Annotated in this window: 57 protein-coding genes and 1 pseudogene; 24 read left to right on the forward strand and 34 right to left on the reverse strand. The window is 70.9% G+C overall.

Annotation, left to right across the window (positions count from 1 at the left end; genetic code table 11):
* The 6 genes from MED15_RS18555 to MED15_RS18580 all read right to left on the reverse strand — a co-directional run.
* Nucleotides 1-373, reverse strand: a 373-nt coding sequence (locus MED15_RS18555; RefSeq protein ID WP_244220498.1) for a GNAT family N-acetyltransferase, incomplete at its 3' end; no start/stop codon positions are given.
* Between the two features lie 30 nt (nt 374-403).
* Entirely contained in the window at nt 404-2,080 is a 1,677-nt protein-coding gene (locus MED15_RS18560) for an ATP-binding cassette domain-containing protein (protein ID WP_112736354.1), read from the reverse strand.
* A gap of 241 nt (nt 2,081-2,321) precedes the next feature.
* Nucleotides 2,322-2,735, reverse strand: a complete 414-nt coding sequence (locus MED15_RS18565) for a DUF6069 family protein (protein WP_112736356.1) — start codon at nt 2,733-2,735, stop codon at nt 2,322-2,324.
* Between the two features lie 76 nt (nt 2,736-2,811).
* Nucleotides 2,812-3,288, reverse strand: coding sequence for a MarR family winged helix-turn-helix transcriptional regulator (locus tag MED15_RS18570; RefSeq protein ID WP_112586945.1), 477 nt, complete (start codon nt 3,286-3,288; stop codon nt 2,812-2,814).
* Nucleotides 3,289-3,340: 52 nt separating this feature from the next.
* Nucleotides 3,341-3,856, reverse strand: coding sequence for a DUF2087 domain-containing protein (locus MED15_RS18575; protein WP_112699062.1), 516 nt, complete (start codon nt 3,854-3,856; stop codon nt 3,341-3,343).
* Between the two features lie 72 nt (nt 3,857-3,928).
* Nucleotides 3,929-4,444: a MarR family winged helix-turn-helix transcriptional regulator gene (locus MED15_RS18580; RefSeq protein WP_208646685.1), complete on the reverse strand. Its 516-nt coding sequence runs from the start codon at nt 4,442-4,444 to the stop codon at nt 3,929-3,931.
* Between the two features lie 68 nt (nt 4,445-4,512).
* Here MED15_RS18580 and MED15_RS18585 point away from each other — a divergent pair, with 68 nt between their 5' ends.
* Entirely contained in the window at nt 4,513-5,745 is a 1,233-nt protein-coding gene (locus tag MED15_RS18585; RefSeq protein WP_112736408.1) for an MFS transporter, read from the forward strand.
* A gap of 94 nt (nt 5,746-5,839) precedes the next feature.
* Here the strand turns inward: MED15_RS18585 and MED15_RS18590 are convergent, their stop codons facing one another.
* Complete coding sequence (locus tag MED15_RS18590; RefSeq protein WP_112699025.1) at nt 5,840-6,031, reverse strand: DUF397 domain-containing protein; 192 nt, start codon at nt 6,029-6,031, stop codon at nt 5,840-5,842.
* Complete coding sequence (locus tag MED15_RS18595; protein WP_112586942.1) at nt 6,022-6,789, reverse strand: DUF5753 domain-containing protein; 768 nt, start codon at nt 6,787-6,789, stop codon at nt 6,022-6,024. Before MED15_RS18595 ends, MED15_RS18590 begins: the two co-directional genes overlap by 10 nt.
* Before the next feature lie 201 nt (nt 6,790-6,990).
* On the opposite strand from MED15_RS18595, the gene MED15_RS18600 reads away from it, so the two are divergent.
* The 4 genes from MED15_RS18600 to MED15_RS18615 all read left to right on the forward strand — a co-directional run bounded on the left by MED15_RS18600 (nt 6,991) and on the right by MED15_RS18615 (nt 10,163).
* Nucleotides 6,991-7,236 carry a flavin reductase gene (locus tag MED15_RS18600; protein WP_112586940.1) on the forward strand — a complete coding sequence of 82 codons (246 nt, stop codon included), beginning with the start codon at nt 6,991-6,993 and terminating at the stop codon, nt 7,234-7,236.
* A gap of 105 nt (nt 7,237-7,341) precedes the next feature.
* Nucleotides 7,342-8,631 carry a hypothetical protein gene (locus tag MED15_RS18605; RefSeq protein WP_112586938.1) on the forward strand — a complete coding sequence of 430 codons (1,290 nt, stop codon included), beginning with the start codon at nt 7,342-7,344 and terminating at the stop codon, nt 8,629-8,631.
* The gene (locus MED15_RS18610) at nt 8,618-9,511 is read left to right on the forward strand and encodes a hypothetical protein (RefSeq protein WP_146754582.1); all 894 of its coding nucleotides are present in this window, start codon (nt 8,618-8,620) and stop codon (nt 9,509-9,511) included. Before MED15_RS18605 ends, MED15_RS18610 begins: the two co-directional genes overlap by 14 nt.
* A gap of 130 nt (nt 9,512-9,641) precedes the next feature.
* On the forward strand, nt 9,642-10,163 hold the full coding sequence (locus tag MED15_RS18615) for a SigE family RNA polymerase sigma factor (protein ID WP_112586935.1): 522 nt from the start codon (nt 9,642-9,644) through the stop codon (nt 10,161-10,163).
* A 1,082-nt stretch (nt 10,164-11,245) separates the two neighbouring features.
* On the opposite strand, the gene MED15_RS18620 is transcribed toward MED15_RS18615, so the two are convergent.
* The 6 genes from MED15_RS18620 to MED15_RS18645 form a co-directional block, all read right to left on the reverse strand.
* Nucleotides 11,246-12,010: a GNAT family N-acetyltransferase gene (locus tag MED15_RS18620; protein WP_112586933.1), complete on the reverse strand. Its 765-nt coding sequence runs from the start codon at nt 12,008-12,010 to the stop codon at nt 11,246-11,248.
* Nucleotides 12,011-12,091: 81 nt separating this feature from the next.
* On the reverse strand, nt 12,092-12,778 hold the full coding sequence (locus MED15_RS18625) for a Type 1 glutamine amidotransferase-like domain-containing protein (protein WP_112586932.1): 687 nt from the start codon (nt 12,776-12,778) through the stop codon (nt 12,092-12,094).
* A 240-nt stretch (nt 12,779-13,018) separates the two neighbouring features.
* Complete coding sequence (locus MED15_RS18630) at nt 13,019-13,525, reverse strand: mycothiol transferase (protein ID WP_244220500.1); 507 nt, start codon at nt 13,523-13,525, stop codon at nt 13,019-13,021.
* Nucleotides 13,522-14,553, reverse strand: a complete 1,032-nt coding sequence (locus MED15_RS18635; protein ID WP_112736360.1) for an aldo/keto reductase — start codon at nt 14,551-14,553, stop codon at nt 13,522-13,524. Before MED15_RS18635 ends, MED15_RS18630 begins: the two co-directional genes overlap by 4 nt.
* A gap of 111 nt (nt 14,554-14,664) precedes the next feature.
* A complete protein-coding gene (locus MED15_RS18640) occupies nt 14,665-15,492 on the reverse strand; it encodes a DUF4232 domain-containing protein (protein ID WP_112586926.1) in 828 nt (275 codons plus the stop codon).
* Nucleotides 15,485-15,997 carry a SigE family RNA polymerase sigma factor gene (locus tag MED15_RS18645; RefSeq protein WP_112586924.1) on the reverse strand — a complete coding sequence of 171 codons (513 nt, stop codon included), beginning with the start codon at nt 15,995-15,997 and terminating at the stop codon, nt 15,485-15,487. The genes MED15_RS18640 and MED15_RS18645 overlap by 8 nt, the downstream gene beginning before the upstream one ends.
* Before the next feature lie 157 nt (nt 15,998-16,154).
* On the opposite strand from MED15_RS18645, the gene MED15_RS18650 reads away from it, so the two are divergent.
* Entirely contained in the window at nt 16,155-17,717 is a 1,563-nt protein-coding gene (locus tag MED15_RS18650; RefSeq protein WP_112736362.1) for a glycosyltransferase family 39 protein, read from the forward strand.
* Nucleotides 17,718-17,750: 33 nt separating this feature from the next.
* Here the strand turns inward: MED15_RS18650 and MED15_RS18655 are convergent, their stop codons facing one another.
* Entirely contained in the window at nt 17,751-18,233 is a 483-nt protein-coding gene (locus MED15_RS18655) for an RrF2 family transcriptional regulator (protein WP_208646686.1), read from the reverse strand.
* Between the two features lie 125 nt (nt 18,234-18,358).
* Here MED15_RS18655 and MED15_RS18660 point away from each other — a divergent pair, with 125 nt between their 5' ends.
* Complete coding sequence (locus tag MED15_RS18660; RefSeq protein ID WP_112724865.1) at nt 18,359-19,099, forward strand: SDR family oxidoreductase; 741 nt, start codon at nt 18,359-18,361, stop codon at nt 19,097-19,099.
* Between the two features lie 136 nt (nt 19,100-19,235).
* Here MED15_RS18660 and MED15_RS18665 read toward each other — a convergent pair whose 3' ends face one another.
* Both MED15_RS18665 and MED15_RS18670 read right to left on the reverse strand, forming a co-directional pair.
* Nucleotides 19,236-19,820 carry a GNAT family N-acetyltransferase gene (locus MED15_RS18665; protein ID WP_112736364.1) on the reverse strand — a complete coding sequence of 195 codons (585 nt, stop codon included), beginning with the start codon at nt 19,818-19,820 and terminating at the stop codon, nt 19,236-19,238.
* Nucleotides 19,820-21,073, reverse strand: coding sequence for an MFS transporter (locus MED15_RS18670; RefSeq protein ID WP_244220501.1), 1,254 nt, complete (start codon nt 21,071-21,073; stop codon nt 19,820-19,822). Before MED15_RS18670 ends, MED15_RS18665 begins: the two co-directional genes overlap by 1 nt.
* A 126-nt stretch (nt 21,074-21,199) precedes the next feature.
* Between MED15_RS18670 and MED15_RS18675 the strand changes: the two genes are divergently transcribed.
* The 4 genes from MED15_RS18675 (at nt 21,200) to MED15_RS18695 (ending at nt 23,884) form a co-directional block, all read left to right on the forward strand.
* Complete coding sequence (locus MED15_RS18675) at nt 21,200-22,138, forward strand: LysR family transcriptional regulator (protein ID WP_112736368.1); 939 nt, start codon at nt 21,200-21,202, stop codon at nt 22,136-22,138.
* Nucleotides 22,139-22,419: 281 nt separating this feature from the next.
* Entirely contained in the window at nt 22,420-22,785 is a 366-nt protein-coding gene (locus MED15_RS18685; protein WP_112736410.1) for an ArsR/SmtB family transcription factor, read from the forward strand.
* A gap of 45 nt (nt 22,786-22,830) precedes the next feature.
* On the forward strand, nt 22,831-23,319 hold the full coding sequence (locus tag MED15_RS18690; protein ID WP_112602395.1) for an SRPBCC family protein: 489 nt from the start codon (nt 22,831-22,833) through the stop codon (nt 23,317-23,319).
* A 4-nt stretch (nt 23,320-23,323) separates the two neighbouring features.
* Complete coding sequence (locus tag MED15_RS18695; protein ID WP_112736372.1) at nt 23,324-23,884, forward strand: dihydrofolate reductase family protein; 561 nt, start codon at nt 23,324-23,326, stop codon at nt 23,882-23,884.
* Between the two features lie 87 nt (nt 23,885-23,971).
* On the opposite strand, the gene MED15_RS18700 is transcribed toward MED15_RS18695, so the two are convergent.
* Nucleotides 23,972-24,364 (reverse strand): hypothetical protein, encoded by a 393-nt coding sequence (locus MED15_RS18700; RefSeq protein ID WP_112736374.1) that lies wholly within the window; start codon nt 24,362-24,364, stop codon nt 23,972-23,974.
* Nucleotides 24,365-24,498: 134 nt separating this feature from the next.
* On the opposite strand from MED15_RS18700, the gene MED15_RS18705 reads away from it, so the two are divergent.
* Nucleotides 24,499-24,960: an HNH endonuclease gene (locus MED15_RS18705; protein WP_112586908.1), complete on the forward strand. Its 462-nt coding sequence runs from the start codon at nt 24,499-24,501 to the stop codon at nt 24,958-24,960.
* 75 nt (nt 24,961-25,035) lie between these two features.
* Here MED15_RS18705 and MED15_RS18710 read toward each other — a convergent pair whose 3' ends face one another.
* Nucleotides 25,036-25,674 carry a nucleoside/nucleotide kinase family protein gene (locus tag MED15_RS18710; RefSeq protein WP_112736412.1) on the reverse strand — a complete coding sequence of 213 codons (639 nt, stop codon included), beginning with the start codon at nt 25,672-25,674 and terminating at the stop codon, nt 25,036-25,038.
* Nucleotides 25,675-26,006: 332 nt separating this feature from the next.
* Here MED15_RS18710 and MED15_RS18715 point away from each other — a divergent pair, with 332 nt between their 5' ends.
* Nucleotides 26,007-26,828: a phosphotransferase gene (locus MED15_RS18715; RefSeq protein WP_208646688.1), complete on the forward strand. Its 822-nt coding sequence runs from the start codon at nt 26,007-26,009 to the stop codon at nt 26,826-26,828.
* A 146-nt stretch (nt 26,829-26,974) separates the two neighbouring features.
* Here MED15_RS18715 and MED15_RS18720 read toward each other — a convergent pair whose 3' ends face one another.
* From MED15_RS18720 to MED15_RS18735, 4 genes are all read right to left on the reverse strand, one after another.
* Nucleotides 26,975-27,376 (reverse strand): VOC family protein, encoded by a 402-nt coding sequence (locus tag MED15_RS18720; protein ID WP_112699043.1) that lies wholly within the window; start codon nt 27,374-27,376, stop codon nt 26,975-26,977.
* Nucleotides 27,373-28,149 (reverse strand): arsenate reductase/protein-tyrosine-phosphatase family protein, encoded by a 777-nt coding sequence (locus MED15_RS18725; RefSeq protein WP_112699066.1) that lies wholly within the window; start codon nt 28,147-28,149, stop codon nt 27,373-27,375. Before MED15_RS18725 ends, MED15_RS18720 begins: the two co-directional genes overlap by 4 nt.
* Nucleotides 28,150-28,322: 173 nt before the next feature.
* Nucleotides 28,323-30,224 (reverse strand): S9 family peptidase, encoded by a 1,902-nt coding sequence (locus MED15_RS18730; protein WP_112736378.1) that lies wholly within the window; start codon nt 30,222-30,224, stop codon nt 28,323-28,325.
* A 128-nt stretch (nt 30,225-30,352) separates the two neighbouring features.
* Complete coding sequence (locus tag MED15_RS18735) at nt 30,353-30,814, reverse strand: winged helix-turn-helix transcriptional regulator (RefSeq protein ID WP_112602389.1); 462 nt, start codon at nt 30,812-30,814, stop codon at nt 30,353-30,355.
* A gap of 129 nt (nt 30,815-30,943) precedes the next feature.
* Here MED15_RS18735 and MED15_RS18740 point away from each other — a divergent pair, with 129 nt between their 5' ends.
* Both MED15_RS18740 and MED15_RS18745 read left to right on the forward strand, forming a co-directional pair.
* Complete coding sequence (locus MED15_RS18740) at nt 30,944-31,612, forward strand: DUF899 domain-containing protein (protein WP_112736380.1); 669 nt, start codon at nt 30,944-30,946, stop codon at nt 31,610-31,612.
* A complete protein-coding gene (locus MED15_RS18745; protein ID WP_112736382.1) occupies nt 31,609-32,136 on the forward strand; it encodes a pyridoxamine 5'-phosphate oxidase family protein in 528 nt (175 codons plus the stop codon). The genes MED15_RS18740 and MED15_RS18745 overlap by 4 nt, the downstream gene beginning before the upstream one ends.
* A 135-nt stretch (nt 32,137-32,271) precedes the next feature.
* On the opposite strand, the gene MED15_RS18750 is transcribed toward MED15_RS18745, so the two are convergent.
* Together MED15_RS18750 and MED15_RS18755 are read right to left on the reverse strand one after the other, a co-directional pair.
* Complete coding sequence (locus MED15_RS18750; RefSeq protein WP_244220503.1) at nt 32,272-33,654, reverse strand: FAD-dependent monooxygenase; 1,383 nt, start codon at nt 33,652-33,654, stop codon at nt 32,272-32,274.
* Nucleotides 33,655-34,010: 356 nt separating this feature from the next.
* Nucleotides 34,011-34,715, reverse strand: coding sequence for a TetR/AcrR family transcriptional regulator (locus MED15_RS18755; RefSeq protein ID WP_112724873.1), 705 nt, complete (start codon nt 34,713-34,715; stop codon nt 34,011-34,013).
* An 86-nt stretch (nt 34,716-34,801) separates the two neighbouring features.
* Between MED15_RS18755 and MED15_RS18760 the strand changes: the two genes are divergently transcribed.
* Nucleotides 34,802-35,665, forward strand: coding sequence for an NmrA family NAD(P)-binding protein (locus MED15_RS18760; RefSeq protein WP_112736414.1), 864 nt, complete (start codon nt 34,802-34,804; stop codon nt 35,663-35,665).
* Between the two features lie 16 nt (nt 35,666-35,681).
* Here the strand turns inward: MED15_RS18760 and MED15_RS18765 are convergent, their stop codons facing one another.
* Genes MED15_RS18765 through MED15_RS18775 form a run of 3 tightly spaced genes read right to left on the reverse strand, consistent with a single transcriptional unit; the run spans nt 35,682 to nt 38,247 of the window.
* Nucleotides 35,682-36,464, reverse strand: a complete 783-nt coding sequence (locus tag MED15_RS18765; RefSeq protein WP_112736384.1) for an ABC transporter permease — start codon at nt 36,462-36,464, stop codon at nt 35,682-35,684.
* A gap of 31 nt (nt 36,465-36,495) precedes the next feature.
* Entirely contained in the window at nt 36,496-37,254 is a 759-nt protein-coding gene (locus MED15_RS18770; protein ID WP_208646689.1) for an ABC transporter permease, read from the reverse strand.
* 15 nt (nt 37,255-37,269) lie between these two features.
* On the reverse strand, nt 37,270-38,247 hold the full coding sequence (locus MED15_RS18775) for an ABC transporter ATP-binding protein (protein WP_425271082.1): 978 nt from the start codon (nt 38,245-38,247) through the stop codon (nt 37,270-37,272).
* Nucleotides 38,248-38,448: 201 nt separating this feature from the next.
* On the opposite strand from MED15_RS18775, the gene MED15_RS18780 reads away from it, so the two are divergent.
* From MED15_RS18780 to MED15_RS18795, 4 genes are all read left to right on the forward strand, one after another.
* A complete protein-coding gene (locus MED15_RS18780) occupies nt 38,449-40,266 on the forward strand; it encodes a glycoside hydrolase family 3 protein (protein ID WP_112736390.1) in 1,818 nt (605 codons plus the stop codon).
* 9 nt (nt 40,267-40,275) lie between these two features.
* Nucleotides 40,276-41,565 carry an exo-beta-N-acetylmuramidase NamZ family protein gene (locus tag MED15_RS18785; protein ID WP_112736392.1) on the forward strand — a complete coding sequence of 430 codons (1,290 nt, stop codon included), beginning with the start codon at nt 40,276-40,278 and terminating at the stop codon, nt 41,563-41,565.
* A gap of 11 nt (nt 41,566-41,576) precedes the next feature.
* Nucleotides 41,577-43,376: a serine hydrolase domain-containing protein gene (locus MED15_RS18790; RefSeq protein WP_112736394.1), complete on the forward strand. Its 1,800-nt coding sequence runs from the start codon at nt 41,577-41,579 to the stop codon at nt 43,374-43,376.
* Nucleotides 43,377-43,437: 61 nt separating this feature from the next.
* Nucleotides 43,438-43,914: a hypothetical protein gene (locus tag MED15_RS18795; protein ID WP_112736396.1), complete on the forward strand. Its 477-nt coding sequence runs from the start codon at nt 43,438-43,440 to the stop codon at nt 43,912-43,914.
* A gap of 16 nt (nt 43,915-43,930) precedes the next feature.
* On the opposite strand, the gene MED15_RS18800 is transcribed toward MED15_RS18795, so the two are convergent.
* Nucleotides 43,931-44,914 carry an AraC-like ligand-binding domain-containing protein gene (locus tag MED15_RS18800; RefSeq protein WP_112736398.1) on the reverse strand — a complete coding sequence of 328 codons (984 nt, stop codon included), beginning with the start codon at nt 44,912-44,914 and terminating at the stop codon, nt 43,931-43,933.
* Between the two features lie 103 nt (nt 44,915-45,017).
* Here MED15_RS18800 and MED15_RS18805 point away from each other — a divergent pair, with 103 nt between their 5' ends.
* Nucleotides 45,018-45,593, forward strand: coding sequence for a maleylpyruvate isomerase N-terminal domain-containing protein (locus MED15_RS18805; RefSeq protein ID WP_208646690.1), 576 nt, complete (start codon nt 45,018-45,020; stop codon nt 45,591-45,593).
* Nucleotides 45,594-45,654: 61 nt separating this feature from the next.
* On the opposite strand, the gene MED15_RS18810 is transcribed toward MED15_RS18805, so the two are convergent.
* Nucleotides 45,655-46,197: a GNAT family N-acetyltransferase gene (locus MED15_RS18810; RefSeq protein WP_112587811.1), complete on the reverse strand. Its 543-nt coding sequence runs from the start codon at nt 46,195-46,197 to the stop codon at nt 45,655-45,657.
* A gap of 32 nt (nt 46,198-46,229) precedes the next feature.
* The gene (locus tag MED15_RS18815) at nt 46,230-46,718 is read right to left on the reverse strand and encodes a DnaJ family domain-containing protein (protein WP_112587809.1); all 489 of its coding nucleotides are present in this window, start codon (nt 46,716-46,718) and stop codon (nt 46,230-46,232) included.
* A gap of 229 nt (nt 46,719-46,947) precedes the next feature.
* Between MED15_RS18815 and MED15_RS18820 the strand changes: the two genes are divergently transcribed.
* Entirely contained in the window at nt 46,948-47,598 is a 651-nt protein-coding gene (locus MED15_RS18820) for a LysE family translocator (RefSeq protein WP_112586871.1), read from the forward strand.
* Nucleotides 47,599-47,607: 9 nt separating this feature from the next.
* Here the strand turns inward: MED15_RS18820 and MED15_RS18825 are convergent, their stop codons facing one another.
* Genes MED15_RS18825 through MED15_RS18835 form a run of 3 tightly spaced genes read right to left on the reverse strand, consistent with a single transcriptional unit; the run spans nt 47,608 to nt 50,478 of the window.
* A complete protein-coding gene (locus tag MED15_RS18825) occupies nt 47,608-48,432 on the reverse strand; it encodes an SDR family NAD(P)-dependent oxidoreductase (protein WP_112736400.1) in 825 nt (274 codons plus the stop codon).
* Nucleotides 48,429-49,775: a flavin-containing monooxygenase gene (locus MED15_RS18830; RefSeq protein WP_112736402.1), complete on the reverse strand. Its 1,347-nt coding sequence runs from the start codon at nt 49,773-49,775 to the stop codon at nt 48,429-48,431. Before MED15_RS18830 ends, MED15_RS18825 begins: the two co-directional genes overlap by 4 nt.
* A gap of 55 nt (nt 49,776-49,830) precedes the next feature.
* Nucleotides 49,831-50,478 carry a TetR/AcrR family transcriptional regulator gene (locus MED15_RS18835; RefSeq protein WP_225855064.1) on the reverse strand — a complete coding sequence of 216 codons (648 nt, stop codon included), beginning with the start codon at nt 50,476-50,478 and terminating at the stop codon, nt 49,831-49,833.
* A gap of 57 nt (nt 50,479-50,535) precedes the next feature.
* On the opposite strand from MED15_RS18835, the gene MED15_RS18840 reads away from it, so the two are divergent.
* Nucleotides 50,536-51,894 (forward strand): MFS transporter, encoded by a 1,359-nt coding sequence (locus tag MED15_RS18840; RefSeq protein WP_112736404.1) that lies wholly within the window; start codon nt 50,536-50,538, stop codon nt 51,892-51,894.
* Between the two features lie 26 nt (nt 51,895-51,920).
* Nucleotides 51,921-52,100 (forward strand): annotated as a pseudogene (locus tag MED15_RS18845) (hypothetical protein); the annotation flags it as partial.

Raw genomic sequence — 52,100 nt, forward strand, 5'->3', positions numbered from 1 at the left:
GGGTCGTGCCCCCAGCCGCGGCCAGCAGCACGGCGCCCCCACCGGCGCCGCGGTGCTCGGAGCGGATGAACACCCGGGTCAGCTCGGCCCAGCCGGGTTGCCAGCGCAGCCCGGCGCAGCCGGGTTGCCAGCGCAGCCCGGCGCAGCCGGCCAGTTCGGTGCCGTGGTGGGCGAGCAGGAGCAGCCCGCTCGGCGTGGTCAGGTCGTCGCTGGGCAGCTCGGCCAGCGCCGCGTCGACCTCGCCGGGCAGGGCCGAGCGACGGTGATAGCGAACCACCATCTCGGTCATGTACTCGCGCAGCAGCAGCACCGCGTCGGGGTGGTCGGGCCGGCTGGCGCGGGTCGTCCAGGTGGGCCGGGCGGCAATGGTCACCTGTTGATCATCACCGCCCGGTCAACGGCTTTATCCGGTCGCCCCGGTTCGCGTACCCGGTGTCACGGCCTTGTCGACCCGCAGCAGCGGCCAGTCGGCCAGGTCCCGCAGCAGTTGCCGGTCATGGGTGGCGACGACGACGGCGGCGCTCGCCGCGCGGATCGCGGCGGTCAGCTCGTCGGCCGCTGTCGACGACAGGTGGTTGGTCGGTTCGTCGAGCAGGATCAGCGTGGGCCGCCCGGCCAGCACCAGTGCCAGGTCGAGGCGGCGCTGCTGCCCCTGCGACATCCGCCCGACGGGCGTACGCGTCGCGGCGGAGTCCAGCAGCCCGAGCGATCCGAGCGGCACTGTCACGGCGGCGGGCAGCACTCCACGCGACACCAGCCGTCCCACCTGGCGGGCGTACACCTCGTCGGCGGTGAGGTCGGGGGCCTGCCCGGCGGTCTCCTGGGTGAGCCGGGCGACCCGGGCCTCCCTCGCCGTCCAGGCGTACCCGTCGGTGGGTTCGAGCGCTCCGGCGAGCACCGCGAGCAGTGTGGACTTCCCGGCGCCGTTGGGCCCGGTGACGAGCAGCCGGTCGCCGCCACCGATGGTGAGGTCGACCGGGCCGGCGAGTCGCCCGTCGACGGCGACGCCCTGCGCGCGTACCTGCGGTGCGCCCTGCCGTACACCAAGGTCCGGCAACCGCAGCGTCGGCGGTGGTTTCGGTACGTCGACCCGGTGCGCCTGGAGCGCGTCCTGCTGCCGGTTCAGGGCCTGTACGACGCCCGGCGCGCGGGACTGGCGCTGGTGCTTGCCGGTCCCCTTGTCCGGCCGCCAGCCGGTGGAGAGCCGGTCGCGGGCCTTCGACACCGCGTCCTGGAGTCGTCGACGCTCGGCCTGCTGCTGCTCGTACTCCTGCTCCCAGTGCTCCCGCTCGCGGCGCCGGGCGTCCTGCCAGGCGTCATACCCGCCGGCGTGGAGCCGTGCCTTTGCGTCGTGGGTGGGGTCGAGGTCGAGGAACCGGTCCGCGACGTCGCGCAGCAGCGCCCGGTCGTGGCTGACGATCGCGATTCCGCCGTCGTGCTCGCGGAGCCGGCGGGTCAGGAAGTCCAGGCCGTCGGCGTCGAGGTGGTTGGTCGGCTCGTCGAGCAGCAGCACGTCGTGGCGCGCGCCGAGCAGGCATGCCAGCCGCACCCGGTAGCGCTGCCCCACCGACAACGTCGCCAGGGGACGGTCGCGGTCGGTGCAGGCGTCGAGGGCCTCCAGTGCCACGTCGACGCGGCGTTCGGCGTCCCACGCGTCGAGTCGGGTGGCCGTGTCGAGCGCGGCGGCGTAGCGGTCCTCGGCGCTCGGATCGCCAGCGGTCAGGGCGAGGGTCGCCTCGTCCAGGGCGGCGAGGGCGGTGAGCGACGCGGCCAGCGCCTCGGACGTGAGGGTGCCGACCGTCTCGCCGTCGCGGGCGGGTAGCTCCTGGCGGGCCAGGCCGATCGTGCCGGCCCGCTGCACGGTGCCGTGCTCCGGCGTGATCAGCCCGGCGAGGACGTGCAGCAGCGTCGTCTTGCCGCGACCGTTCTCGCCGACGACCGCCACCCGCGAACGGGCGGAGACGGTGACCGAGACATCGGTCAGGACGCGACGGGACCCGCGGGTCACTGTGATGTTCGTGGCGCGCACGTGCGCGCTGCCGCCGGCCTCGGCCGGCAGGGAGATGACTTCGGGGTTCAACGGTGCTCCGCAGCTCGCGATGGAGCCGGGCAGCAGCTGACGGCCGCCCGGCGGGAACCGGGACGGCGAGCGCGAATTCAGCAGAGGAAGGGCGCCGCCGTCAGCGGGCGGAGCGGACCTTCTGCGACCAGATACCTCGTGCCATGACGGCGATGCTAGCAACCTCGGCGCATCAACTCCCGAGGATTTCGCCCACCCCGTGGTCAGCGCACACGAGGTGGGCGGGGGGAATGCCAGTCGCTTACCGACGGGGGCGGGGCAGCAGGGCGATCAACGCGACCGCCACTGCCACGTGCGTCGCGCCGAGGGCCAGCTTGGCGCCGCCGGTGGCCTCGACGCTGAGCACCGGGACGAAGGACAGCGCCGTCACGATGATGGCCAGCGAGATCCAGACCGGTCGGGCGACCCGGGTGGCGAACCGCTCCAGCAGCGCCAGCGCCGCCCAGCCGAGCAGGGCGGCTCCCAGGGCGATCATGACGATCGCGCCGGCCCCGATGACGGTGGCGGGCTGGCCTGGGCTCTCGACTGTGTAGTCGACTCCGGCCAGCGCGCCGATCGCCCAGATGACAAGGGGGGCCACGACGGCGGCGGCGACGCCGAGGGCGCGGCGGCGCAGTGGTGAGGGGGCGGGGGTCGTGACGGTGGCAGCACTCATGACGGCTCCTCGTTCAGGGGAAACGAACGAGTACGACCGTAACAGATAGTCTTGTTCGGAACTATCTTTCTCGGAACTAGCAGCCGGAACGGGCCCCCGGCGCGTACGGGGAGGTGTTGGCCAGTGGCCCGCTCACCAGCGCCAGGAGAGCCCGCAGGAACACCTCCCGGTCCTGCTCGGGCAGGGTTGCCAGCAGGTCGTCCTGGATGCGCCGGACCACCTGCTGCGCCTGCCGCAGCACCTGCTCCCCCGCTGGCGTCACCGCGACCATCCGGGCCCGTCGGTCTGTCGGCACCGGACGGCGCTCGGCCAGCCCGGCCCGCTCCAACTGGTCGAGCGTCACGACCATCGTGGTCTTGTCCACACCGCAGCGCTCGCCGATCTCCCGCTGGGTCAGCTCACCGGTGTGGGCCTGTGCCAGCACGTAGTGCGCCCGCGGCGAGATGCCCAGCTCGGCCAGCCCGGCGGCGTGCTCGGTCTGCAACGAGTGACTCGCCCAGGAGAGCAGGAACAACAGGTCCGGCGGGCCATCGGTGGGCGTGCAGGAGGTCATGCGCCGAGGCTAGCAAGATCCTCCGCAACCAGACGGTTCGCGCAGCCGGCGTTCAGAGCCGCTGGTAGATGCCGTGCTCGCGGGTGAGCAACTGTTCGTCGATCAGATACCGGCGCAGCGTCGCGTGATCCGACCCGCCTGCGGCGCACCACGGCTTGAGCGCGTCGTCGACGGCCCGCTCCGGATAGCGGATGCCCGGCTCGAACGACTGCTCGGCGATGTGCGCCAGAAGCACCCGCCGTCGACCCCGCTGCGCCGGAAGGCTCACCAGGACGCCGGCCCGCAGGAAGGTCCGCAGCACCGGGTCGACGCCGGGTTCGGCGTCGACGGCCGGGCCGCCGTCGCGCGCGGTGGCCCGCAGCGACGCCTCGTCGGCCGCGAGCGCGCCGTCCGCGCCGGTGACGAGGCCCGCGTCGGTGAGCCGGCGGACCCCGGTGAGCACCACCCGCGCCGGCAGGCCGGTCCGCTCGGCGACCTCGGTCGCGCTGGTGGCACCCAGCACGATCGCCGCGAAGATCCGTCGCCGTCCGTCGTCGGCCAGGGCCCCGGCCAGCACATGCGCAGTCACGCCGGTCACTCTTGCATCAGCGGTACGCCGACGCCACGCGATTTCCAGTCCGCTCGGTCGGCGGCGGTCCGCTCAGTCGGTCTCCGGCGCGCTCTGCGGCTGCTCGGCGACGAGCAGCACCCGGCGCAGCAGGTCGGAGAGGTGTCGCCGCTCGGTGGCGGTGAGCGCGCCGAGCAGGCGGTGCTCCTCGGCGCCCTGGACCTCCATCGCCCCACGCCAGGCGGCCTGACCCGCCTCGGTGAGCTCCACGTCCACGCGCCGACGGTCGACTGTCGACGGAATCCGGCGTACGAAACCCCGCCGGAGCAACGCGTCCACCCGCGCCGTGATGGAGGCGGGGGCCATCGTCAGGTCAGCGGCCAGGTCCGAGGGTGCCGCCCGACCACCGCGGCCGGCCAGGGCGTGCAGGGTGTCGTACTCGTGGGCCGGCAGGTCGAGGTCGACCAGGACCCGCTCCTTGACGGTCCGCAGATGCCGGGTCAGTCGGATCATCCTGGTCACCGCCCCCTCGACGTCCGGGTCGAGGTCGGGCACCACGGGCAGCCAGCGTTCGATGTGCCGGTCGACGGCGTCCGGAGTGGTGGTCACCGCGCCAGCTTATCTCAGCACCGAAATATTCATTGCCGAAATATTCGGTGTCGAAGTATGTTGTGGTCATGGCTCACCCACTGCGCGACCACTCCTTCCGGCTGCTCTTCCTGGGTCGCACCATCTCCGCGCTCGGCGACGCGGTGGTGCCCGCCGCGCTGGCGCTGGCCGTGCTGCGGGCCACCGGCTCCACCGGCGCGCTGGCCGTCGTCCTCGCCGCGGCGGTCGTGCCCCGGCTGGTCCTGTTGCCGTTGGGTGGTGTGGTGGCCGACCGGTTCGACGCCCGCCGGGTCGCCCTCCTGGCCGACTTGGTCCGCTGCGCCACGCAGCTCGCGGTCGGCGTGGAGCTGCTCGGCGGCGACCCGTCACTGACCACAGTGGTGGTGGCGTCCGCGCTTGGCGGCACCGCCTCGGCGTTCGCCATCCCGACCGCGTCTCCGCTGGTCGCCGGCACCGTCGAACCGGCGGACAGGCAGCGGGCCAACGCCCTGATGGGGATCACCGCCAACACCAGCCGCCTCGCCGGGCCGGCGCTGGCCGGCGCGCTGATCTGGGCCGCCGGACCTGGCTGGGCGTTCATCCTGGACGGCGCGTCGTTCGCGCTCAGCGCCACGCTGCTCGCGCTGGTGCGGGTCCGCCACGTGCCGGTGCCCCGCCGTTCCGTCCTCGCCGACCTGCGGCACGGCTTCGGCGAGGTACGCGCCCGCGACTGGTTCTGGACCAGCCTGCTCGGGCACGGCGTGTGGAACGGCGCCGCGGCCGTGCTGATGACCCTCGGGCCGGCCGTTGCCATCGACCGCCTGGGCGGCGAGACGACCTGGGTGCTGCTGTTGCAGGCCGGCGCGATCGGGATGCTCACCGGATCGCTGCTGGCCGGGCGGGTCCGGCTGCACCGGCCGGTGCTGCTGGCCAACCTCGGGCTGGCCTGCTACGCCGTGCCACTGTTCCTGCTGGCCGTGGCCGCGCCCGCCCCCGCGGTGATCGTCGCCTACGCGGTGGCGCTGACCGCCCTCGGTTACCTCAACCCGGTGTGGGAGACCGTCGTGCAGCACCACTTCCCGCCGGAGGTCCTGGCCCGGGTCACCTCGTACGACTGGCTGGTGTCGCTGGGCGCCATGCCGTTGGGCTACGCGCTGGCGCCGTTGGCCGCCGACGCGTTCGGCGCACCGGTGCCGCTGGCCGTGGCGGGCCTGCTGGTCCTCGCCTCCTGCGCGGGCACCGCGCTCGTTCCCGGCGTACGCCGACTCACCTGGCCGGCGACCCCGCAACCGCGACCGGCCGAACCCACCGTCGTCCGTTGATCCGATCGATCGTCGGTGCGCGACGGTCGATGCCCGGCCCAACCACGACGGAGGCTCCCGGCCGATGCCGGGAGCCTCCGTGCGATGTGGTCCGTCAGCCGGCGTCGCGGGTCATCGCGACGAAGCCACGCCACGACTGCGGGCTGAACGTCAGCGTGCCACCGTCGCGGTCCTTCGTGTCCCGAACCAGGACCACGCCCGGAAGGTTGTCGGCAACCTCGACACAGTTGCCACCGTTGCCGCCGCTCTTCGTGCTCTTCCGCCACCGCGCACCGGTCATGTCCATGATGCTGCCGCTTCTCTGAGGAGTTCCAACGAACGCCCTCGGGGCAGGGCCTCGCCGCGAATACGTTCCCACCGTCGTTCCAGGCTAACAAGATCCGACGTTTGATCGAGGATCTGCGCCCGTGCCGCGCTGTCGACGTGCGCGACCCGCGACCCGTCCGGCATGTCGGCGATGGTGAACGGTCCGTCGAGCCCCGGGTAGCTGGGCGCGTCCGCCGGGACGATGTGCAGTTGCACGGAGCCCGCCTCGGCGTGCCGGAGCAGGCGCGCGAGTTGCACCGCCATCAACGCGCAGTCGTCGCCGACGCGCCGCCTCAGCACTCCCTCGTCCAGCACGGCGATCAGCAACGGGCCGCCTCCCCGGCCGATGATCGCCTGCCGGTTGATCCGCGCCTCGGCGAACTCGGCGACCGCCTCCGGTGTCAGCACCCCACCGGCCAGGGTCGCCCGGGCGTACGCCTCGGTTTGCAGCAGTCCGGGCACCCACGCGAGCTCGAACGACCGCAGCGTCACGGCCTCACGTTCGAGGTCGACCCACGGCCGGAACCACACCGGCTCACGGCGACGGACCACGTCCGGCCACAGCGCGTCGGCGTCCTTTGCCAGCAGCCCGGCCACTGTCGCACGGTGTCGACTTTGGGGAATGTGCCCCGGGTTTGCCCACCTGGCGACGGTCTTCGGGTGCACACCGAGCTGACCTGCGAGGCTCTCGGCGGTGTGACCCGCCGCGGCCAGCGCCGCGACAAAGGCGTGGTTCATGCCGTCCCTCTCTTGGAACAAATCAGCTGCTCCGAAGAGATTAGTTAACGCTGTGTGTTTGTCCAGCCACCCCCGGCAAAGTGCGGTGTAGACGGCGCTGCAACGAGGAGGAGGAGCTGTGCAGAACGAGGTACGAGGCGCACTCATTGCCCGGGACGTGGTCCTGGCGTACGAGCTTCGCGCAACCCTGGCGGTGAGCTGATGCCCGAGCGTCCGAAGCATTCTCCGTTGCGACCGTCGTGGCGCTGCCCGGTCTGCGGCATCCTGTGGCCGTGCTCGGCGGCGAAGCTGCGCCTGCTCGGCGAGTACCGCGGGGATCGGCCGGGCCTGTTGATCCACCTGGCGAAGGTCCAGGAGACAGCCGAGGCCGACCTCGCCAAGCTCAACCCGGACGTCGCGCTGCCCGACCTGACCCCGCGTTTCGTCGGCTGGGCGGAAACCCGCTGATCCGGCGTCAGCCACCCCCGAGCGGGGCACGGACGGGCCTGTGCGAGGCAGCGCGATGCGAGAGACTGACGGCGTGACGACCAGCCCCGGGATGCGGCCGGCCAGATGAGCCGCCCATTCAGGATCGTCGTCGCCGTGCTCGCCACGGTGGCCGCCACCCTGCTGTACCTGAGCGTCACCCTCAAGGTCCGCTCGATGACGGAGCCGATCACCTTCACGCGGAACGCCGTTGACTTCCCGACCCTCGTCGCGAAGGGGTACGTCTTCTTCGCCCCCCTCGACCCCGCGACCGCTCCCATGATGGACGCGGTGGCGCCGCTGATCCGTTGGGTCGTGATCCTGCTGATCGGGGTGTCGACGTACCTGGCCTGCGGTCTCGTCACCCGACGGACGCACCCGTTCGTCGCGGCGATGACCGGCGCGGCCGCCGCCCTCACCGCCACGGCGATCGGGGACCTGCTCTGGTGGGCCACCTTCGTGCTCCGTGTCCACTCCGCCCCCGCGGGCTGGTACGCCAACGAGGCACTGGACCACTCCACGCTTCTCGCCAGCGCGCACCTGACGCTGACGGGCTGGACGTCCGACGCCCTCTTCTTCGGCTGCCTGTTCGCCGGCATGAACGCGTCCCTGGTGGGTTGCACCAGCCTGGCGATACTGCTGCTGGACCGGCTGAACAAAGACACCGACGAAGGTGTAGGCGAGGCGCAGGACGCGGTCGACGGTGAGGGTGACGGCGAGGCGCAGGAAGCGGTCGTCGATAACGGGGCCCCCGTTCCGCTGATCGGCGACGTGCGGAGGCGCAGCGCGAACCTTGCCCTGGCCGGTGTCCTTCCGGTGCTGGTGCTGGTGCTGGTCAACGGCACCCAGGCGGTCTGGGACAGCTATTCCGACAGAGGATTCCTGACGCTGCTCAGGGTGTTCCTGTACCGCCCCGCACTGTCTCTGCCGCCAGGCGGACGCGATGACGTGGAGTACCGGCTGACTCACGAGGTCGAGCTGAATCCCCTGTCGATGGACGTGTGGGCGCACAGGTCGGTGCTCGCCGTCGCCCTGCTTCTGGTGCTGTGGCTCCTGCTCTGGGCGCTGCTCTCCGGCCTGCCGAACTCCGGGCATCGCCTCGGGCTCGTCGTCGTCTGCTGGGGTGCCACGATCGCGGCGTCCGCGCTGACCGCGACGTCCGACGTCCTGGTCGACTGCGCGGTTACGGACTCCCCCACCGGCTGCGCGCCCTGGCAGTCCCTGGGCCTGCAACTGACCTCCGCGCTGCGCTTCGGCGCGGCCTGGGGTTGGCTCGTCGCGCTGCCCGTGCTGCTGGCCCGTCGGCTCCTCGACACCGACACCTCCACCGACACGTCCACCGATACGCAGGAGACTCCGGTCCATGAGTCCACGTAACAAGCGTCCGCGTCGCCGTAGGGCCCCCGCGCCGGCACCTGTCGCCTGGTGGAAACGTCCCGTCACCTGGCTGCTGACAATCGTGGTCGGTGCGGTCGCCACCTGGCTCGGCGCCGTCGTTCTCGGCATGATCAACCAGTGGAAACCGGCGGACAAACTGGCCGAGGAGTTGGCCGGCCGGGGGCCACTGGTCGTCCTCGACCTGAAGCACGTCCCCTACCCGGACGAGGGCGCGCTCGACTACGTCTACCCCGCCGACGCCGACCTTTCTCGTCTGGACGCCAAGCGGCCGGACGATCCGACAGTCGAGGCCGGCGCGGTCGACATCGAGCGGAGCACCTGGGAGATCACCCTCGTCGGCACCCGGGACGAGGCCGTGGAGGCCGTCGACCTTCGGCCGGTCCTCGTCGAGCCCTGCCGCCCCCCGCTCACCGGGATCCGGGAGCCCAACGAATCCCAGGGCGCCTCCGAGAAGGTCGTCCTCGTGACCCATGTGGATCGACCGAATCCCCGGATGCTCGTCGAGGACACCGGTGGCGAGGATGGCGGTGCCCCGTTCTTCGCCACCCACAAGATCACCTTGCCCAGGGGTGAGAAGAACGTCATTCAGGTACGAGCGCTCAGCGCCAAGCAGCACTGCCGATGGCGACTGGAGTTGGACTACCTCGCCGACGGACGACGCCAGACGATGGTGATCTCGGCACCCGGCGACAAGCCGTTCGAGGTGACCGGGCAAGCGGACGACGCGGCCCACACCTGGATCTACCTCAATTCGCTGAACGAATGTCGGGCCAAGGACGGCACCAAGACCGACCGGCTGCGCATCACCGGCGCCGAGTACGCGCAGATGGTGCGCGACCGGCGCACCTGCCCCTACTGACAACCGGCCGTCCACCCGGATCACCGGCCCGCGCCCTCCACCGGGACCGACCCGCCAGGCCATATTGCCGGACCGGTAAACCTCGCGAGCCGACGTGGTGTCTTGCTGGTTGACGAGGCCGGGAGGTCAGATGAGGGATTCGCGCGGGGCGGAGTTCGATGACTTCGTTCGCACACGGTCGGCGGCGCTGTTGCGGGTTGCCTTCCTGCTGACCGGGGACCGGCACGCTGCCGAGGATCTGCTTCAGGAGGTGCTGGAGCAGTTGTACGTGCGCTGGCGTCGGGTGCAGAGCAGCCCGGAGGCGTACGCGCGACGTGCGCTGGTCAATCGGTCGATCAACCGGTGGCGGTGGCGTGCCCGGCGTCCGGAACAGTCGCTGGGCGACCACGACGGGGTTGCCCGGGACCACGCCGACACCGTGGCGGTTCGCCAGCTGGTCGTCGGGGCGCTGCGGTCGTTGCCCGCTCGGCAGCGGGCCGCTGTCGTGCTCCGTTACCTGGAAGACCTGCCGGTCGTCGACGTCGCGTCGGCGATGGGCTGCTCCGAGGGTGCGGTGAAGAGTCACGCCTCGCGTGGGTTGGCCCGGCTGCGAGAGGCGCTGGCCGAATCGAGCCTCGTCATGCCCATCACTGGAACCGGGAGTTCGCGATGACCATGAACGACAGTGACGTGCGCGGCATCCTGCATCGCGCGACGGACGACCTGGTCACCCCGCCGGGTCTGCTGACCGAGGTGCGTCGGGGTGGGCGGCGCCGGGTGGTCCGCCGGCGGGCCGTGTTGGCGGCGGTCTGCGCGGCCGTGGTGGCCGTGCCCGTGGCCGGCGTCCTCGACCTGCCCGGCGCTGGCGGAGACGCACAGATCGCTTCACCACTGCTCGACGAACCCACTCGCGGTGATCTCGCCACCGACGAAGGGTACCTACGACAGGTCCGCGAGGTGTGGCAGCGCCAGATCGCGCAGTCGGATGGTCCGCCGCGCGGCGAGCCGAACATCGTGTGGGCAGGAGATACGCCTGCTGGCCCGGCCGCCTACGTCGCCCACGCCACCATGCACGGCATGACGGTGGGCTTCGTCAAACCCACAGCCGACGGGCCGCGCGTCAGCACCCTGACACAGGTCACCGATACCGAAACGGACGGCCTTGAGCAGGCGGCACTGCTCGGACCGCAGCGCGACGTGCTTCTTGTGCTCGACTTCGGGCAACCGGTGGAGTTCTCCCCGCAACTGCGGTACGCGCTCGATGGCAAAGTCGAGCGGACCTTCGAGCCGGTGGTGTTCCGAGACGGCGCGGCGGTGTTGTCGGTGCCGCCACAGCGCACGAAGCTCACCGTCGGGCTCTCCCGGATCCCCGTCGAACAGGACAACGTGATTCACATCGACGGCGTAAGCGAGATCTACTTCCCCGACCACAAGGATCGGCCGGCACCACCGCTGGTTCGCCGCACGCTGCCCGGCGCGGAGCAGGTCTGGGGCATCGACCCGGCCGCCAAGGAGGTGATCGCGCCGACCGAAGCCATCGCCGAATACCTCGACCCTGTCGGAGCGCACACGCACGACGGCTCTCCCCGTCTGTGGGTCTACGGGGCAACCCCCGACGGACGGCGGCTCCTCATGGAAACCGTCCAGTACGACGACGATCCTTCCCACGTCATCGCGTTGCTCGCGGGTCGGCAGCTCCCCTTCGAGGCGGTGGCCAGCACGACCGCGGACTGGTCGGCGCCGCTGCCTGTGCGGCTACGGCTGCCGGACGACCAGGGCGTCGTCGTCGCCGCCGAGGGGTCGGCGCTGAGCTACCGGGTCGGCGACGGCCAGTGGACGGACGCCGGTCGTAACGCGGCGCTCCTGCCCGCGACCGCCACCGAGGTCCGGGTCACCGACACCAACGGAACCACCACCACCGTCCCGGTCGGCCCCTGACTCCATCGAGGTCGCCAGCCGTGCGTGCCGGTGCATGTCGTGCCAGCCGTCGGCGTGACGCACCGACAGGCGGGCCACGCCCTCCTCGGTGAAACCGGCCCGCCCGGCCACCCGGCAGGACGCCTCGTTGCCGGTCGAGTGCTCCAGCGCCAGCCGGTGAAACCCGCCCCGGGTGAAGCTCCACCGGGTCAGGGCGAGCAGCGCCTCGGTGGCGACCCCCCGGCCGCGCGCAGTGGGCACCACCCAGTACGACACCTGCGCCGACGCCTCGGTCAACAGCACGTCGCGCAACCCCACCTGACCGACGGGCCGGTCGTCGGCGGCGACGACCGCCCAACTGGCGGCGCTCTCGTCGCGCCACCGGCCGGCCCACTGCGCTGTCCACGACAGTGCCTCGTCGTCGCTGTCGAGGCGACGCACGTGCCATCGCTGGATCACCGGACAGTCGAAGGCGGCCCGGACGGCCGGGGCGTCGTCGTCACGCCACGGCCGGAGCGCCAGCCCGGGGCGTACCGGAAGGTGGGGTTGCTCCTGGGCGGCGAGGCTACCGGCGGGCAGGGCGGGTGCGACGAGCAGCGGCATTCGCCCATTATCGAGCCGACGGCCTCGCGAGTTGCGGCCCCGCCCTGTCCAGGGCCGGCTCGGGCTGAAGGGACGTCCCGGTCAGGGGTTGATCAGTCTCCAGTCGCCTTCGGAGACGACGTCAACGGTGCCATCGACCACCTTGATGGCGGTGTTGTCGTCGATGGCGTAGGTCGGAACCGGGATTCCGGACGCCCACTTCTGAATGTCGGACAGCGCGGTGTCCTCCATGTCCGGGTGGTTGAGGTGGGGGTACAGCGTGAAATCCACAAGCCCCAGCGCCCGGTCGGCGTCCTGCGCCATGTCGCTGCCGTCCGGGACGAATCCAAGATCGAATTCGGCGTCGCAGTTGTACGGGGTGACAGCGATGCTCCCGGCGCTGACCCCCACATAAACCGTGTCAGTCAGCGACGGCAGGAGGTCGGCCAGGCCCGACTGGCGCAGCCAGTAGGTCAGGTAGAGCACGTCGCCGCCCCAGACGAGGAGGGCGTCGGCCTCCCGGACCGCCGGGACCCAGTTCTCTTCTCGAATGGTCGGCAGCGCGGTGAGTTCCAATATCCCCAGGGATTTCCAACCGAGCTGGGACAACGGGATCGAAGCCGGGCCGTGGACCGCCTTCCAGGCCCTCTCGGCTCCGCCAGGAAAGGGGTAGACAGCGGTGGGGATGAACAGGGCCGTGGACTCGGCGATCGGCTTGCCCAGCAGGTCGACGAGCGCGTCGGAGATGCTCGGGTTGCAGATGCCCGACGACGTGAGAAGGAACTTCATGGAATCCGCTCTCCTGAAGCCACCGCATGACGGCGATCATGTTGTCCACGAGGACCAGCGTCCCGCTCGCTGAATCCGAGCGACACATCGCTGGATCATCCGCTGACGGCCGTTCACCCGTCAACCGTCCGAACCAACCGCTACTTCGCGCAGATCTTGGACAGTTTCCGTCAGGGCGTAACGGAAACTGTCCAAGATCTGGTGGTGTCGCTGCCCGACAAGCCCTTCGAGCCGACGGCCTCACTCGCCGGTCGGGCCGCCGGCGAGTTCGGCGACCACGTCGAGGTGGCCCAGGTGGCGGGCGTACTCCTGCACCAGGTGGAACAACACCCGCTCGAGCGACGCCGGGTCCGCGCCGTTCCACCGCGGGCCCGGCGCGCCGATCTCGGCCAGGTCGTGTGCCGTCACCACGGCCGTGGTGTGCGCGCCCTGCGCCCGCAGCGCCGCCACCAGGTCCGCGCGGGTCTCGTCGGGGGCGACGTACCAGCGGTCGTCGCGGCGGTCGCCCCACGGCTCGGCGACGTCCCGGCCCTGGAAACCCCACTCGATCCAGCGCAGCTCGACGTGGCGCAGGTGGGTGAGCAGCTCCAGTGGCGTCCACCCGGACGGCAACCGGCTGCGCCGCAGTTCCGGCTCGGCCAGCGCCGACACCTTGGCCACCGTGGACTCCCGGAAGTAGTCCAGGTAGCGCAGGAAGACCTCGGTGCGGCTGCCGGCCGGGTCGGTGGGCTCGGGGAACGAGGTCATGATCCGGCCGGCAGGTCACGGGCACGCTGGCGCACCCCGGCCGCGCCGTACGGGTAGTCGCCCACCAGCGGGGCGCTCGCCTCGTCCAGCAGCCGCATCTGCTCGGCGTCGAGGACCAGGTCGGCGGCGGTCAGGTTGTCGTCGAGCTGGTCGGTGGTCCGCGCGCCGAGGATCACCGAGGTGACCGCCGGTCGGGCCGCCAGCCAGGCCAGTGACACCGCCGACATGGACACGCCCCTGTCCTCGGCGATCTGGCGGACCGCGTCGAGCACCCGCCAGGTGCGCTCCTCGGCGTTGCGACCCGCGTACGCCTCGACGCCGCGCTGCGGGTTCTCGCCGAGCCGCGTCGCGCCGGTGGGCGTGCTGTCGCGCTGGTACTTACCGGTCAGCCAACCGCCGCCCAGCGGTGACCACGGCAGGATGCCGATGCCCTCGTTCTCGCAGACCGGCACCAACTCGAACTCGATCTCCCGAGCCAGCAGGTTGTACTGCGGTTGCAGGGTCACGATCGGGGTGAGGTTGAGGTGCTGGGTGAGCAGGGCGGCCTTCTGCAACTGCCAGCCGGTGAAGTTGCTGACCCCCGCGTAGCGGATCTTGCCGGCGCTGACCGCGTCGTCGAAGAACCGCAGCGTCTCCGGCAGCGGGGTCAGCGGATCCCAGGCGTGCGCCTGGTACAGGTCGACGGCCTCGACGCCGAGGCGGCGCAGGCTGGCGTCCAGGGCGCGGGTGAGGTGCACCCGGGACAGGCCGGCGTCGTTGGTCCCCGGGCCCATCGGGAACCGCCCCTTGGTGGCGATCACCAGGCGGTCGCGCAGGTCGGGTCGGCTGCGCAGCCAGCGCCCGATGATGTCCTCGGAGACGCCGGTGGAGTAGACGTCAGCGGTGTCGATGAAGGTGCCGCCGGCCTCGACGAACCGGTCCAGTTGCGCGAAGCTGCCGGCCTCGTCGGTCTCCGCGCCGAAGGTCATCGTGCCCAGACACAGGGTGGACACCAGGGTGCCGGTGTTGCCCAGAGTGCGATAGCGCATATCGTCCTTTCGGTCCGAGTGACAAAGCTGATCTTCGCACCCGGTCCGACCACCCGCACGGGGCGGACCGCCGCGGCGCTCAACGCGCCGCGGCGGTCGCGCTCCGTACGGTCACGCCGAGCGACCTGTGGTTCCGGCGACCAGCGGATGCACCTCCAGATCGCTGCAACTGTCGGTCTCCCACCTCAGCCGTACCGACCGGACGTCGTCCGGCGGCGTGATCAACAGGCTCACGTACGGTTTGCACGCGGCGCCGTCGGCGCGGAAACCCGACGCCTCGACCAACGCCGACGCGGACCTGCCCGGATGCAACGTCACCGTCGGCGGCCGCCCGGTCCCCGCCGGACCACCCATATAGCCGCGCCGCGTGCGCTCGGCATGCGCCAGGGTCCTGCCGTCGCCACCCAGCGCGTCGACCCCCGGGTAGCCGGTCAGTCGGCAGGTGGCGCCTCCGCTGTTGCGGAACACCACGGCCACGCTGCGGTGTCCGCTCGCGGCGTCCTCGGACGCGAGCGTGACCGTCAGCTGCGCCGTCGTGCACCGGCCCGGCGTCGAGTCGGGCGCGCCCGGCGGCCGGGCGCCGACGGTCCCGGCCGCCGAGCTGGGCACCTCGGGAGAACCGGTCGTCGGCGACTGAACGGTGGGCGACGGCGTGGTCGGCGCCGGGGTGCTCGGCGGGGTCACCGGAGAGGGCGTCACCGCCGGCGGTACCGCGTCGTCGAAGGACGAACGCCACGCGCCTCCGACCGCGATGGCGCCCAGTACCGCCACCGCCAGGGCCCCGGTGCCAAGCCGTCGGCGCGCCGTCCGGTGCCCGGCACGGCGTCGGACGGCCGCCGGGGACTCGGGTCGCGCCACGGCCGCCGCACTCCCGGCCAGGTCGGCCAGCCTCTCCTCGAACGGGGCCGGCTCGCCGGGCGCCCGATGCAGGTCAGACATCTTCCGAGATCCTTCCGTCAGCGCTGTCCGTCAACTCCGTGAAGTGCTGGGCCAGCGCCTGCCTGCCCCGGGCGAGCCGGGACTTCACCGTCCCCAGTGGCGTTCCCGTCTCGCGGCAGATGTCGGCCAGTGGCAGGCCGACGAGGTGGTGCAGCACCACCACCCGCCGCTGCTCGTACGGCAGTCCCGCCAGGGCGCCGATGAGTTCCAGATGACCGGAGCCGGTCGACTGGACAGGATCCTGCGGACCGTGCCGCCGGTGGGCGGCCAGCCGGTTTCTCGCTCGACGCCAACTGCTCACCGCGATGCGGTAGGCGACCGTGCGGACCCACGCCTCGGGACTGTCGTACTCGTTCAGCTTCGTCCGTCGCTGCCACGCACGGCAGTACGCCTCCTGTACCGCGTCCTCCGCCTCGTTGAGATCCCCCAGCATCGCGTACAGCTGCCCGACCACGCGTCGATACGTGCTGGTGTAGAAGTCGTCGAACTCGTCGACATGCAACATCCCTTCGCCCCCGCCCTTCCGGCGTCCCATCGACGTCCACCGCACTCACGCCTCGACCGCCGCCGAGGTTCCGCCGAGCAGGATTCTCGTTCTGTCCGGACGGCGACAGCGCGCACCACGGGCACCACGCGGCGACGCGGCCGGCGATGATGAGCGGGTGAGCGAACACGCAGTCGACACCGACAGTCCCCGTCGGCCTGCCACGGTCGGCCCACCGGGCGAACCGGACGTACCCGGTCCGCGGGCGCTCGGCCCGTGGTGGGTGGCCGCGACGACCACAGTGACGCTCCTGCTGCTCGCGAGCCGTTACGGCTATCACCGCGACGAGCTGTACTTCCTGCTCGCCGGCCGGCACCTCGACTGGGGCTACATCGATCAGGGGCCCCTGGTCCCGGCGCTGGCCCGGCTGCTCGACACGATCGCCCCGGGCAACCTGGTGGTGCTGCGTACCCCGTCGGCGGTGCTGGCCGGCGGCGCGGTGTTGCTGGTCGCTGCCATCGCCCGGGAGCTGGGTGCCGGCCGGGGCGGGCAGCTCTTCGCGGCGGTGCTCGCCGCGCTCTCCGGCATCGTGCTCGCCAGTGGTCACCTGCTCAGCACCACCACCGTCGACCTGCTGGTCTGGTTGGTCGCGACGTGGTGTGCGGTGCGGTTGCTGCGTACCGGTGACAGCCGCTGGGCGCTGGGCATCGGGCTGGCGCTCGGTGTGGGCATGCTCAGCAAGCTGTTGCCGGCGCTGCTGGCCGTGGGCCTGGTCGCCGGGGTGCTCATCGCCGGCCCACGCCGGCTGCTGCGCGACCGGTGGGTGCTCGCCGCCGCCGGGATCACCGTGCTGCTGGCCGCGCCGAACCTGATCTGGCAGGCGGCCAACGGCTTTCCGCAGCTCGGCGTGGCCGCCTCCATCTCCGACGGCGACAGCTCCTACAGTGGCCGCCTGGAGTCGTTCACCCTTCACTTCGTCATCATCAGCCCGTACGCCGTACCGATCTGGATCGCCGGCCTGGTCGCGCTGCTACGTCGGCCCGAGTGGCGGGCGTACCGGGCGGTGGGGTGGGCCTGGGTGGTCGTCGTCGGCATCGTGCTGATCGCCGGCGGCAAGGGTTACTACGACGCGCCGCTGTTGCTGGTCCTCACCGCCGCCGGGGCGCTGGTCACCGTGGCGTGGGCCTCGCGCGGGTCGCTCTGGTGGCGTCGTGGGCTGCTCACGCTGGGCGTGGTGCCGTTCCTGCTGCCCAACGTCGTGCTGCTGCTGCCGGTGCTGCCGGCCGACCGGTTGCCCGGGTTCGTGGTCGACGTCAACTACGACGCCGGCGAGACGATCGGCTGGCCGGAGTTCGCCGACTCGGTCGCGAGAGTCCATCGTGGGCTGCCGCCCGAGGAGCGGTCACGGGCGGTCGTCCTGACCGCCAACTACGGCGAGGCCGGCGCACTGGCGCGTTACGGTCCGGCCCGTGGTCTGCCCCGCGCGTACTCCGGGCACAACAGCATGGTCGACTTCGGTCGCCCGCCTGCCGACGCTGACGTGGTCATCGCCGTCGGTTGGGTTGGTGGTGAGCCTGGCGACCCGCTGGGCGCCTGGTTCGAGCGGTGCACCCTTTCCGGGGTGGTGGACCAGCGGGTCGAGGTGGACAACGACGAGAACGGCGGCTCGATCCACGTGTGCCGGGGGCTGCGGCGTCCGTGGTCGCAGATCTGGGACACCGAGGTACGCCACACCGGCTGACCGTGCACCACAGGCTTCGCCGGTCAGCCAGGGTCAGCTGGCGCCGCCGGTCAGCCAGGCCTGGATGCCGACCAGGGCCTCGGGGCCGGAGGTGGCGTCGACGTCGCGGGCGAGATCGGCGATCGTGACCGCGGCGAGCGCCTGGTGCCACGCGTCCTCGGCCGCCCACATCGCGCGGGAGACGGGGCACGGCGTGGTGCAGGCGTCGGCCGGCGTCGCGAACGGGCCGCGCTGGCGGATCTCGGTGCAGACGAAGGTCCGGCCGGGACCGTCGACGGCCCGGACCACGTCGAGCAGGGTGATGCTCTCCGGTGCGCGGGCCAGCACATAGCCGCCCGATTTGCCCTGCACGGAGTGGATCAGGCCGGCGCGGGCCAGCGCCTGGAGCTGCTTGGCCAGGTAGCTGCTGGAGACGTCGTGCAGTTCCGCCAGCTTGGCCGCCGGAACGGGCGTGTGGCTGACGGTGAGCACCACGCAGCAGTGCAGCGCCCACTCGACCCCGCCGGACATCTTCATGACGTCACCCTAGTCACCCCGTTACTCGGACTCATTGTGTCCGAGTATAGTTCTCGGACAAGGAAGGTCCGAGTTTCGGCTGAACCTCAGCAGTCGGACCACACAGTCACGGGAAGGTGCATGGGATGAAGATCGCCGTACTGGGCGGGACCGGCCTCATCGGGTCGCAGGTCGTCAAGATCCTGCAGGCCGCGGGGCACGAGGCGGTGCCGCTCTCGCCGTCCACCGGGGTGGACCTGCTCACCGGGCAGGGCCTGTCCGACGGGCTCGCCGGCGCCGAGGTCGTCGTCAACCTGACGAACTCGCCGACCTTCGACGAGGCCTCGCCCGCCTTCTTCCAGACGACCATGGACAACCTGCTGGCCGCAGCCGCTCGCGCGGGCGTCGGCCACGCGGTGATCCTCTCCATCGTCGGCGTCGACCAGGTGCCGGACCTGGACTACTACCGCGCCAAGACCCTCCAGGAGGGGATCCTCACGGCCGGTCCGATTCCGTACTCGATCGTCCGCGCCACCCAGTTCTTCGAGTTCGTCGAGGCGATCCTGTCCTGGACGGCCGACGACACCACCGTCCGCCTGCCCAGCACGCCGGTGCAGCCGATGGCCGCCGCCGACGTGGCGCAGGCCGTCGCCGAGGTCAGCATGGGCGCGCCGCTGCGGGGCATCCGCAACGTCGCCGGGCCCGACGTCTTCGCCCTCGACGAGCTGGGGCGGATCACCCTCGAAGCCCGCGGTGACCAGCGCACCGTCACCACCGACAACACCGCCGGGATGTTCGCCGCCATGTCCGGCGATGTCCTCATCGCAGGCGACGACGCCGTCATCGCGCCCACCGCCTACCGGGAGTGGCTGGCGCGCCGGGCCTGAGCAGGCACACCCCGCGTCTCGCGGCGGCGATCGACCGCCGCCGCGACGCGCGGGCACGGCGGCTGGATCCCCATCCGGCACGAACTGGTGCTCGAATTGCGTCTCTGACCAGGGCTTTCAGCCTGCGCAAGACCGGTTACCGGCGCATCCCACCGTGTGACGTGCTGGTCCCGGCCGGCCACTCGCGCGCCAGGATCGCGAAGACGAGTTGGTCGGCCCACTCCCCCTTGAACAGGTAACTCTCGACGTGGCGGGCCTCCTGTCGCATACCGAGACGCGCCATCAGTCGGGCCGACGGGGTATTGCGACAGTGGCACCGGCCGTAGACCCGGTGCAGCCCGAACTCGGTGAAACCCCAGTCCAGCACGGCGGTGGCGGCCTCCGTGGCCAACCCGCGACCGCAGTGGTCGGGGTGGAAGACGAACCCGAGTTCGGCGGTACGCTCCAGCCGGCTGCGCCACACCAACTCCACGATCCCGATCACCCCGGCATCGGTGACCACGGCCACCGTCAGGCAGTCGCCCTCCGCGCGCCACGCGTCCTCGCCCGCCATGGCGAGCACCGACACCCGCGACTGCTCCCGGGTACGCGGCTCCGCCCCGAGCATCCAGCGCACGACGTCGGGTCGACGCTGAAACGCGTACACGTCGTCGAGGTCGTCGATCGTGACCGGGCGCAGGGTGAGCCGTGCGGTGCGGATCGGGTAGGTCGGCTGGAACATCACGCGATCGTAGAGACCCGTGCGGAGAGCTCCGGTGCCGGTCGTTCGGCGTCCGTGCTCCGGGGCAGCAGCAGCGGGCTCGCGAGGATCACCAACCCGGCGACCGCGATGGCCGTGCGCGGGCTGGTGGCCTGCGCGAGCAGCCCACCGAGCGCGCTGAGGATGGCGATGGCCGCGCTGCTGCCGATCGACCAGGCAGAGAGGGTGCGGACGATGCGGTCCTTCGGAGTCTGTTGAAGGCGGTAGGTGGCGAGCACCGGGTTGTACAGGCTCATGCTGATGATGATCGCGAACTCGACGGCGATCACCGTGGCGAGGCCGACCACGCCGGGCTGGACGAAGGCGAGGCCGATCAGCCAGATCGCGCGCAGCGTGCCCACGGTGCGGATGATCCGGTGTTGGCCATGGCGTGCCACCACCCGACGGGCCAGGCGTGATCCGACGAGCCCGCCGACGCAGGGCACGGCGAAGGCGAGGCCGTACTGCCACGGCGGGAAGCCCAGCTCGCCGAGCAGGAGCACGGCCAACAGCGGCTCGGTGGCCATGATCAGCCCGCCGACGAGCAACTGGTTGAGGTAGAGCGCCCGCAGACCGGGGTGGGTCAGCAGGTGCCGCCAGCCGTCGAGCAGCTCACCGGCCCGGACCCGGCCTGCGCCGGTGCGCCGGGGGTGGTCTTCGGGGCCGCGAATGGCGGTGAGGCCCAGCGCGGAGAGCAGGTAGCTGAGCGCGTCGGCCACGACGGTGACGACCGGCCCGAAGAGTCCCACCGCGGCGCCGCCCAGCGGCGGCCCGAGCGCGATCGAGCTCCAGGTCGTCGACTCGAACCGCGCGTTCGCCACCAGCAGGTCGTCCGGTCGCACGAGGGCCTTGAGGAAGGCGCCGCTGGCCGCGTTGAAGGCGATCTTGGCGGTGGCGAGCACGGCCGAGACGACCAGCAACTGCTCGAAGCTGAGCCGGCCCAGCGCGTACGCGACGGGGACGGTCAGCAGGACCGCGAACCGGGCCAGATCCATCGCGATCATCACGTGCCGCTTGCGGTGGAACTCCACCCACGGCCCGATCGGCAACGCGATCAGCGCGCCCACCGCCGGCCCCAGCGCGGCCAACACGGACACCTGAGCGGGGCTGGCCTGCAACACCAGCACGGCGATCAACGGCAATGCCCCGAAGCCGAGCCCCGAGCCGTAGGCACTGACCGCATACGACGCCCACAACCACCCGAACCGCCGACCCAGGGATCGCCTCGCGGACAAGCCCACACCCCACTTCCGACAACTCGTCGTTGACCCCCGCGATCAAAGCAAGCCCAGTGATCAGGGATCAAACAACCGCATGGGCGGCGAATCACAACCAGAGGTTGTGTCAGTAGGGTTTGCCGGGTGAACCTCGACGCCGTCCGTACGTTTGTCGCCGCCGTCGACGCCGGCCAGTTCCAGGACGCCGCCGCCGCGCTGTCGATCACCCAGCAGGCCGTCTCCAAGCGAATCGCCGCACTGGAGAAGGACCTCGGGGTACGGCTGTTCACCCGCACCGCGCGCGGCACCCACCTCACCGTCGACGGTCAGACGTTCCTGCCGCACGCCCGTGAACTGCTCCGGGCCGAGGCGCGCGCCGATGTCTCCGTACGCCCCGGCCGACGGGCACTGCGCGTCGACGTGCACAGCCGACGGATCGCACCGGCGGTGCTGTTGCAGGACTTCCACCGCGCGCATCCCCGCATCGAGCTGGACGTCGTCACCCTCGACGCCGACGTCCACGCCGCGATGGCCGCCGTCGAGGCGGGGACTGTCGACGCCACCTTCCACGCCGTCACCGTCGCCGCGCGTCACCTGCCCGCCGCGATCAGGACCGCGCGTGTGATCGACGAGCACCACGAACTGCTCGTCGGCCCCCGTCACGCCCTGGCCAACGCCCGCACCGTCACGCCCGCGCAACTCGCCGAGCACCGCATCTGGATGCCCGGCATGGCTCCCGGCACCGAATGGGCCGACTACTACGACGAACTCGCCGCCGCGTTCGGCCTCACCATCGACCTGGTCGGGCCGGTCTTCGGCAACGAGGCGCTGCTGGCCGAGATCGCCGACTCCGCGGAGCTGGCGACCCTCGCGGGGGAACGCACCCGGTACCTGTGGCCGGACAGCTACGACCTGCGGCGCGTACCGGTGCGCGACCCGGCACCCATCTACCCCATGTCACTCATCTGGCGCGACGACAACCCGCACCCCGCGCTGGCCGCACTTCGCGACCACCTCGGCTCCCGGCGGGTGCAGGCACCCGGCGCCGAGGTCTGGCTACCGGCTTGGGCGCACCTCAGCTAGCCAGGTCGGCGGACAACTGATCGTCGTGACGGCGGCGGGCCCGACCAACGGCAGCCATGTGGTGCTCGGCCCAGGCGCGTACCGCTGCCAGCGGGGCGTCCGCGCGAGGGCAGCGGCAGCCACGCCGCGAGCCCGGGGTTGCCCAGTGCCGCGGCCACCGCCGGGCCGGCGCCCGCCGGCACCTCGACGAGGCTGCACGTCTACCCGCGATGTCTCGGCGTGTTGACACGCGTTCATCCGGCACTACATTTAACGTGTTGGTTAAGTGAATGGAGGCTCTGGTGTCTGGCAGCGATCAACTCAGCGCGGTGTTCTCGGCGCTCGCCGACCCGACTCGACGGGCGATCCTCGCCGAGCTGGCCGACCGCGACGCCACGGTCACCGAGCTCACCGCTCCGCTCCCGATCTCGATGCCGGCGGTGTCGCGGCACCTGAAGGCGCTTGAGCGCGCTGGGCTCATCTCACGCACCCGGTCGGGGAAGTTGCGGATGAGTCGCATTGAGGCCGCCCCGCTGCGCGAAGCCGCCGAGTGGATCGAGCGCTACCGGCGGTTCTGGGACACGTCCCTCACCCGCCTCGACGCCCACCTCGCGGCTGTGCAGGCCGCCGGCCGGCCAACGGACCGAACGACCCACGGCTCGGCGTGATCCCGACAGGGAATCCCCGAGCAAGGCTTACGACAAGGAGAATTGATGGACAGCGACAAACCGCCAATCGTCATCTCACGAGTGGTGGACGCGCCACGGGAGCTGGTCTACCGAGCTTTCACCGACCCGGACCACCTGGCCGCATGGTGGGGACCGATCGGCAACTCACTGCCCCGCGGCGAAATGAAATTCGACGTTCGGCCTGGCGGCTACCAGCGGTGGACCGAGGTCTTCCCGACCCAACCCGACCTTCGAGTCGACGTCCACATCGACCTCACCGACGTCGTCGACGGCGAACTGCTCGACGGCGTCGCGCACGTCACCGGGCAGCTGCCGGAGGGCATTGAGCCGCACGAGACAAGGATGCGGGTCGAGTTCCACGACGAGGCCGATGGACGGACGCGCCTTGAGATCCGTCAGTGGCTCCCGGGGAGGGTGGTTGGCCCCGCCGAACAGGGTTGGAACGAGGCCTTCTCCAAACTGGACGCCACACTGCGGAATGCCCACCCCGTCGCAGTCGACGTCGAGGTGTAGCGCCATGGCCAAGCTGATCTACGTGAACAACGTGTCCCTCGACGGTTACATCGAGGACGAACACGGCAGATTCGACTGGACTCCACCCGACGACGACTACCTCACGTTCATCACCGACCTCGTCAGGCCCATGGGCACCTACCTCTACGGCCGGCGTCTGTACGAGTCGATGTCCGTCTGGGAAACCGACCCTGCCCTGGCCGCACATTCGAAGCTCACTGCCGACTTCGCCGACGTCTGGCAGGCAGCGGACAAGATCGTCTACTCCACCACGCTGGACGCGACCTCGACCGCCAGGACCCGGCTCGAAAGGAACTTCGACCCCGCCTCGGTACGCGCCATGAAAGCCTCGGCCACCAGTGACCTCACCATCGGAGGCGCACACCTCGCGGCGCAGGCATTCCAGGCCGGGCTGATCGACGAGTGCCACCTGCTGATCCATCCCATCCTCACCGGCGGAGGCAAGCCCGGGCTGCCCAGCGGCATCCGCCTTGACCTGGAGCTACTGAGCAATCGCCGATTCAGCAACGGTGTGGCGTCCCTGCACTACGGCATCCGCACCTGAGACGGTCGTCGGCGTCACCGATCCGGAGGTGTGTCGGTGACGCCGACGGGACGTCCAGCTCGTTCTGGGCGACCTTTCGCATCTCGGTCAGTCTCCATACCAGTGCAGCGTCAGGCCAGGCTCGTCACGCCAGCGCGCCAACAACGCCTTCAGCGCCGCCACCAGCTCACGCTCCGCGTCGTCAGCCGCCGCCGCCGCGAGACGGTCGACGTCAGCGTCGAGCTGCGGCAGATCCTCACGAACGAGTACGCCATCTGACCACGGGCTGAGCTGACCCAGGATTGGAAGTCGGTTACCGCCGGCGGCGTTCAGCAGCGGCAGCAACTCCTCCACCGGCACGTCGAGCAGCAAACCGCGCTCCTGCGCCGCGGTCCACTCGTCGGCGTCGGCGCGATGGCGCTCCCGCCGCTGCGCGCGGGTAGCCCGACGCAGGCTCTTCGGACGCGGCAGCGGAGCGCGCAGCACCAACAGCAGACCCACCCGGCGAGGCTACGGCAGCTCTGGTGTGGACAGCACGGTCGGCTACCGGCCGGAGCGCGACCATTCGCCGAGCGGGCGCGCCGGCGGGTCCGCCGTCGTTCGACGAGGCTGTGCGACCTGGGTACGGTGAAACTGTGCTCTCGGCCGTGAAGGGTCTGTCCCGGTACCACACCGAGGAGTCGCTGCGCGTCTACCTGTTGGAACGCTCGCACCGTACCGAGCACGGCTGCCTGGTCATCGAAGGTTACGGGCGGCGACGCGGGGTGCACCAGAAGGTCGCCGGTCGCGCGTGGGCGCACATCGCCGCGTACGTCGTCCTCGTCGGCGGGTACGACCCCGCCCTCGACGTCGATCAGACCTGCGGTGCCGCCGACTGTATCGAGCCGACACATCTGCGCCAGCTCAGCCGGGCCGAGGCCTGCCGCAGCCGCAACCAGTTGGCACAGTGCCGCAACGGCCACGACCGTGAGCTCGACCCGGCCACCGGCCGGTACCGTCGGGTCTGTCGCAGTTGCAACCGGGAGGCCCAACGCCGCTGGCGTGAACGCGAGGCCGCCGAGGTAGCCCAGGCCCGCGCTGCGTACGGCCGCTCGTAGTGATCGTCCGGAGATGCAACCCGGTCTGACGCATCAGGAGCAGGGCGGGTGCCGCGGTAGCAGGCACCCCGCAACTCACCTCGATGATCGTCGGCCGATGTTCACCTTGGCGAGGACCGGTCTGGTCACATCCTGGTTGTCGATGACGACGTCCGCGAGTTCGTGAGGCGCGCAGGCGGCGAAGTACAGCCGCTGGCCGCCGACGTAGCGGCCGAGGCTGGGATGTTCGGGATCCGGATGCGAGCCGTCGCGTCGGGCCATCCGGGCCACGGTGACCGCGAACGGCGCGTCAAGAAAGACGGAGAAGTCCCAGAACTCCACCAGCTCGTCACGGTGCAGGAACAGCCCGTCGACGATGAGTACCGTGCCAGGCGCCGCGGTCCGCCACGCAAGATCCAGGACCCCGTCTGTACGAAGATCATGGACAGCAGGACGGTAACGGCGAGAGCCTCCGAGACCGAACGGCTCCAGCACGTTGTGGACGAGGGCTTCGTAGTCGTAACTGTCGAGCCAGAAGCCTTCCGGCGAATCCCGGCCCCGGCGATGCCGCGCAGCCCGACGGTGATGAAAGCCGTCCGCCGATACGTGCACGACAGGACGTCGCCGGTCGCCCAGCACGGCGGCCAACTCGCCGGCGAACGTGGACTTACCCACCCCGTCGACCCCGTCAACGGCCACCCGTACGCACTGCGGCGCGGGGAACGTCGGAACCATGTCACCGACATCGTCAAGCAACTGCTCCCGCCCGACGCTCACGCCGTTCCTCCGTCCATGGACCGGAAGCGCCGCACGCCCCCACGGATCGAGGAAGTCATTCTGGCAGACGCCTCACCACCAGCGGCCCGCATCAAGTCCCGTCGGGGACAGGACAGGCGGCTCGTCCGGCCACGTACACCAGCCTCATTCGTTACACAGCATAACTGTCATTATGGTGCCTGCACGTTTCGCACCTTTCGTCCCAGGTAATTAGCGGATTATCGTTAATAACAATCCAGTATTCGGCTCCCTGGAGCTCAGGCCCACTCGTCGGCCGCCTCGGGAACGCTGTGGCTTTGCAGCCCCCACGCGCTCAGGATGTCGGCATGAATGACCACAGTGCGAACGCGGTCGACGAGCAGGAGGAAGCGCTACCGGGCGGCAACATGGGCGGTGCAACTCGTGTCGGTGCCACTGTTCGGCGCGGTGCCTGGACCTGGAGCCCGACGATTCAACGCCTGCTCCGACATCTACGTGAGCGTGGGGTCACCTGGGCTCCGCAACCGCTCGGGACCGATGAGCACGGACGCGACAGCGTCTCGTACCTGCCGGGCATCGTGCCGCAGTACCCGTTGCCGGACTGGGTCTGGAGCGATGACGTCCTCACCGATGCAGGTGTCCACCTTGCACAACTTCACCAGGCCACCGCCAGCTTCGACACCGTCGGCGGAGTTTGGCAGTTCCCGGTGCGACAGCCAGCTGAGGTCGTCTGTCACAACGACTTCGCGCCGTACAACATGGTCTTCACCGACCGGCGGCTCACCGGAGTCATCGACTGGGACACGGCCTCGCCCGGTCCCCGGTCGTGGGATCTGGCCTACCTTGCCTACCGGCTGGTGCCGCTGGCCCATCCCGACAACGGCGACGCAATCGACAGTGACGTACGCGAGCGGGCACGTCGGCTGCGCATGCTCTGCGATGCCTACGGCTCGGGGCAAGACCCTGCTCACGTCCTTCAGGCCGCGGTCCATCGACTACACGACCTCGCCGCCTTTACCGAGGCGCGAGCCGATCAGGGACAGGAGAGCATTCGCAGTCACGTCGGGCTCTACCGACGCGACGCGAGGTGGATCACCGCGCACGCCGATCAGTTGGGCCGAGATGTCGCCTAGGCCACCAGCGCCCCCATTGGCCCCGCACGGCGTGCGTTGGATGCGCGAGAGATCCCGGGCATGAGCGGCTGGGCTGCGGCGGAGTCGACGCTGAGGAACATCGACTTTGCCCTGGCGGGCTGCGCGGCAGCGAAGTGCGACCGGCTTCAGGTGTTGGCGCGGGTGGCTTCGCGGACGGGTTGGAAAAGTTCGATGAGGTTGCCAGCGGGGTCGGCGAGCAGGATCTGACGGCCGCCGGGCCCGGAGACCAGTTCGCTGCGGAACGCCAGGCCAGCGTCGCGGAGCCGGTCGATCTCGGAGTCCAGGTCGTCGACGATGAGGTGGATACGGTTGCGGCCGGGGCTGGTGGCGTCGTTCGGGGTGGCGCGGGCGCCGGAGCTGGCGGGTCCGGACAGCAGCAGTCGTAGCGGGCCGCGGACCACGTCGGCGAAGGCGGGGGCCGCGCTGATCTTGAGGTGAAAACCGAGGTGGGCGGTGTAGAAGTCGACGGCGGCGTCAACATCGTCGACGAGGTAGCGGACGCTGACGTACTGCTCAGGTGTGCTCACGGTTTGGTCTCCTGGGGATCGGTGGCGAGGACGGGCAGCAGATGCCGCACGCGGGTGTCGATGTCGGCAGCAACCTGCAAGAAGGCGGGGTAGTCGTCCCTGGTGCCGGCTGCGGCGGGGTCGGGGATGCTCCAGTGCAGCTGACCGGCCGGGTTGCCGAAGTCGGGGCACACCTCTCGGGCCTTGTCGCACAGGGTGATCACGTAGTCGAAGCGGCGGCCGGTGAGCGTGTCCAGGTGCCGCGGGTGCCGCGGGTGCCGGCTCGCGACGTCGACGCCGAAGTGGTCGCGCAGCACCCGCACGGCATGGGGGTGTAGTTGCGGTCGGGGGCGGGTTCCTGCGCTGGTCACCTGCACATGGCCGGCAGTGAGGCGTCGGAGCTGGGCTTCGGCGATGGGGGAACGTGCGCTGTTGCCCGTGCACACGAACAGCACGGTTCGCGGCGGGTGGACCGGCGGGGCCGGTGGAGTGCTGCCCAACTGCAGGGCGGGGTGCAGAGCGGCGCCGGTGCCTGCCAGCGCGTGGGCGCAGCTGTCGAGGTCGAGGTGGTAGTAGCTGTCGCGACCGTCGAAGCTGCTGCGAGTGGCGGTGACCAGGCCGCCGTCGCGCAGCAGCCGTAGGTGGTAGGAGACAAGGTTCTGCGGCTGGGCCAGGAGGCTGACCAGTTCGCGGACTCGCAGGTCACTGCGGGCGAGTGCGGTCAGCAGTTGCCAGCGCAGTGGGTGTGCGGCCAGCCGGACGAACGGCGGCGCAGTGTGACTCGGCGGCACCATGACCACGAATATACATCAAACTGGTTTGATCGGTTTGGGGTGAGCGGGAATGTGGCCACACGCCCAACTCCCAGTTCCGGCCGTACGCGTTGACGTGGCCGGCCCACTTCGTCGGTACGAACCGGCCGGGGCGCCGGTGGCGTACAGCCGTCCGGCCGCACAGTCAGCTCAGGTCAGGTCCGGAGCCAGCGATCAAACCAGGCGCGGGTCCGGCGCAGGACGTCGAGTTGGTGGTTGCGTTCCCGGATCGAGTGGCCCTCTCTCGGGTAGATCACGAACTCGTGCTCGACGTCGAAGTGGCGTAGCGCCCGGTGGAGGTACACGGCCTGTCCGAGGGGGACGTTGGTGTCCTCGGCGCCGTGCAGGATGAGCACCGGAGTGCGGATGTTGCTGGCGAAGGAGATCGGGCTGACCGCGTCGTGTGGGTGTGGGCCGATGCCGGACCAGCCGGTGCTGCCACCGAGTGCGGCTTCGAACTGGCCGTTCTCCCCGGTCGCGGCGAGCATGCCCCAGTCGATGATGCCGGCGCCGACCAGCGCGGCGCGGAAGCGGTCGGTCTGGCCGACGGCCCAGGCGGACATGAAGCCGCCGTGGCTCCAGCCGGCGATGCCCAGCCGGTCGGGGTCGGCGATGCCCTCGGCAACTAGCAGGTCGATGCCGGTCAGGATGTCGGTCCACTCCTGCTGCCCGACCCGGCCGGCGACGCTGGCGGCGAACTGGTGGCCATGGCCCTGGCCGCCGCGCGGGTTGGGCAGCAACACCGCGTAGCCGGCGGCGGCCAACCACTGCGCACTGGGAAACCAGAACAGCTGGCAACGATCGGCGTAGCGATCGTACGGGCCTCCGTGCACGATCGTGACCAGCGGGAAGGGGCCTTCCGATGCGGTCTTTCCGACCGGCAGCACGAGCAAGCCGTCCAGGTCGAGGCCGTCGACGGCGCAGTAGGCCAGCGGCTGTTGCGTGCCAAGCGGAATGCCGCCGAGTTCCGGACGAGTGTTGGTGATTCGTCGCAGCGGCCCGGTTGGCGCTCCGATGTGAACGTTCGGGGTTTGGTAGCGGGTGCCGGTCAGTACCGTGATTCTGTCGCCGGTAGGGGTGGTGGTGAGGTTGTCGATGCGTCCGGGGTGATGCGACAGGATCGTGAGGTCAGTGGGGTCGAGCCGGGCCAGGGACGTGTTCAGTCCGTCGGCGAGCACCACCAGCGGTGCCGCGTCGGTCTGGCGAAGTTCGGTGGGGCACATCGAGAGACCAGCGGTGCGGTTACGCAGGACGCGGCTGTCCATGGCCAGGTCCAACACGGCGGTGCCGGCCTGCAGAACCGGTGGGGTGAGCGCGATGTAACCGAGGTGCCAACCGTCCGCGCCCGGCCACCAGGCCAGAGATCGTGCGTCGACCTCGACCGGTCCGAGGTTCTCCGCGGTCCCGGTCGTGGGATCGAACAGGTGCAGTTGGCCGGCGCGTGGACCGTGGTCGTTGTCAGCACTGGCCCAGGTCAGCACGGCAATTGGGCCGCCGTCGGGACGTTGGCGCAGTTCCACGACGTGCCGGTCACCGAACACACTCGGGGTGGTGACCCGGCCGGTGCCCAGGTCGAGCAGGCGCAGTCGAACGCGCGGTTCACGCTCGCCGACGACGATGGCGTCGTCGCGGTCCCGGGCGCGGCGCGCGTCCTGCTCGGTGGGTTCGTCCTCGGCGAGCAGAGCGACCAGGTTGGGGTCGCTGAGCGGCAGGTGGTCGAGGACGCCGCCGCGCCAACTGGACAACGTGGTCACCGTGCCGCCGGCGAGGGTGAGCCCGTGCAGTTGCGGGGTACCGCGGCCGGCGCGGTCGGACAGGAAGAACAGCGTTCCCGAGTCGGCCGACCAGCGTGGCTGGGATTCGGTCGCGGTGTCGGCGGTCGCCCGGCGTGACTCGACGGCGGCATCGGTGTCGACGAGCCAGAGCTCGCTGTCGAGGTGGTCACCGGTCCGGCTGAGGGGAGCGAGGACGTAGCAGAGCAAGCGTCCGTTCGGTGCGAGCGCCGGGGCCTGCGGGGCGCAACCATCGACCACGAGCTCGGCTGTCAGACCCGTCATGCGATGAGTCTGCCAGCATCGACAGAACATCATGCGTCGGTCCGGTACTGGATCGACGCATCCGATTCTCACCGAACGTGCCGGGATCGATCGGCGGCCACAAACCAGTACGCCAACCGATCCGTTGGTCACGATTCCGGGTGGGCTCCGGGTCCGGGCAGCAGGTCGATGTCAGTGGCCCGCATGGGCTGCTCGCACTCCGAGCACCGCAGTTCCACATGACTGATCTTGCCGCAGGCGTGGTGGCGGTACAGCACCGGTGGGCCGGCCTCGCCCGCCGTCCACCGGTCACCCCACCTCACCATGACAAGCAGCAGATCGCACAGCTCCCTGCCCTTGTCGGTGAGCAGGTATTCGTGCCGGACCGGCCGGGCGGAATACTCACGCCGGGCCAGGACGCCCTGTTCGACCAGCCAGTTCAGCCGCTCGGCGAGCACCTTGCGGGACATGCCGAGTCCCCGCTGGAGTTGCTCGAAGCGGTGCGTGCCGGCGTAGACGTCCCGCAGGATCAGCGGTGACCACGGCTCACCGATGACGTCGAGGGTGCGGGCGATCGAGCACGCCATGGCGCCGAATTGCGTTCGCTGCATGACACCACGATACGCAAGGTGGTTCCTTCAAGGAACTGACTCTGTTAGCGTCACAACCAGTCCGTTCCTTAAGGAGACGGACTCGTTCGAGCCCCCTCCACACGCGTATGGAAGCCGAAAGAGGCCCGTATGAACCATCCGCCGATCGTGCCGACCGAGGACTGGCAAGAGGCAGTGAACACCTTGCGCGTCCACGAAAAGGCACTCACCCGCCAGCTCGACGCAGTGGCCGCGGCGCGTCGCCGGCTACCGATGACGCCGGTCGAGCAGGACTACGTGTTCGAGGGCCCGTCCGGGCCTGCCAGTCTGACCGACTTGTTCCAGGGCCGCCGCCAGCTCATCGTGTACACCTTCATGTGGCACGGCGTCGACGCTGTCTGCTCCGGCTGCTCGATGTTCACCGACAACGTCGGACACCCGGCCCACCTCAACGCCCGCGACGTCACCCTGGCGTTGACGTCCCATGGCCCACTGGACGACCTGCTGGCGCTGCGGCGGCGAATGGGTTGGGCCCTGCCCTGGTACTCGTCGCTGAACAACAGCTTCAACGCCGACATGGGAACCGTCGACGGATTCGCGCTGAACGTCTTCCTCCGCGCCGACGACCGGATCTTCCGCACCTACACCACCACCGCCCGGGGCGTGGAACGGCTCGGCAGTAACTGGTCCTTCCTCGACCTGGCGCCATACGGTCGACAGGAGACGTGGGAGGACTCGCCGGAAGGCTGGCCGCAGACCCGGCCCTACCAGTGGTGGCGGCTGCACGACGAGTACGACACGACCAAGGACCCGTCATGAGGGTCGACACGCCAGTCGCTGAACTCCTCTTCGGGCAGGAAGATGCCACACCCTTCAACACCGACGTGGCGACACTCAAGCCTTGGAGCCAGGCACTGGCCTGTCTGGATTCGGCGCACAAGTGTTGGCTGTCCACGGTAGGTCCGGATGGCCGTCCACATGCCGCGCCGGTGATGCCGGTGCTGGTGGATGGGGTGCCGTGCATTGCGAGTCGCCCGAGCTCCCGCAAGAGCCGAAACCTGGCCGGCAACCCCCGCGCTGTCATCACCGTGAGCAGCGACAGCCTCGACCTGGTGGTAAGCGGTGAAGCTCACCAGGTGTCGGGCGAGACCGCGCTGCGCCGGGTGGCCGCCGCCTTCGCAACGAAGTACGGCTGGACGTTCGCCATCAGGGACGGCCGAGTCCATGACGAGAGTCTGCCGGGGTCGCCCCGGTATGCCTTCTACAAGGTCTCCCCCGTCCGGGCTTTCGGTTATGGCGCGGACGGACTGACCGCGACCCGTTGGCGGTTCAATCGCACCTGACTGCCGGGCTGTGTCATGAACCGTCACCGGCACGTCCAGCCTCACATCATCAGTGACCGGGCTCGGGGCAACTCAGAGCGTCACCCCGAGCCCGGTCGCTGATAGTTCCTCAACCTCGAGGCCGCCGGCCTGAGATCAGTGGGCGGGCCTGCCGAACCAGCGGGAGAGGTGGTCGTCCAGGTCCTGCTGGTCGTCGCCGATCCAGGCGACGTGGCCGTCGGGGCGCAGCAGGACACCTGGAACGTCCAGCGCCGCGCTCGAATCCGCAAGGTAGTCCACCCGGTCTGACCAGCCGCCAACCGTGAGGCGTTCGGTGCGGTCCAGCAGCAGACCGCGGCCGCCGTGCAGCAGACCGTAGAGGTGGCCCTGTTTGACGTCGATGTCGGGCAGGCGGCGACCGAGCAGGTCGGGGCCGGCGCCGAAGTCGTAGCGGATACCGATGGCGGTGATCTTCTCCAGCAGATGGAGGTTCACCTCGTCGAAGTCCATCAACTCGGTGAGCAGCCTGCGCACCGCCTGTGCGCCCGGTTCGGTGGACAGCAGCTCCGTCTGGGCTCGGGTGTTGTCCAGCACCGCCTCGGCGACCGGACGGCGTTCGGCCTGGTAGGTGTCCAGCAGTGCCTCCGGTGCCCAGCCGCGGATCCGCGCGGCCAGTTTCCAGCCGAGGTTGAACGCGTCCTGGACGCCCAGGTTGAGGCCCTGTCCGCCGATGGGCGGATGAATGTGCGCCGCGTCGCCGGCCAGCAGCACCCGCCCGACCCGATAGCTGTCGGCCAACCGGGTGGCATCGCCGAAGCGGGACAACCAGCGCGGGGAGTGCACGCCGAAGTCGGTCCCGGCGATGGCGCGCAACTGGTGTTTGAAGTCGTCGAGGGTGGGCGGTTCGGCGCGGTCGCTGACCCCGGCGGCGGGGACCAGGACGCTGTAGACCCCGACACCCGCGGGCCGGAGCCAGAACCGCTGATGGGTCTCGCGGATCTCGGCCACCGTGGCGGCGATCTCCTCCTGCGGGACGCCCACTTCCATCTCGCCCATCAGACTCTCGGTCCGGGCGGGCTCGCCGGGAAAGCCGACGCCGAGCAGTTTGCGCACCGTGCTGCGCCCGCCGTCGCAGCCGACGAGGTAGCGCGACCGCAACTGTTCCCCGTCGGCCAGCTCGACTGTCACACCCTCGTCGTCCTGTTCGAAACCGGCGACCGCCCGACCGCGCCGGACCTGCGCGCCCAGCTCGATGGCGTGCTCTTCGAGCAGACGTTCGATGACCGGCTGCGGGATGCCCAACAGGTAGGCGTACCGGGAATCCAGGCCCTTGGGCGCGGGCTTGGCGATGGCGGCGAAGAAGGCGCTGGCCGGACGCTGCCGCCCGTGCGGGAGGATGCGGTCCAGCAGCCCGCGCATCGCCATCAGCTCCAGGCTGCGGATGTGCAGGCCGACGATGCGGACGGCCGACGCCGGCTCGGTCTTCTGCTCCACGATGAGGACCCGGACGTCGTGCAGCCGCAGTTCGGCGGCGAGCATCGCACCGGTCGGCCCGCATCCGGCAATGATCACGTCGTACGTGTGGGGCACACGATCGGTGTTGGGGGCCGACGATGCTGGGCGGATGTCGCCCACGGTGGAGTCGGGCTCGACCGGCTCGGTCGACGGCGGGTCGGCGGTGAATTGCGGAGGGTGCATGGGTGTTGCCTCTCGGGGGTGCCGTGTTGGCAAGGCGCTCCCGGCGACACCTACGTCAATCGCCCGACCGTGACGGCAAGGGGGAGCACCCACATCGCTACAACGTTCATGGGTCTCACCTCCTCGGGCGGTGTCGCGGTCAACTGCAAGCTATATCCCCCAGCGTGATCCCGTCGAGTTGTTTCCTCGTCACGTGATCACGGCGTCTGGTGGGTCAGCGATCGGTGCAGCCACTCGGCCATCAGCGCGCGTTCGGCGTCGGTGAGCCCCGGGAGGTTGGGCAGCACCGTCGCGAAGGTCACCGCGACCGCGTTCGCGGTGGTGTCGGGTGTTATCGGAGTTGTCGCCAGGATGCTGGTGAGCACGGCATCGAGCATGGCCTCACCCAGACCCGGGTCGCGCTGGTCGGCGGGCATTCCCAGCAGCGTGAGGATGGTGCCGTTGCCCGCAGAGTGGATCATCATCAGCGCGCGCTCCTCATCGACCCGGAGGAGGCCGGACGCGGCGAGTCGCCGGACGCGGCGGCGTAGCACGTCGAGGCCGGCGACAGTTGCCGGCGAGGGCGCGCCGCTCCCCCGGGTGGCGATCAGCGCGTACAACTCGGGGTTTGTCAGGCCGAACTCCACGTGCGCGCGCCATCCGGCGCGCAGGTCCGCGACCGGGTCGCCGTCCGCTGCGACCGCTTTGCCGCTGACGTAGGTGGCCATGACGTGTTCGGCGACGGCGTCGATGAGGCCGTCCTTGTCGCCGAACAGGCGATAGATGGTCGGCGCCTGCACGCCCGCGGCCTGGGCGACGGCGCGGGTCGTCACCGCGTTCGCGCCCTTCTCGCGCAGCAGTTGGGTCGCTGCCGAGACGATGCCCGCACGGACGTCGTCGCGGGTGTCCTGCGTCGTCACCATGAACCGATGCTAACAGTGACTTGTTATCCATGAATTATCGGTGATAACGTTCGCGCCGTAACGCCGATAACAAGGGAGTGTTCATCATGATCGTCGTCACCGGTGCCACTGGCCAGCTGGGGTCCCAGATCGTCGACCGGCTGCTCGACCGGCTGTCGCCCGACGCCGTGGGCGTGAGCGTGCGCGACGTCGACAGGGCCGCCGGCCTCGCCGAGCGTGGGGTGCGGGTGCGCGCCGCGGACTTCACCGACCCGGCCACGCTGGGGCACGCCTTCGAGGGTGCCGACAAGGTCCTCATCGTCTCCGCCGCCATCCGCGGCCCCGGCGCGTTCGTCGCGAACCGCGCCGCCATCGACGCCGCCCGCGCCGCGGGAGCCAGTCGAATCCTCTACACCAGCCACCAGGCCGCCTCCCGGGACTCGCTCTTCGCCGCCCAGCCCACGCACGCCGCGACCGAGGAACACCTGGCCGGACTGGGGATTCCCTTCACCGCCCTGCGCAACGGCTTCTACGCGAGCACGCTCAGCTTCTCCATCAGCACGGCGCTGGAGACCGGGCGACTCGTGGCGCCGGCGGACGGCCCGGTCTCCTGGACCGCGCACGCCGACCTGGCCGAGGCGGCAGCCGTCGCTCTCACCGACGATGGCGTACTCGACGGGGTCACGGCACCGCTGACCGCCTCGGAGATGCTCGACCTCGAAGCGGTGGCCGCCATCCTCAGCGACATCACGGGCCGCAGCGTCGAACGCGTCGTCGTGGATGACGACCAGTGGCGGGCGTCCGCCATCGAGCGAGGCATGCCCGCCGCTGCGGCCGACTTCACTCTCGGCATGTACCGCGCGGCGCGGGAGAAGGAGTTCGCTGTGACCGATCCGACGCTGGAGGCAGTCATCGGCCACCGCCCGACACCGGTCCGCACGGTGCTCGAGGCCATCGTCGCCAAGCGATGACGCGCTCGCGAGCCGATCAGCGCAGCATCGCCCGGGTCATTCGACGGGTGGCGACGTACATCGCGATCGAGCCGAACGCGAGGAGGTAGGCCACCGGGATCAGCAGGTCCCAGCCGAGGCGGCCCAACGCGGGTTCCCTGACCAGCTCGATGCTGTGGTAGAGCGGCAGCACCTGGATCAGCGGCCGCACCGCCTCCGGGTAGACCGACAGGGGATAGAACGTCGTCGCGAACAGGTACATCGGCAGCATGAAGAGCTGGATGTACTGAAAGTCGGGGAAGTCGCGCAGGTACGTCGTGACGGCCAGGCCGCCGGCCGCGAACGCGTACGAGATCAGCAGCGACGCCGGCAGGGCCAGCAGCACCCAGGCCGACGTGACCAGCCCACCGACGGCCATGAGGGCCAGGAAACCGATCGACGTCAGCAGCCCGTTGATCATCGCGCTGATCACCTCGCCGACGGCGATGTCGGTGACGGAGAGCGGTGTCGGCAGGATCGCCTCGTAGGTCTTCTCGACCCTCATCCGGATGAACACACCGAAGCTCGTCTGGTTGAACGCCGTGTTCATCGCCGTGGTGGCAAGGATCGCCGGGGCCACGTAGGTGGCGTACGGGACGTCGACACCGGGGACCGTGCCGACGAGCATCCCGACGCCGACGCCGATCGACAGCAGGTACAGGATCGGTTCGACGAGCGCGTTGAGCAGCGGCGTGACCGACCGGCGGTAGATCATGAAGTTGCGTTCGATGAGCGCCAGGGCCCGGCGTCTCGTCCAGGCGGGTACGGCGACGGTGGTCATGGTGCCTCCACGGGGCGCTGGGCGTGGGCCGTCACGGGTGCAACCGTCGGCGGTACGTGACCCGAGCGACCAGGAAGCCGCCGATCGCGAGCACCAGCAGGTAGCCGATGTGGACGGAGCTGCCGGTGACCGTCGCCGTGCCGAGGCTGAGAGTGCGGCACAGCTCCACCCCGTGCCACAGCGGCAGCAGGTAGGACACCGGTCGGATCCACTCGGGCAGCTGCGAGACCGCGAAGAACGTGCCGGAGAACATGTAGAGCGGCATGATGACGAAGCGGAACACCGTGTCGATGTGGCGCAGCTTGCGTACGCCGACCGCCCACGCGGCGGCGGGTGCCGCGAACGCGACCCCGGTCAGCGTCGCGCCGAGCAGGGCGCCGAGGGCCCACCATCCCCCGATCAACCCGAACGCGGCCATCACCACGATGAAGGCGCCGCTGGCGATGAGCACCCGGAAGGTGATGAACAGCAGGTGCCCGGCGGCGAGCTGCTCCGGCCTCAGCGGCGTCGGTGTGGCACTGCGGTACGCCCCGAAGCCGGCGGCCCGGGCGACCCCGGCGGCCCCTTCCAGGAACGCGTTCTGCATCGCGGCGGCGGCCAGCATGCCCGGGGCGAAGAACGCCGCGTAGGAGACGCCGGCGATCTGGGCGGGCGCGTTGTCGTCGACGAGGGCGCCCAGCCCGGCACCGATGCCGATGAGGAACAGCAACGGGTTCAGCACGTTGATCACGATCGAGCCCCGCCAGGTACGCCGGTAGCGCGTCAACCAGTACCCGAATACACGAAGCACCAGTGGCCTCCCCTGCTACTCGATGAGCGATCGGCCGGTGATCTTGAGGAACACGTCCTCCAACGTCGCGCGGCGGACCAGTGCGGTGAGCGGCGTGAGCGACATGGCGTGCACCGTGGCGAGGGCGGCCTCGCCGTCGGCGGTGTAGACGAGCACCCGGTCGGGGAGCAGTTCGACGCGGCCCTCGGCGTCGTTGCCTCCGGTGGCCAGCGCCGACGTCCGAAGCTTCTGCGCCGCGGTGTCGCGTTCGTCGAGGCGGAAGCGGAGTTCGAGGACCTCCCGGGTGGCGTACCTGGTGATCAGTTCCCGGGGTGAGCCCTGCGCGACGATGCGGCCGTGGTCGACCACGACGAGCCGGTCGCAGAGCTGCTCGGCCTCGTCCATGTAGTGCGTGGTGAGGATGAGCGTGACGCCCTGCTGTTTGAGCTGGAAGAGCCGGTCCCACAGGATGTGTCGGGCCTGCGGGTCGAGGCCGGTGGTCGGCTCGTCGAGCAGCAGGATGTCCGGTTCGTTGATCAGGGAGCGGGCGATGGTCAGCCGCCGCCGCATGCCGCCGGAGAGCGTCTCGACCTGGTCGCCGGCTTTTTCCTGAAGCTGGGCGAAGTCGAGCAGCCGGGTCGCGCGGTCCCGGATGACGGCCCGCGGCAGGCCGAAGTATCGCCCGTAGATGTGCAGGTTCTCCCGCACGGTGAGCTCGTTGTCCAGGTAATCGTCCTGCGTGACGACGCCCAGCCGGGCACGGATCTCCGGCCCCTGTCTCATCGGGTCCATGCCCAGCACGCGCAGCCTGCCGCCGCTGATCGGCGACGTGGCGGCGATCATCCGCATGGTGGTGGACTTGCCGGCGCCGTTGGGGCCGAGAAGCCCGAACGACTCCCCCCGCTCGACCGCGAAGTCGATGCCGTCGACCGCGTGGAACTCCGCTGTGGACCCGCGTGCTGGATAGATCTTGGCCAGTTTGCTCGCCTGGACCAAAGAGTGCTCGCTCACCACGGCAGCTTACGAACACGAACAGCGCTCTGCAAGATTCGAGCAAGGCTTTGTAATTTCTCGACTCCGCATAGAGTGTCCTTTCGCGACGGTTCGAGGACTCCCGGGGGTCTCCCGTTTCGGCCGGCGGCAATCTGTAGGTTGTCTTCTTGACGGGTGGCTGGCGTGTAGCTAAGTTTCAGCCACCCGGACTGAGAGGCGTCTATGCAGACCCGACTCGTTACCGCGACCGCCCTGGCGGCCACACTGGCGGCCACCCTCGCTTCCCTGCCTGCCCAGGCCGCCACGCCGGTGCGCCCATCGACCGCCGAGCACGGCTGGGTCACGTCGACGCTGCGACACATGAGCCTGGAGCAGAAGGTCGGACAACTCTTCGCCACCTACGTCTACGGCGGTGACGCCACCGACCCCAGCACCGCAGACCGGGCCGCGAACCTCGCCGCCTTCGGTGTGGAGACACCGGCCGAGGTGATCGAGCGGTACCACCTGGGCGGCGTCTGCTACTTCTCCTGGTCGCACAACATGGACAGTCCCCGACAGATCGCGACCCTCTCCAATGGATTGCAGAGGGCCGCCCGTGGCGACGGGGCAAAGGGCAGGGTGCCACTGCTCATCTCCACCGACCAGGAGCAGGGCGCGGTGGTGCGGATGCCCTCCCCCGCCGCCCAGTTCCCCGGGTCGATGGCGCTGGGCGCGGGGCGGTCGCCCGGGGCCGCCCGGACGGCGGCGGAGGTCACCGGACGCGAGCTGCGCGCCGTCGGCATCCAACAGCCGTACGCGCCGATCGCCGACGTCAACGTCAACCCGGGCAACCCGGTGATCGGCGTGCGGTCCTTCGGCGCCGACCCCACCCTCGTGGCCGACCTCACCGCCGCCCAGGTCACCGGTTTCCAGGACCGGGCCGGGGTGACCGCCGTGGCGAAGCACTTCCCCGGGCACGGCGACACGGCCACCGACAGCCACACCGGTCTCCCGGTGATCAACCACAGCCGCGCCGAGTGGGATCGGATCGACGCGCCGCCGTTCAAACGTGCCATCCGCGCCGGTGTCGACACGATCATGACCGCGCACATCGTGGTCCCGGCGCTCGACCCGTCCGGCGACCCCGCGACCTTGTCGCCGACGATCCTCACCGGCGTGCTGCGCGGTGAGCTCGGTTTCCGGGGCGTCATCGTCACCGACGCGCTGAACATGGCTGGCGTGCGGGCGAAGTACGGCGACGAGCGGGTGCCCGTACTGGCGCTCAAGGCCGGCGCCGACCAGCTCCTGATGCCGCCGAATCTGGCGCTGGCGCGGGACGCGGTGCTGCGGGCCATCGCCACCGGCGAGCTCACCGAGCGTCGGATCGACGAGTCGGTCCGGCGCATCCTCGGCGTGAAGTATCGCCAGGGACTCGCCCGCTCACCGCTGGTCGACGTCGAGAAGGCCGTCCGGACCGTCGGCGCTCCGGAGCACCTCGCCGCCGTCACCCAGGTCACCGACCCGACGCTCACCGCCGTCCGCAACGATGCCGGAGTGCTGCCCCTGCCCCACGCCGACCGGTCGGTCCTGATCACCGGCTGGGACAGCGCCGCCTTCGCCCCGGTCGCGACGGTCGCCGCCGGATTCACCACGCGTGGTGCCCGCGTCACCGCCCGACCGGCGACCCTGCCCTCCGACGCGACGATCACCGCCACGGCGAGCCAGGCCGCCGAGCACGACCTCACCGTCGTGCTCGTGAACAAGGCGTGGGACACCGCCGTCACCGACCCGCGAGCCACCCAACAACGCCTCGTCGCGGCGCTGCTGGGCGCCGGGAAACCCGTGGTCGTCGTGGCCGTCCGCGACCCGTACGACATCGCGTACCTGCCGGGTGTCACCACCTACCTGGCGACGTACTCGTACACCCGCGCCGCGATGGACGCCCTCGTCCGCGCGCTGCACGGCGAACTGTCCCCGAGCGGACGGCTGCCGGTCACGATCCCCACGGCCGAGGGGGCGGGCTTCGTGCTCTACCCCTACGGCCACGGCCTGAGCTGGTAGGAGGCAAGCATGCAGCGGAGGAATTTCCTGGTCGGCGCGGTCGGTGCGGGCGCGCTGGGGGCGGGGACGCTCGGTGTCGGACCGGCGGCGGCCAACTCCCGTGACCGTCGGGTCCGCACCGGCCTCGACGAGCTGGTGTCGTCCGGGTTCGCCGAACTCGCCGGTCAGCGCGTGGGCGTCATCTCCAACCCGACCGGCGTCGATGCGTCCTACCGGCATCTCGTCGACCTGATGCACGGCTCCGGTCGGGTGCAACTGGTCGCGGCGTTCGGCCCCGAGCACGGCTTCCGCGGCTCCGCGCAGGCAGGTGGCAGCGAGGGAACCGGCGTCGACGCACGCACCGGCATCCCGGTGTACGACGCGTACGGCGCCTCGCAGGCCCGGTGGGAAGCGATGTTCACCGAGGCCGGGGTGGACACCGTGGTCTTCGACATCCAGGACGTCGGGGTCCGCTTCTATACCTACATCTGGACGATGTACACCTCGATGGTCGCCGCGGCCCGGGTCGGCAAACGCTACGTCGTGCTGGACCGGCCCAACCCGATCGGCGGGCGGGCCTACGGGCCGATGATGACCAGCCCGTACACCTCGGGCGTGGGTCTCAAGGAGATCATTCAGCAGCACGGGATGACCGTCGGAGAGCTCGCCCGGTTCTTCAACGCCACGTTCCTGCCAGCCGAGGCGGGACGACCGGTCGACCTGCACGTAATGCGGTGCCGGCACTGGAAGCGCGACGCCCTCGCCGCCGACACCGGCGTGCCCTGGGTGATGCCCAGCCCCAACATGCCCACCCCGGACACCGCTCTGGTCTACCCGGGCACCGGGCTGTTCGAGGGTGTCGCCTCGATCACCGAGGGGCGCGGCACGTGTCGCCCGTTCGAGCTGATCGGCGGCCTGGCGACGGACTTCGACCACCACTGGGGTGACCGGCTCAACGCCCGGGACCTGCCCGGGGTTGAGTTCCGCGAGGCGTACTTCTCGCCGACCGCGGCCGGGCAGAAGCCGGACCTGCTCAACAAGCTCTGCGCCGGCGTCGAGGTCAAGGTCGTCGACCCGGCGGTGTACGACCCGATCCGCACCGGCGTGGCCATGCTCGTGGAGGCGCACAGGTACCCGGCGTTCGCCTGGCGACGCGACTCGTGGGACACCGTGCGCCCGTACTGGATCGACAAGCTCACCGGGTCGCCGCGACTGCGGACCCAGATCGATGCCGGAGCTGACGTGGACGACGTCGTCGGCGCCTGGGCCGAGGAGTTGGCCACCTTCAACCGGCGTCGCCGGCCCTACCTGCTCTACTGAGGAGTGCGGTGATGACCAGGTCGACCCATCGTCCGCTCCGCTCACTCGCGCTCGGCCTGGCTCTGGTGATCCTGGGCACGGTGCTGCCCACCACCGGGGCGGTCGCCGCGACACCTACGTCCGGTCCGCCGACCGTCACCCCCGCGGACATCCAGTTCCGTCACGACACGTTGCGGCGCGGCAGCGCTCGCCAGGTCGGGCTGCTCCCCGACCAGGTGGGTCGCCTGCCCGTCGACCTGGCGGCGTATCTCCAGCCGACCCCGGAGCACCCCGGCTACCCGGCGTACGCCGGCGCGGTGGTCCTGGCCGCCAAGGACGGTGTGATCGTTGAGCACGCCGCCGTGGGCAGCGCGGTGAAGTACTCCGCGGTTGGGCCACCGCCCGACCTGGTCGGTGTGGAACTCCCCGCCGACCAGCAGATCCCGACCCGGCGCGACACCATCTTCGACCTGGCGTCGGTGTCGAAACTGTTCACCACGATCGTCGCCATGCAGCAGGTGGAGCGGGGGCGGGTGGAGCTGGACACGCCGGTCGTCCGGTACGTGCCGGAGTTCGCCGCCGGCGGCAAGGCGGCGGTCACCGTGCGGATGCTGCTCACCCACACATCGGGTCTGCCCGCGTTTGCACCACTGTGGAGCAGGTACCCGACACCGGCCGAGCGATTCGCCGCCGCGCTGGCCACGCCGCTGGCCGCCGGGGCAACGCCCGGCAGCCAGTACGTCTACTCCGACCTGGGGCTGATCGCGCTGGGCGTCCTGCTGGAGCGGGTAACCGGTCGACCATTGGCCGACCTGGTCCGCGACGACGTGACCGGGCCGCTGGGCATGACCGACACGGGCTACAACCCGGGCCCGGAGCGGCGGTCGCGGATCGCCGCGACCGAATACCAGCCGTACGCCGGACGCGGCATGGTGTGGGGTGAGGTGCACGACGAGAACGCGTGGTCGCTCGGCGGGGTGGCCGGGCACGCCGGGGTCTTCTCCACGGCCGCGGACCTGGCCGTGCTCTGCCAGTCACTGCTCAACGGCGGCGAATACCGCGGCCGGCGGATCCTGCGCTCGGAAACGGTGCGCGCGATGCTGGTCAATCACAACGCGCCGCTCGAGTCGGCCTACCCGGAGAGCGACCGCGGGCTCGGCTTCGAGCTGAACAAGCACTGGTACATGATGGGGCTCTCCTCTCCGGTGGCCTTCGGGCACACCGGCTTCACCGGAACGTCGATCGTCATCGACCCGCTCTCCCACTCGTTCGTCGTCATGCTCAGCAACCGGGTGCACCCGGACCGGGGCTGGGGCAGCAACAACGTCGCCCGACGGGCCGTCGCGCGTGACCTCGCGGAGGCGATGCCGGTACGGCCGCGCTCGGCCAGCGCCTGGCGGGCCGACCCACGCGACTCCGCGACGAGCACGCTCACGGCGCCGCTGCGTCGGCCCGGCCGTGGCGGGACGGCGAGCTTCCTGCTCTGGTACGACACCGAGCCCCGCTTCGACAGCGCGCGATTCGAGGTTTCCACCGACGGTGGTCAGACCTGGGCGCCAGCGACGATGCAGCTCCGCGACGCAGCCCGTCGGTGGAGCGCCGACGGCACGGTCACCGGCTACGGGGGTCGGGTGTGGTGGCAGGTCACGGTGGCGCTGCCCGATCAGGCCACCCACCTGCGGTTCAGCAGCAGCACCGACGGCTCCGGCCAGGGGCGTGGCGTCTACGTCGACCGGCTCGTAGCGGCGGACCGGCACGGCATGCTCTTCTCCGGCGAGGGTGCCGACGCCTCCCGGTTCGTCGCCGACGGGTGGTCACCGGCGCGGAGCTGAGACTGTACGGGCCCGAGAGCAATTTGACCCTCGACCGGGTTGAGGCCCGACCATCGGCGACATGACCGACCAAGCGACCGTCGACCCGACCATGGCCCGCATCATCGAGGCCGTGCAGCTCGGCCAGAGCGGCGCACCTGCCCGCGCCCGTGAGCTGCTCACCGCGTTGTGGGACGAACTCGGCCCCACCGGTGACGCCCTGCACCGCTGCACGCTGGCGCACTACCTCGCGGACCTTCAGGAAAACACCGAGGCGGAGCTGGCCTGGGACGAACGTGCCCTGGCCGCCGTGTCCGACCTGACCGACGAACGCGCCCAGCGGTATCTGTCCTCGCTCCAGGTCCAGGCGTTCCTGCCGTCGCTGTACCTCAACCTGGCCGACTGCCACCGGCGCCTGGGCAACGTCGGCCCGGCCCGGGAGCACCTTGCCCGAGCCCGCGAACACCTGGTGCGGCTACCGGACGACCCGTACGGCGAGAGCATCCGCGACGCGGTCCGGGACTTCGTCGCGGACGATCCGACCGACCGACGGCGGTAGTGGCCGGTCGGTCGGGTCACCGATCCTGGCGAGCGACGCCCGTGCGGTATTCCTGCGGCGAACGTCCGTAGTGGGCACGGAAGAGGCGGCTGAAGTGGGCCTTGTCCGGGAAACCCCAGCGGGCGGCGATGGCCTGGATCGGCTGTCGCAGCAGCGGGTTGCCGAGATCGCGCCGGCACTGCTCCAGGCGCTTGGCGCGGATGAGTTCGGCAACCGTCGTCGACTCCGCCTCGAACAGGCGGTGCAGCGACCGTGGCGAGATGTGGTGGGCGGCGGCGACGCTGCGAGGGCTCAGCTCGTCACTGTCGAGGTGCCGGTCGATGAAGTCGACGACCCGGGCCCGCAGTGCGGTCTGCCGCGCCTCCGGTGACAGGGTTTCCTCGATGTCGAGGTACTGAGCGAGCGCGGCGGTGAGCAGGTCCACCGCCACCCCGCCCAGGATCTCGGCCTGGGCGGGCTCGAACTGCTCCGGGTGCGCCGCGATGCTGCGCAGGTGGTGGGCCAACAGCCCGCCGACGCCGAGGTGCGACGGCATCGGCGTGGCCAGCAGGCGGCGGAGCCGGTCCGGCGCCAGGGGCAGCGCCGCGTGTGGTATCTGCACGGTGATCGTGGCGGCGAGACCGGGGCCGTCCGCGCGATGTCGGGCGACGTGCGGCCGCGCGGTGTCCAAGAGGGTGAAGTGGTTCGCGGCTTCCAGCGTGGACTCGGTGCGATCCTGGATCAGGGTGCTGTGACCCGTCAGTGGTAGCGCGAGTTGATACACATCCCCCTCGGCTCGGCGGACCAGTTTCGTGGGCCGGATCGAGTCCAGCGACGGGTAGCGCAGCGAGGTCATCCGAATGCGGCCGAGGTCGATGGCCTGCGCGTAGGCCACGAAGTTGTCCAGGTGGCCGCTGCTGATGTGCGCCGGCGCCGTCTCCTGAGCGACCAGGGCATACCAGAACGCGAACCGGTCCGCCGGGGGCAGGACCGTCGTGTCCACCACCAGGTTTGGCAACACCCCGCTCGCCTCCCCCCATATGCGAGGATGGATTCTTGCATGCCTCGACTTTCTCTACCCATGGCGGGAATCCCACGCCCGGTGCTACCCGGCGGGTTGGCGAATGTCGGCGGTGACCGGCGCCGACCTGCGGGAGGCAGCCGACGAGATGACCCGGGTGCTGCTGCCACACCGGGAACGCGACTGGTCGGTGCCCGCCGGCTCGCTGAGCTGGAGCTGCTGGACCACCACGGCGCACGTCGCGCACGACCTCCTCGCGTACGCGGGGCAGGTCACCGGCCGCCCGGACGACGGCTATCTGCCGTACGACCTGCGGGTCTCCCCCGACGCGAGCCCGACGCAGGTGCTCACCGTGGTGCAGGCCTGCGCCGGGCTGCTCGCCGCCGCCGTCGACGCCGCCCCGCCGGACGCGCGGGCCTGGCACTTCGGTCCGTGCGATCCGGTCGGCTTCGCCGCCATGGGCGTGGCCGAGACCGTGCTGCACACCCACGACGTCACCCTCGGTCTCGGTGTGCGGTGGCAGCCGCCGCAGCGGCTGAGCGCGCTGGTGCTGCGGCGACTCTTCCCGGACGCCCCGGCCGGGGCGGCACCCGAGGTGCTGCTCTGGATGACCGGCCGCGGTGAGCTGCCCGGCCGGGCGAGGCGCACCTCCTGGGTCTGGCGGGCCGCAGTCGACTGACTCGCACCAGCGTTGAGGGGTGGGTGGTCGCCTGCCGGGCGACCACCCGGTTGGAGCCCGGCTAGCCGGCGTGCAGCGAGTGCCGGTGGCCGTCGAGCGGGAAGGGCGGCCGGGCCGGCAGCACCTCCTGGAACACGAAGTCGCACTTCTGCGCCACCCGGCAGGACGCGACGTTGTCCACCTGGTGCAGCAGGTCGAGACGCGCCACCTCCGGGAACCGGTCGAACGCCCAGCGGCTCAGCGCGGTGACCGCGCGAGGGGCGACGCCGCGGCCGCGTGCCCACGACGCCGTCCAGTAGCCGACCTCCGGGGCCGGGCGCTGCGGCGTGACCCCCTTGAGCACCACGTTGCCCACCAGCCGAGCGCCGTCGGCCTGCTCTTCGACGACGGCGAAGGTGTACCGCCGCCCGTCGGCCCAGTCGCGCAGCGCGCCTTCCAGCCACCGTCGTGCCTCGGCGGCGGTGGTCACCGGAGCTCTGGTCCAGCGGCGCAGGACCGGATCCCGGTACGCCTGCACCAGCTCATCCAGGTCGTCGGCGCACCACTGACGCAGCGCGACTCCCGGCGTCGAGGGCAGGTCGGGTGACCGCGATTCGATCAGCATCGGCACAGTCTGCCGTGGCCGTGGCCCGGCGGTCAGCCCCGTCGGCGCCACCGCCGCCACCAGCTGCGGCGGGGCCTGCGCGCTGGCGGCAGAACGGCCGCCGCTTCGGTGACGGTCGTCGTGACCTCGGGCCGGGCCCGCTCGGCGCGCCAACGGCGGACCACGTCCTCGGTGTTCACCGGACGCACCGCGACCCGGGGGCCGTCGTCGGGGAAGCGCAGCCACGCCACGATCTGCGCGTTCAACTGCCCCACGAAGTCGCGGACGGACTGTTCGGTGGGCAGGTCACGGACCTCGTCGGGGACCTGCTCGATGCGTCGGCGCAGTTGCAGCGACGTGGGCAGGAGCAGGTCACTGGGGAGCGCCTCGCGCTCCAGGAAGCTCTTGATCCACCACGCCTCGTCGTACGGCGCCCCCCGACCGGGGATCGGCTTTCCCATGCCGGGCAGGTTGTCGAACTCGCCGCGCTGAACGGCATCCTGGATCTTCGCCTCCACTGACGCTTCCCACGCCTCGGTCACGTGCGGCACCTCCCCGGCCACCGTAACGCGCCGCCTCCGGCCGGCGACACGCACTTGCCAGGGGTCAGCACGCCCGCGACGGTGCGCATTCCCGCCAACGGTGCTGCCGTCGCACCGAACACGAGTGGATCACCCCGGATCGCAGGCCACGGCCTGCCAGGTGGCCCTGGGTTGGGATGTTCATCCCGATTACGGTCGGTGTGGGATCCATCGGACGGGGGGAAGCGTCGTGGCGAGTACTGGTGCACTGCTGGGCATCGCGCTGGTGGCGTTGGGACTGGTGCTCACGCCCGGCCCGAACATGGTCTACCTGGTGTCCCGCTCGGTGGCGCAGGGCCGCCGGGCCGGGCTGGTCTCGCTGCTCGGGGTGGCCGCCGGCTTCGGCGTCTATCTGGCGGCGGCGGTCGCCGGCCTGGCCACCGTCTTCGTCCTGGTGCCGACGCTGTACGCGGTGGTGAAGCTGGCCGGCGCCGGCTACCTGCTCTGGCTGGCCTGGCGGACGCTGCGTCCGGGTGGGCACTCGCCGTTCAGCCCCGCGCCGCTGCCGCCGGACCCGCCCCGACGGCTGTTCACCATGGGCCTGGTCACCAACCTGCTGAACCCGAAGATCGCGATCCTCTACGTGTCGCTGCTACCGCAGTTCATCGACCCGACGCGGGGGCATCTGGCCACGCAGAGCCTGCTGCTCGGTCTGACCCAGATCGTCGTGGCGCTGAGCGTGAACGCGCTGATCGTGCTCAGCGCCGGCTCGCTGGCCGGGTTCTTCGCCCGCCGGCCAATGTGGTTGCGGGTGCAGCGCTGGGTGACCGGCACCGCGCTCGCGGCGCTGGCCGTGCGCATCGCTGCCGACCGCTCGCGCGCGGCCGTCGCCACGCCCTGACCCGGGCGGTCAGCGCCCCCGGTGGCGGCCGAGCATCCCGGCGGCCAGCGGCGCGGCGTCCAGGTCACCGGCGGCGAGCCGGGCGGCGAGGGTACGGCGTACCAGCCGGTCGGCCAGCGCGGGCGCGTGCCGGCCGACGGCCATCTCCAGCCGGCCGCGTGTGGTGGTCGCCACGTCCCGGGGCGCCCGCCGGGCGGTGGCGGTCCGCAGGATCGCCGCGACCACCCCTTCGACGGGCTCGGGGCGCGACACCCCTTGCAGGGACAGCCCGGCCTCGGCGGTGCTGTCGTGGATCGGTGAGGCGACCATGCTCGGGTAGACGACGCTCACTCCGACGTGGGTGCCCACCTCGTGGCGCAGCGCGTCGGCGTAGGCGACCAGGGCCCGTTTGCTCACCCCGTACGCGGCGGCGAGCGGCAGCGGCAGCACCGCCATCCGGCTGGCCACGAAGATCACCCGTCCCCGTGCGGTGAGCAGCGGGGGCAGCGCGGCGGCGGTGGTGCGCCAGGCGGCGAGCAGGTTGACCTCCAGTTGCCGCCGGACCACCTCGTCGGGTGGCAACTCGGCCGGCGCGGGACCACCGACCCCGGCGTTGTTGATCAGCAGGTCGAGTCCGCCGAGCCGGTCGACGGCGGCCCGCACCGCCGCCGGTACGGCGTCCGGGTCGGTCAGGTCACAGCCCAGCACCGGCACGTCGTCGTCGGGACGGGCGTGCAGGTCGAGCCCCACCACCCGGGCGCCGGCCGCGCTCAGCGCGGCGCCGAGGTGAAGGCCGAAGGTCCCGCTCGCCCCGGTGACCAGCACCCGCCGACCGGCAAGTGTTCGGCCGCTCACCGGGGTGCCCCCACCGAGGGCGCCGTGCCGGAGCGGGCGCGGCGGGTCCCGGCGGTCAACTCCCGGGCCAGCTCGGCCAGGTAGACGTCGAAGTCCACCCGCATCGCCGGGCGGCGCTGACCCCAGCGGGCGGTCGCGGCCCGCAGTTCGGCCCGGCACGCGGCGCGCTGTCGCTCCGGGTCCGGCAGCGCGTACCGGCCGGCGAGGTGCGCCGCGATCAGCTTGGCCTGCGCCTCGACCAGGGGGAACGCCGAGCCGGTGGACTGCATCAACCCGACGAAGCTCAGCCCGGGGGCGTCGGGGTGGAACACGTGCCGGTACAACGGCAGGGTGTCGGCTCCTCCGGCGAGCAGCGCCGCGTCGAGGAACGGGACGTCCACCCGGTAGCCGGTGCACCAGATGATCAGGTCGACGCTGTCGCTGCGGCCGTCGGTGAACTCCACCCGGTCGCCGTCGAGGGCGGCGACACCGGGTCGGGCCTCGACGTCACCGTGGGTCAGCCGCGACAGCAACCCGTCGGAGAGCGTCGGGTGGTCCTGCAGGAAGCCGTGCGTCGGTGCGGGCAGCCCGTAGCGGGCCGGGTTGCCGACGGTGGCGCTCAGCATCGTCTGGCTGATGCGTTGGCGCAGACGCCACGGCAGCCGACGGGCCAACGCCCCGTTGAGGGTGTCCGAGGGGCGCCCCAGCAGGTACTTCGGCACCACCCAGACGCCCCGGCGCAGCGACAGCAGGGTACGGGTGGCGGCGTACGACGCGTCGACGGCGATGTCCATCGCGGAGTTGCCGCCGCCGACGACCAGGACCCGCCGGCCGGCCAACTGCTCCGGACCCCGGTAGTCGTGGCTGTGGATCTGCTCGGCGGTGCAGGTGCAGGTGCCGGGGTAGCCGGGGTCGGGCAGCCGGGGCACCCGGTTGTGCCCGTTGGCGACGACCACGGCGTCGACGGTGACCTCGACCGGCCCGTTCGGGCCGCTGGCGGCCACCGTCCAGGTGCCGTTGGGATGCTGGGTGACCCGCTCCACGGTGTGGCGCAGCCGGATGGTGTCGGCCAGACCGAAGCGCGCGGCGTAGTCGCCGAGGTAGCCGGCGACACGACGGTGGTCGGGGTAGTCGGGCCAGTCGGTCGGCATCGGGTGGTCGGCGAACTGGGTTCGACCACGGCTGGTGTTGAGGTGCAGCGTGCGGTACGCGGGCGAGTCGGGTGCGCCGTACACCCAGAGGCCACCGACCTGCTCGGCGGACTCGAAGCCCACCGTCGGCACGTCGGCGTCGCGTAGTGCCTTGACCGCGGCGAGCCCGGCGGCGCCGGCCCCGATCACCGCCACCCGCTGTGGTACGCCCATTGCCGCCCCCATTAATCCAACGTCCGATGGATAATCGTCGCGCGGCGGCGGCCCGTCAAGGGGTCGGTGATCCGTACAGCCCGTCGAGCAGGCGGTGCACGAACGCCCGGAACTCGCGCCGCTCCCGGGCGCCGGGCGCGCCTGCGGCCAGCGCCACCACGTGCCCGTGCGTCGCCCACACCAGACTCCGCACGGTGATGTGCGGGGTCGGCTCGGCGAGCGCGCCGGTCGCCGCGGCGGCGGTGAGCAGCTCCGCGACCAGCCGGTACAACGGGTCGGCGTAGCGCTGGTCGAGCTCGGCGTGCCGCTGCGGTTCCAGCCAGCGGCGCAGCCACAGCGCGGTGGTCTCGGGGCGGTCCTCCAGGAAGTCGACGAAGACGTCGACCAGCTCGTGCAGGGCCCGTCGCGCCGCGTCCGGACCGGCGTCGAGAGCGGCGCGCGCCTGCTCGGCGGCCTCGGTCAGCACCTCCCGTTCGGCGGCGAACACCCGGGCGAAGCATGCGTCGTAGAGCGCTGCCTTCGTACCCGTGTGGTGCGCGACAGTGGCGACGTCGACCCCGGCGGCGGCGGCGACCTCCCGCAGCCCGACGGCGTCGAAGCCCCGCTCGGCGAAGAGCGCGGTCGCCGCGGTGAGCACCACCTCGCGGGTCGGCCGGGTCTCGTCGCGGCGGGGCCGACCCGGGCGGCGGCGGGGCATGGTCATGGCCGCCATTCTGCCCCTAGAATCCAGCAACCGTTGGATTGCGGAGAGGATGCGGCGATGACCGGGCTGGACCGGCGGCCCGCGGCCGCCACCGACGCGGCGCTGCCGCGCGGGCCCCTGGCGGGCTTCGCGGCCGGCTCGCTCGGCATGGGTGTCTGGGTGACCGTTCCCGGCCTGCTGCTGCTCTACTTCCTCACTGACGTGCTGGCCGTCGGGCCGTGGCTGGCCGGCCTGGCGCTGCTGCTGCCGAAGATCGCCGACGTGCTGCTGCACCCCTGGGTGGGGCACCGCGCCGACGTCGAGCAGACCCGACGCGGCGACCGTCGTCGCCTGCTGCTGCTCGGTTGCGCCCTGCCGGTCGCGTTCGCCGCGCTCTTCGCGGTGCCCGGCGGCCTGACCGGCGCGCCGGCCGCGGCGTGGGTGGCGGTGTTCTTCATCGCCGGCAACCTGCTCTTCGCCGCCTACCAGGTCCCCTACCTGTCCACCCCGGCCGACCTGCGCATCGGCTACCACGAACGCACCCGGCTGATGGCGTTCCGGATGGTGGTGCTGACCCTGGGCATCCTGGTCTCCGGGCTGCTGGCCCCGCTGCTCACCGGCGGCGACGCCGCGACGCGGGGCGGCTACCAGCGGATGGGCGTGGTCCTGGCCGTCGGGATGCTGGTGGCCATGCTGGTCGGTGTCGCCGGCATCGCCCGGCTGCGCGGGTCCGCGCCGGCCAGCACCGCGTCCGGGCACGGCGGGTGGCGGGCGTTGCGCACGGCGCTGCGCGACAGGCAGTTCCGGTGGCTGGTCGCCGCGTACCTGGCGATGTCCACCACCACCCACCTGGTGCTCGCCGGAGTGCCCTACTACGCCGAGTACGAGCTGCGCGCACCCGGCCTGACCACGGTGCTGGTGGCCGCGTTCGTGGCGCCGGCGCTGCTGGTCACCCCTGCCTGGCTGGTGGTGGCCCGACGCGTCGGCAAGCAGCGGGCGCTGCTCGGCGCGCAGGGCGCGTTCGCGATCGGCTCCCTGGTATTGGCGGTGGGTCGACCGGCCGGCCTGCCGGTGCTGGTCACCGCGGTGGCGGTGCTCGGGGTGGCGTTCGCCGGCATGCAGTTGCTGCCGTTCTCGATGCTGCCCGACGTGATCCGCGCCGCCAGCAACGCCGGCAGCACCGGGGCCGGCACCTACACCGGGGTGTGGACGGCCACCGAGGCCACCGGCGCGGCCCTGGGCCCGTACGCGTACGCGCTGTGCCTGACCGTTGGTGGTTTCGTGGCCTCGACCGCCGGTGAGTCGCCGGTGCAGCCGGACGCCGCGCTCGCGGCGGTCCGCTACGGCTTCGGGTTGCTGCCGGCGGTGGCGATGCTCGCGGCGCTGCTGCTGCAACGCCGCTACACCCTGGACGCGACGGCCCGGGCGGCGAGCTGATCGGCCAGCACTAGACTTCGCCCTCGATGGAGGCCCAGCCCAGCACCACCGAGACCCGCCCGTGCGCCCACTGTGGAGCGCCGGTGCCGCAACGTGTCGGCGCGGGTCGACCGTTTCGCTACTGCCGCGACAACGACGGCGCCTGCCAGCGCGCCTCCCGCAACAGCCGGATGCGGCACCGCAACGCCCCCGGTCTGCCCGGGCAG

Source organism: Micromonospora noduli, from assembly GCF_003264475.1.
In the GTDB taxonomy this organism is placed as follows: domain Bacteria; phylum Actinomycetota; class Actinomycetes; order Mycobacteriales; family Micromonosporaceae; genus Micromonospora; species Micromonospora noduli.

Excerpts from the sequence above, each read along its gene's own strand:
- MED15_RS18565 (WP_112736356.1), bottom strand. The coding sequence starts at position 2,735 with ATGAGTGCTGCCACCGTCACGACCCCCGCCCCCTCACCACTGCGCCGC.
- MED15_RS18570 (WP_112586945.1), bottom strand. The coding sequence starts at position 3,288 with ATGACCTCCTGCACGCCCACCGATGGCCCGCCGGACCTGTTGTTCCTG.
- MED15_RS18585 (WP_112736408.1), top strand. The coding sequence starts at position 4,513 with ATGGCTCACCCACTGCGCGACCACTCCTTCCGGCTGCTCTTCCTGGGT.
- MED15_RS18590 (WP_112699025.1), bottom strand. The coding sequence starts at position 6,031 with ATGGACATGACCGGTGCGCGGTGGCGGAAGAGCACGAAGAGCGGCGGC.
- MED15_RS18595 (WP_112586942.1), bottom strand. The coding sequence starts at position 6,789 with ATGAACCACGCCTTTGTCGCGGCGCTGGCCGCGGCGGGTCACACCGCC.
- MED15_RS18600 (WP_112586940.1), top strand. The coding sequence starts at position 6,991 with ATGCCCGAGCGTCCGAAGCATTCTCCGTTGCGACCGTCGTGGCGCTGC.
- MED15_RS18605 (WP_112586938.1), top strand. The coding sequence starts at position 7,342 with ATGAGCCGCCCATTCAGGATCGTCGTCGCCGTGCTCGCCACGGTGGCC.
- MED15_RS18610 (WP_146754582.1), top strand. The coding sequence starts at position 8,618 with ATGAGTCCACGTAACAAGCGTCCGCGTCGCCGTAGGGCCCCCGCGCCG.
- MED15_RS18615 (WP_112586935.1), top strand. The coding sequence starts at position 9,642 with ATGAGGGATTCGCGCGGGGCGGAGTTCGATGACTTCGTTCGCACACGG.
- MED15_RS18620 (WP_112586933.1), bottom strand. The coding sequence starts at position 12,010 with ATGCCGCTGCTCGTCGCACCCGCCCTGCCCGCCGGTAGCCTCGCCGCC.
- MED15_RS18625 (WP_112586932.1), bottom strand. The coding sequence starts at position 12,778 with ATGAAGTTCCTTCTCACGTCGTCGGGCATCTGCAACCCGAGCATCTCC.
- MED15_RS18630 (WP_244220500.1), bottom strand. The coding sequence starts at position 13,525 with ATGACCTCGTTCCCCGAGCCCACCGACCCGGCCGGCAGCCGCACCGAG.
- MED15_RS18635 (WP_112736360.1), bottom strand. The coding sequence starts at position 14,553 with ATGCGCTATCGCACTCTGGGCAACACCGGCACCCTGGTGTCCACCCTG.
- MED15_RS18640 (WP_112586926.1), bottom strand. The coding sequence starts at position 15,492 with ATGTCTGACCTGCATCGGGCGCCCGGCGAGCCGGCCCCGTTCGAGGAG.
- MED15_RS18645 (WP_112586924.1), bottom strand. The coding sequence starts at position 15,997 with ATGTTGCATGTCGACGAGTTCGACGACTTCTACACCAGCACGTATCGA.
- MED15_RS18655 (WP_208646686.1), bottom strand. The coding sequence starts at position 18,233 with ATGAAGATGTCCGGCGGGGTCGAGTGGGCGCTGCACTGCTGCGTGGTG.
- MED15_RS18660 (WP_112724865.1), top strand. The coding sequence starts at position 18,359 with ATGAAGATCGCCGTACTGGGCGGGACCGGCCTCATCGGGTCGCAGGTC.
- MED15_RS18665 (WP_112736364.1), bottom strand. The coding sequence starts at position 19,820 with ATGTTCCAGCCGACCTACCCGATCCGCACCGCACGGCTCACCCTGCGC.
- MED15_RS18690 (WP_112602395.1), top strand. The coding sequence starts at position 22,831 with ATGGACAGCGACAAACCGCCAATCGTCATCTCACGAGTGGTGGACGCG.
- MED15_RS18695 (WP_112736372.1), top strand. The coding sequence starts at position 23,324 with ATGGCCAAGCTGATCTACGTGAACAACGTGTCCCTCGACGGTTACATC.
- MED15_RS18710 (WP_112736412.1), bottom strand. The coding sequence starts at position 25,674 with ATGGTTCCGACGTTCCCCGCGCCGCAGTGCGTACGGGTGGCCGTTGAC.
- MED15_RS18725 (WP_112699066.1), bottom strand. The coding sequence starts at position 28,149 with ATGGTGCCGCCGAGTCACACTGCGCCGCCGTTCGTCCGGCTGGCCGCA.
- MED15_RS18730 (WP_112736378.1), bottom strand. The coding sequence starts at position 30,224 with ATGACGGGTCTGACAGCCGAGCTCGTGGTCGATGGTTGCGCCCCGCAG.
- MED15_RS18735 (WP_112602389.1), bottom strand. The coding sequence starts at position 30,814 with ATGCAGCGAACGCAATTCGGCGCCATGGCGTGCTCGATCGCCCGCACC.
- MED15_RS18740 (WP_112736380.1), top strand. The coding sequence starts at position 30,944 with ATGAACCATCCGCCGATCGTGCCGACCGAGGACTGGCAAGAGGCAGTG.
- MED15_RS18745 (WP_112736382.1), top strand. The coding sequence starts at position 31,609 with ATGAGGGTCGACACGCCAGTCGCTGAACTCCTCTTCGGGCAGGAAGAT.
- MED15_RS18750 (WP_244220503.1), bottom strand. The coding sequence starts at position 33,654 with ATGCTCGCCGCCGAACTGCGGCTGCACGACGTCCGGGTCCTCATCGTG.
- MED15_RS18755 (WP_112724873.1), bottom strand. The coding sequence starts at position 34,715 with ATGGTGACGACGCAGGACACCCGCGACGACGTCCGTGCGGGCATCGTC.
- MED15_RS18760 (WP_112736414.1), top strand. The coding sequence starts at position 34,802 with ATGATCGTCGTCACCGGTGCCACTGGCCAGCTGGGGTCCCAGATCGTC.
- MED15_RS18765 (WP_112736384.1), bottom strand. The coding sequence starts at position 36,464 with ATGACCACCGTCGCCGTACCCGCCTGGACGAGACGCCGGGCCCTGGCG.
- MED15_RS18780 (WP_112736390.1), top strand. The coding sequence starts at position 38,449 with ATGCAGACCCGACTCGTTACCGCGACCGCCCTGGCGGCCACACTGGCG.
- MED15_RS18785 (WP_112736392.1), top strand. The coding sequence starts at position 40,276 with ATGCAGCGGAGGAATTTCCTGGTCGGCGCGGTCGGTGCGGGCGCGCTG.
- MED15_RS18790 (WP_112736394.1), top strand. The coding sequence starts at position 41,577 with ATGACCAGGTCGACCCATCGTCCGCTCCGCTCACTCGCGCTCGGCCTG.
- MED15_RS18795 (WP_112736396.1), top strand. The coding sequence starts at position 43,438 with ATGACCGACCAAGCGACCGTCGACCCGACCATGGCCCGCATCATCGAG.
- MED15_RS18805 (WP_208646690.1), top strand. The coding sequence starts at position 45,018 with ATGTCGGCGGTGACCGGCGCCGACCTGCGGGAGGCAGCCGACGAGATG.
- MED15_RS18810 (WP_112587811.1), bottom strand. The coding sequence starts at position 46,197 with ATGCTGATCGAATCGCGGTCACCCGACCTGCCCTCGACGCCGGGAGTC.
- MED15_RS18830 (WP_112736402.1), bottom strand. The coding sequence starts at position 49,775 with ATGGGCGTACCACAGCGGGTGGCGGTGATCGGGGCCGGCGCCGCCGGG.
- MED15_RS18835 (WP_225855064.1), bottom strand. The coding sequence starts at position 50,478 with ATGACCATGCCCCGCCGCCGCCCGGGTCGGCCCCGCCGCGACGAGACC.
- MED15_RS18840 (WP_112736404.1), top strand. The coding sequence starts at position 50,536 with ATGACCGGGCTGGACCGGCGGCCCGCGGCCGCCACCGACGCGGCGCTG.